The sequence below is a fragment of the Vibrio sp. 10N.222.49.C9 genome, from assembly GCF_041474985.1.
GTDB lineage: Bacteria > Pseudomonadota > Gammaproteobacteria > Enterobacterales > Vibrionaceae > Vibrio > Vibrio crassostreae_C.
On record NZ_JBFRVD010000068.1, the window covers coordinates 1 to 42,912 of the forward strand.

The 42,912-nt window shown below is 43.6% G+C and carries 32 protein-coding genes and 3 pseudogenes; 22 read left to right on the forward strand and 13 right to left on the reverse strand.

Annotated features, from left to right (window positions below; all coding sequences use genetic code 11):
- Positions 1–88: 88 nt before the first annotated feature.
- Positions 89–1,936, reverse strand: coding sequence for a M3 family metallopeptidase (locus AB4585_RS21410; RefSeq protein WP_372154357.1), 1,848 nt, complete (start codon positions 1,934–1,936; stop codon positions 89–91).
- Positions 1,937–2,033: 97 nt separating this feature from the next.
- On the opposite strand from AB4585_RS21410, the pseudogene AB4585_RS21415 reads away from it, so the two are divergent.
- The 5 genes and pseudogenes from AB4585_RS21415 to dbpA all read left to right on the forward strand — a co-directional run.
- Positions 2,034–2,147, forward strand: a pseudogene (locus AB4585_RS21415) (phosphate ABC transporter substrate-binding protein); the annotation flags it as partial.
- 283 nt (positions 2,148–2,430) lie between these two features.
- Positions 2,431–3,436 (forward strand): annotated as a pseudogene (locus AB4585_RS21420) (ISAs1 family transposase).
- Between the two features lie 115 nt (positions 3,437–3,551).
- Complete coding sequence (locus AB4585_RS21425) at positions 3,552–4,139, forward strand: hypothetical protein (protein ID WP_017071598.1); 588 nt, start codon at positions 3,552–3,554, stop codon at positions 4,137–4,139.
- 217 nt (positions 4,140–4,356) lie between these two features.
- A complete protein-coding gene (locus AB4585_RS21430) occupies positions 4,357–5,265 on the forward strand; it encodes an aldo/keto reductase family oxidoreductase (protein ID WP_017064347.1) in 909 nt (302 codons plus the stop codon).
- A gap of 148 nt (positions 5,266–5,413) precedes the next feature.
- Entirely contained in the window at positions 5,414–6,793 is a 1,380-nt protein-coding gene (gene dbpA, locus AB4585_RS21435) for an ATP-dependent RNA helicase DbpA (protein WP_017064348.1), read from the forward strand.
- A gap of 140 nt (positions 6,794–6,933) precedes the next feature.
- Here dbpA and AB4585_RS21440 read toward each other — a convergent pair whose 3' ends face one another.
- A complete protein-coding gene (locus tag AB4585_RS21440; protein WP_065677708.1) occupies positions 6,934–7,107 on the reverse strand; it encodes an RNA helicase in 174 nt (57 codons plus the stop codon).
- A 303-nt stretch (positions 7,108–7,410) separates the two neighbouring features.
- Here AB4585_RS21440 and AB4585_RS21445 point away from each other — a divergent pair, with 303 nt between their 5' ends.
- Entirely contained in the window at positions 7,411–8,247 is an 837-nt protein-coding gene (locus AB4585_RS21445; RefSeq protein ID WP_372170850.1) for a DUF6279 family lipoprotein, read from the forward strand.
- A 72-nt stretch (positions 8,248–8,319) separates the two neighbouring features.
- Here the strand turns inward: AB4585_RS21445 and AB4585_RS21450 are convergent, their stop codons facing one another.
- The 3 genes from AB4585_RS21450 to AB4585_RS21460 form a co-directional block, all read right to left on the reverse strand.
- On the reverse strand, positions 8,320–8,943 hold the full coding sequence (locus AB4585_RS21450; RefSeq protein ID WP_017059480.1) for a PolC-type DNA polymerase III: 624 nt from the start codon (positions 8,941–8,943) through the stop codon (positions 8,320–8,322).
- Positions 8,944–9,013: 70 nt separating this feature from the next.
- A complete protein-coding gene (locus AB4585_RS21455) occupies positions 9,014–9,415 on the reverse strand; it encodes a PPC domain-containing DNA-binding protein (protein ID WP_372147773.1) in 402 nt (133 codons plus the stop codon).
- A gap of 133 nt (positions 9,416–9,548) precedes the next feature.
- Positions 9,549–10,745 (reverse strand): DEAD/DEAH box helicase, encoded by a 1,197-nt coding sequence (locus tag AB4585_RS21460; protein ID WP_372147774.1) that lies wholly within the window; start codon positions 10,743–10,745, stop codon positions 9,549–9,551.
- A gap of 400 nt (positions 10,746–11,145) precedes the next feature.
- Between AB4585_RS21460 and AB4585_RS21465 the strand changes: the two genes are divergently transcribed.
- Both AB4585_RS21465 and AB4585_RS21470 read left to right on the forward strand, forming a co-directional pair.
- The gene (locus AB4585_RS21465) at positions 11,146–12,801 is read left to right on the forward strand and encodes an ABC transporter substrate-binding protein (RefSeq protein ID WP_372170853.1); all 1,656 of its coding nucleotides are present in this window, start codon (positions 11,146–11,148) and stop codon (positions 12,799–12,801) included.
- A gap of 197 nt (positions 12,802–12,998) precedes the next feature.
- Positions 12,999–14,459: pseudogene (locus tag AB4585_RS21470) on the forward strand (hypothetical protein).
- A gap of 124 nt (positions 14,460–14,583) precedes the next feature.
- Here the strand turns inward: AB4585_RS21470 and AB4585_RS21475 are convergent.
- Positions 14,584–16,215 (reverse strand): NAD(P)/FAD-dependent oxidoreductase, encoded by a 1,632-nt coding sequence (locus AB4585_RS21475; RefSeq protein WP_048606003.1) that lies wholly within the window; start codon positions 16,213–16,215, stop codon positions 14,584–14,586.
- 253 nt (positions 16,216–16,468) lie between these two features.
- Here AB4585_RS21475 and fdxA point away from each other — a divergent pair, with 253 nt between their 5' ends.
- Positions 16,469–16,792, forward strand: a complete 324-nt coding sequence (fdxA, locus tag AB4585_RS21480; protein ID WP_065584753.1) for a ferredoxin FdxA — start codon at positions 16,469–16,471, stop codon at positions 16,790–16,792.
- Between the two features lie 97 nt (positions 16,793–16,889).
- Here fdxA and AB4585_RS21485 read toward each other — a convergent pair whose 3' ends face one another.
- Together AB4585_RS21485 and AB4585_RS21490 are read right to left on the reverse strand one after the other, a co-directional pair.
- Positions 16,890–17,624, reverse strand: a complete 735-nt coding sequence (locus AB4585_RS21485) for an RNA methyltransferase (RefSeq protein ID WP_017067486.1) — start codon at positions 17,622–17,624, stop codon at positions 16,890–16,892.
- A 175-nt stretch (positions 17,625–17,799) separates the two neighbouring features.
- Complete coding sequence (locus AB4585_RS21490; protein ID WP_372170856.1) at positions 17,800–18,852, reverse strand: aldo/keto reductase; 1,053 nt, start codon at positions 18,850–18,852, stop codon at positions 17,800–17,802.
- A gap of 868 nt (positions 18,853–19,720) precedes the next feature.
- Here AB4585_RS21490 and pepT point away from each other — a divergent pair.
- From pepT to AB4585_RS21505, 3 genes are all read left to right on the forward strand, one after another.
- The gene (pepT, locus tag AB4585_RS21495; RefSeq protein WP_372170857.1) at positions 19,721–20,953 is read left to right on the forward strand and encodes a peptidase T; all 1,233 of its coding nucleotides are present in this window, start codon (positions 19,721–19,723) and stop codon (positions 20,951–20,953) included.
- Between the two features lie 76 nt (positions 20,954–21,029).
- Positions 21,030–21,497 carry a DM13 domain-containing protein gene (locus tag AB4585_RS21500; protein ID WP_017064357.1) on the forward strand — a complete coding sequence of 156 codons (468 nt, stop codon included), beginning with the start codon at positions 21,030–21,032 and terminating at the stop codon, positions 21,495–21,497.
- A gap of 120 nt (positions 21,498–21,617) precedes the next feature.
- Positions 21,618–22,460 (forward strand): mechanosensitive ion channel family protein, encoded by an 843-nt coding sequence (locus AB4585_RS21505; RefSeq protein WP_372133027.1) that lies wholly within the window; start codon positions 21,618–21,620, stop codon positions 22,458–22,460.
- Between the two features lie 86 nt (positions 22,461–22,546).
- Here the strand turns inward: AB4585_RS21505 and AB4585_RS21510 are convergent, their stop codons facing one another.
- Positions 22,547–22,990: a dCMP deaminase family protein gene (locus tag AB4585_RS21510; protein WP_017059490.1), complete on the reverse strand. Its 444-nt coding sequence runs from the start codon at positions 22,988–22,990 to the stop codon at positions 22,547–22,549.
- A gap of 259 nt (positions 22,991–23,249) precedes the next feature.
- Here AB4585_RS21510 and AB4585_RS21515 point away from each other — a divergent pair, with 259 nt between their 5' ends.
- The 3 genes from AB4585_RS21515 to AB4585_RS21525 all read left to right on the forward strand — a co-directional run bounded on the left by AB4585_RS21515 (position 23,250) and on the right by AB4585_RS21525 (position 28,571).
- Positions 23,250–24,386, forward strand: coding sequence for an efflux RND transporter periplasmic adaptor subunit (locus AB4585_RS21515; RefSeq protein ID WP_372170860.1), 1,137 nt, complete (start codon positions 23,250–23,252; stop codon positions 24,384–24,386).
- Positions 24,387–24,397: 11 nt separating this feature from the next.
- Complete coding sequence (locus tag AB4585_RS21520; protein WP_372170825.1) at positions 24,398–27,550, forward strand: efflux RND transporter permease subunit; 3,153 nt, start codon at positions 24,398–24,400, stop codon at positions 27,548–27,550.
- 334 nt (positions 27,551–27,884) lie between these two features.
- Entirely contained in the window at positions 27,885–28,571 is a 687-nt protein-coding gene (locus AB4585_RS21525) for a MaoC family dehydratase (RefSeq protein WP_017059493.1), read from the forward strand.
- A 75-nt stretch (positions 28,572–28,646) separates the two neighbouring features.
- On the opposite strand, the gene AB4585_RS21530 is transcribed toward AB4585_RS21525, so the two are convergent.
- The gene (locus tag AB4585_RS21530) at positions 28,647–29,462 is read right to left on the reverse strand and encodes a phosphate ABC transporter substrate-binding protein (protein WP_017064361.1); all 816 of its coding nucleotides are present in this window, start codon (positions 29,460–29,462) and stop codon (positions 28,647–28,649) included.
- A gap of 253 nt (positions 29,463–29,715) precedes the next feature.
- Here AB4585_RS21530 and AB4585_RS21535 point away from each other — a divergent pair, with 253 nt between their 5' ends.
- The gene (locus AB4585_RS21535; protein ID WP_017059495.1) at positions 29,716–30,078 is read left to right on the forward strand and encodes a DUF3024 domain-containing protein; all 363 of its coding nucleotides are present in this window, start codon (positions 29,716–29,718) and stop codon (positions 30,076–30,078) included.
- A gap of 184 nt (positions 30,079–30,262) precedes the next feature.
- On the opposite strand, the gene AB4585_RS21540 is transcribed toward AB4585_RS21535, so the two are convergent.
- Positions 30,263–31,093: an AraC family transcriptional regulator gene (locus AB4585_RS21540; RefSeq protein ID WP_017059496.1), complete on the reverse strand. Its 831-nt coding sequence runs from the start codon at positions 31,091–31,093 to the stop codon at positions 30,263–30,265.
- 188 nt (positions 31,094–31,281) lie between these two features.
- Positions 31,282–33,288, reverse strand: a complete 2,007-nt coding sequence (gene rnb / locus AB4585_RS21545) for an exoribonuclease II (RefSeq protein WP_017059497.1) — start codon at positions 33,286–33,288, stop codon at positions 31,282–31,284.
- A 309-nt stretch (positions 33,289–33,597) separates the two neighbouring features.
- Between rnb and AB4585_RS21550 the strand changes: the two genes are divergently transcribed.
- From AB4585_RS21550 to AB4585_RS21575, 6 genes are all read left to right on the forward strand, one after another.
- Entirely contained in the window at positions 33,598–35,667 is a 2,070-nt protein-coding gene (locus AB4585_RS21550; protein ID WP_080582207.1) for a DEAD/DEAH box helicase, read from the forward strand.
- A gap of 743 nt (positions 35,668–36,410) precedes the next feature.
- The gene (locus tag AB4585_RS21555) at positions 36,411–37,604 is read left to right on the forward strand and encodes an acetate/propionate family kinase (protein ID WP_372170862.1); all 1,194 of its coding nucleotides are present in this window, start codon (positions 36,411–36,413) and stop codon (positions 37,602–37,604) included.
- A 173-nt stretch (positions 37,605–37,777) separates the two neighbouring features.
- Complete coding sequence (locus AB4585_RS21560; protein ID WP_372170863.1) at positions 37,778–39,592, forward strand: recombinase family protein; 1,815 nt, start codon at positions 37,778–37,780, stop codon at positions 39,590–39,592.
- A 165-nt stretch (positions 39,593–39,757) separates the two neighbouring features.
- On the forward strand, positions 39,758–40,144 hold the full coding sequence (locus AB4585_RS21565; RefSeq protein ID WP_108194603.1) for a hypothetical protein: 387 nt from the start codon (positions 39,758–39,760) through the stop codon (positions 40,142–40,144).
- Positions 40,145–40,159: 15 nt separating this feature from the next.
- Complete coding sequence (locus tag AB4585_RS21570; protein ID WP_372170865.1) at positions 40,160–40,606, forward strand: hypothetical protein; 447 nt, start codon at positions 40,160–40,162, stop codon at positions 40,604–40,606.
- Positions 40,603–41,427, forward strand: coding sequence for an ADP-ribosylglycohydrolase family protein (locus tag AB4585_RS21575; RefSeq protein ID WP_372170867.1), 825 nt, complete (start codon positions 40,603–40,605; stop codon positions 41,425–41,427). Before AB4585_RS21570 ends, AB4585_RS21575 begins: the two co-directional genes overlap by 4 nt.
- Positions 41,428–41,718: 291 nt before the next feature.
- Here the strand turns inward: AB4585_RS21575 and AB4585_RS21580 are convergent.
- The coding region (locus AB4585_RS21580; protein WP_372170869.1) for a relaxase/mobilization nuclease domain-containing protein at positions 41,719–42,912 on the reverse strand (1,194 nt) is incomplete at its 5' end.

Here is a 42,912-nt window from a genome sequence, read left to right on the forward strand (position 1 = left end):
AAATACGTGGATTCCATATATGTTTTGGGGCAAAAATGAGTTATGTCACTACTCATTTTTGCCTTTTTCATTAGCATTAAAACTCAATCTATCGACCGTATTGCTCAATAATAAAGTGCTCAAAATCATCACACATTTGGTCATTCGACTTTGCATTATTCGCTAATTCAGTTGCTCCATCAACGATCGATACCTTCGCATTCAAATCCGCGACTGGTGCACGTTCTCTTGTCGACAGCTGTTTGATTTTTTGCTCCTCAATCGCCCAAGCCTCCTCTGGCGATAAGTTACACTCGTCAGCGAGATATTTGGCATTAAAACCTTCCCCAGTCAGGCTTTCGATTGTACCGTTATGGTTCACGCTATTGCCTTTATGCCAATAGTGTTTCGCCAACAAAGGCCCGATCTCTGGGTTATCTGTTAAGTAACCAAACTTGTCGGTGAAATAAGCTCGTGTTTGATACACCGCCATATGAGCCAATAGATAACCTTGGTATGAGCAAGATGCTTCATCAGACAATAAGTGAGGGATCGCCATCAGTGGACGAGGGCTGCAAGACAATCCAAGAATTGCCTTTTCACTGCTACGAGCAAGTGTCGTGATTTTTTCAGGCGTGAGGTCTTCATCAGCTAATTCGTACAGGGCTCGCTCGAAATATGGAACCACAAGAATGCTGCGTTCTTGGTAAGCTCGGAAGGGCTGTTTATTGTCGATGATGGCTTTAATTAGATCATCTGGCACAGGTTGCCCGTCCGCATTTAGAGCGTACTGTTTTAGCCAGTCAGCGTCATTTAACAAGCTGTCGCAGAACATGGATTGTGTTTCAGCATAAGCCATCGAAGTCGGCGCAAACTCTTGAGAGAAACAAGGGGCGTTCATTTTTACATTAGCAAAATGCGCCGCGTGACCACCTTCGTGAAATAGTGTGTTAATCCCATCATAGCCACTGCCTATTTGATCGGGCTTAGCGTTGCTAGTGAAATTAACTTGGGCCGCAACCCAAGCATCTTGGTCATAGAAAGAAGGGATAGGGCCATGGCAGAAGCCATTAGGGTACTTACCTTTACGATCAAGCAGATCCAATTTTAATGTCGCTTGAGAGTATTCGATGTTGAGGCGACCAAAAGATTCAATCCAGCGTCGAAGTGACTTTGAGAACGGAACATAAGGATCAAGATCATTCATAACGTCACCTGCAAAAGAGTAGGTAAAGTTATGGGCTTGAAGTGCATTCTCGCCTTTCTGCTCTGCCAAATTGGCTAGGCTTTGCTGATGGCTATCACGCGTGCGTGCTTCGAAGTCATCCAGAATCGTAAACAGTTGTTCTGTCGTCATCTGTTCGGTTTTTACCACCGAGTAATCAAAGAAGGTTTTAAACCCCAGTGATTGAGCAAATTGGTTACGTTTTTTGATCAGCTCAATAAAGCCGTTAGCCAGCAGCCATTGCTCTAAATCTAATAATGCTTGATGTGCAGAAAGCCTAACTTGTTCATTACCATTACTTCTAACGGCTGAACCTAAAACAGGCAGTGACCCTTCCGTTTCATCGCCTGTTTCATTTACGTAAGTCATCGCATGATTCTGCTTTTTCTCAAACAGTTCAGCCTCAAACTTTATGAGATCGGCTTTGAGCTTCTGAGACTGCTCAGACTCAATAGCGTGAGATCTAAAGGTCGCTAACCAACCATTCAAGCCTGTTAGTGTACTCTCTTTTTCGAGAGGATCTTGAATTTTATCGATAGCAGCAAGTTGCGTTTCGATAGCAGTAATCTGTTCGGCAGCGCTTAGAAATTCCGTCCACTGAGTCTGTGCGAGTGTCGAACCATCGTGGTCGTCACTGATACCCATATATGTATCCCAAAAGAAGTCTTCTTTCGCTTTATGAGTCGCAAGATACTTTTGATTCAATTGGTTGAGATAGTTCGTTGCAGTCATGACATTCCTTGAAATTTAACCAGTAATTTCAACATTATGACACATTCATTGAATGTATTTTGTGACGTTAAGTATAACGGCATAGAAGTTACCTTTTCATCAAGGCGTGTTGAACCAATACGGCTTCATCAGTTTACCGCCAGAAGCTATTCAACGTAACAAAGTGAGATTGTCGCTTGAAGAGCCTGCGATTGAAGGTGGCTATAAGTAATTAGTACGGCGTGTTGCAACTGTTGTGGGAGAGTGATATTCTCTCTTTCGTAATGGTTCTCAACGTGACGGATTACGTTATTCGGTGATGAATTTATCTAGCGGGCATGTATGCCCAGGGCAAGATCATGAAAAACCCATATGGAATAAGGGGTAGCGTGAAGTGATGTTTCCACTAATTTGTACACTGAAGTCACAACAAATTCAATACATTCAAGATCGATTTGATGATCAGATTTAGGTGTGATCATATACTGTTTTTTAACAGCAGATATTTAGCCATAATGAATGGATTAAGCCTTTTGGACCATATTTCAGTTATTCGAGACCCTCGCCAAGCTTGGAAAATAGAGCACACGCTAACCGACATTATCTTCTTAACAATTGCAGCAGTGATTGCTGGTGCTGAAGGTTGGGAGGATATTGAAGATTTTGGTGAAGATAACTTGGAATGGCTTAGGCAGTATGGTGATTTCAAACAAGGCATACCAGTACACGATACCATTGCCCGAGTTATCAATCTTATTTCCGCCAAGCAACTGCAACGATGCTTTACTGCGTGGATGAAAGACTGTCATGAGACGACAGAGGGTGAAGTGATTGCTATCGACGGCAAAACTCTCAGAGGCACATACAACAAAGACAAGCGTTGTGGTGCAATCCATATGGTTAGTGCCTTTAGTGCAGCAAACCAAGTTGTACTAGGACAAGTGAAGACTGCGGATAAAAGCAATGAAATAAAAGCGATCCCTGAACTGCTTGAAATGCTTTCCTTGCGAGGTTGTTTAGTGACTATTGATGCTATGGGATGCCAGAAGGATATAGCTGAAAAGATAGTCGCTCAAGATGCAGATTATCTCTTAGCGGTAAAAGGTAATCAAAAACGATTGGAGCAAGCGATTAGCCAAGTGTTTAATTCTAGTATGATTAATAGTTTTGAAGGTGATAAATACGTCACTCAAGAGAAAGGGCATGGTCGTACAGAAACGCGTTTGAGTATGGTTGTTCACAATACAGATTTCTTAGGCTAAAGCTTTACTAGAGAGCACGCGAGCACATTGGAGCATTGAAAATCAGATGCACTGGCGATTAGACGTTGGTTTTAAAGAAGATGAATGTCGGATACGTCGAGAGCAAGCCGGTGAGAATTTAGCAGTTATAAGACATATAGCTTTAAATCTGCTGACGGAAGAAATCAGCTTCAAAGCAGGGATCAAAAGAAAGCAGAAAAAAGCGAACCGCAATAACGCTTACCTTTCGCAAGTCCTTGCAGGGCAAGGGGCTTCGTAATCTTGCCCTGCATGTATGCCCGTTTTTTTTCGCCTAAAATTTGCGACTCGAGCAGTTGTTTGTCGTTTGGTCACGTATAATGGACACTTCATATAGCGCTAAATAAGCCCAGTCGATGAAAATCTTTCAAGTTCTAATCTTGCCTCTAATGCTGTCCCTCAATGCTATTTCATTTTCAGCGCAAGCAACCGAAAGCTGGTGGCTAAGAACAGTATTTAACAGCAGCCCAAGTCTGCCGAATTCTCAAAACTATATTAATGATATCGAGTTGATGGATTGTGGTGAGATCGAAGGTACTTTGTTGTGCAGTGACTTAACCCAATATTACGACCTGGATGTGTATGTTGAACTGGAGTTGGGGGACTCAAGTGTCGAAACGGTTCGCTTAAACCTGCCATATTCGGACCTAAGTTACACAAAGCTTCAGGCATACCTTCGCCAAGATGGCTTTGCTCTCAGTTCAATTCGTATTGGTGAAGATGAATTCGATGTTACAGCTCAACTCGAACAAGCTCGAAATGAAGGTGTTGGTTTCGATAAGGTGGATAAACAGCTGGTCGAATTTATCAACGCGCCTCACGGTTCAGCAGAGCAACTGAGTGTGTGGAATGTGCCTAGCTTATCTTCTTCTAGCTCTACTTCTCCTTGGATTCAGTTACAGAGTGATGGTGACAACTTAACGGTTGAACTTAATCGTTTTTAATTGCTCAAATTTATAGATAGTTTCGTTATTTATTAGGCTAAACAAGCCTTTCAGGAGAACGGCTCGCGGGCAGACAGCAAGTTATAATTCATTTAAGTGTTCGTTTTTCTGCGGCTCTCACATTTTTAATAAGCGTTTAGCTTTGCCATTTGTTATACGTTGAGCCTTCGGTAAAACGAGCTTAGGATACGTTCAGTATTGATAAAGGAGACAACCCATGGTTGCAAGAGTAACGATAGCGCCACAAGGCCCAGAACTTTCTGAGCTGGTGCAAGGATACTGGCGTACAGCAGAGTGGGGCATGACCCCGCAACAACGCCTGACTTTCCTGAAGCAACATATTGATCTTGGCATCACAACTGTTGATCACGCGGATATTTACGGTAACTACCAATGTGAAAAGTTGTTTGGTGAGGCGTTAGCGCTTGAACCAAGCCTTCGTGATGATATTCAAATCGTCACCAAGTGCGATATCAACCTATGTGGTGACCACACTCCAGATCGTAAGATCAATCACTATGACACCAGCGCGCAGCATATTTACCAATCAGTAAATAACTCATTAGAGCACTTAGGTGTTAACGATATCGATGTATTGTTGATTCACCGCCCTGACGTGTTAATGGATGCCGATGAAGTAGCAGAAGCGTTCGCAGAGCTACACAAAGTAGGTAAAGTTAAGCACTTCGGTGTTTCTAACTTTTCACCGCGTCAGTTCGAACTGCTTCAATCTCGACTCGGTAAGCCGTTAGTGACCAACCAAGTTGAAATCAACCCATTGAACTTCGAAGTGGCTCATGATGGCACGCTAGATCAACTGCAGATGAACCGCATTCGCCCGATGGCGTGGTCTTGTCTCGGTGGTGGTAGCATCTTCAGTGGTGATTCAGCGCAAGCGGTTCGCGTTCGTGATGAGCTAGAGGCGATTCGTCAAGAAGTCGGTGCAGACAGCATTGATCAAGTGATTTACGCTTGGGTTCGTCGTTTACCATCTAGTCCAATTGCAATTATTGGTTCTGGTAAGATTGAGCGTGTGAAGACGGCCGTTGATGCACTGAAAATCGAGCTGACGCGCGAACAGTGGTATCGCGTATGGGTGGCATCTAAAGGTCACGGTGTGCCATAGAAAGCAATTCGTATAGAAGTCAAAGCCAGCTAAGTAAGCTGGCTTTTTTGTGTTCGCCTAACATGTTTCTCCAAAACTGTGATTAAGGTGGAATAATTTTCAAAAACACTCATAATGCACTCTGTTTTTCACCAGTTGGATATTTCCATTGAGCACTTCAAAATTCTCTTCAATCGCCCTTAAACCAGAGCTTCTAAACACGTTAGATTCTCTTGGTTATACTGAAATGACGCCTATCCAAGCGTTAAGTCTTCCTACTATCCTAAATGGCAAGGACGTTATCGGTCAGGGTAAAACGGGTTCAGGTAAAACAGCTGCTTTCGGTTTAGGCGTGCTGCAGAACCTACGCGTTAAGCGTTTCCGTGTTCAGTCTTTAGTGTTATGTCCGACTCGTGAGCTTGCAGACCAAGTAGCAAAAGAGATTCGTACTCTTGCTCGTGGTATTCACAACATTAAAGTGCTGACACTATGTGGCGGTATGCCAATGGGCCCACAGATTGGTTCACTAGAGCATGGCGCACACATTCTTGTAGGCACACCTGGTCGTATTCTTGATCACCTAGAGAAAGGCCGCATTGACCTGTCTGAGCTGAACACACTTGTGTTAGATGAAGCGGATCGCATGCTAGAGATGGGTTTCCAAGACGCTTTGGATGCTGTGATTGAAGCGGCGCCAAAAGAACGCCAAACTCTGCTATTCAGTGCGACTTTCCCTAAACAGATCAAATCTGTTGCAGACCGCATTATGCGCAATCCAGAAATGGTGAAGGTTGAATCAACACACGATCACTCAAGCATCCAACAACACTTCTACAAGTTAGAAGGTTCTGAAGCTCGTGATGACGCTCTAGAGCTGCTGTTGTTGCATCACCAACCGGAGTCTGCGGTTGTGTTCTGTAACACTAAGAAAGAAGTGCAGAACGTAAACGATGAGCTAAGCCACCGCGGTTTCAGTGTTATCGAACTTCATGGTGACATGGAACAGCGTGAACGTGACCAAGCTTTGGTTCAGTTCTCAAACAAAACCATCTCGATTCTAGTGGCGACAGACGTTGCGGCTCGCGGTCTTGATGTTGATAACCTAGATGCTGTGTTCAACTTTGAATTGTCTCGCGACCCTGAAGTTCACGTACACCGTATTGGTCGTACTGGCCGTGCAGGAAGCAAAGGCGTAGCGATCAGCTTCTTTAGCGAAAAAGAGATGTACCGTGTTGCTCAAATTGATGAGTACATGGACATGCCAATCGAGCCATCTGAACTGCCAGCAAAACCAATTGCTAAGCCGTACTACTCAAACATGGTTACCATCCAAATTGATGGCGGTAAGAAAGCTAAGCTTCGTGCTGGTGATATTCTTGGCGCACTGACGGGCCAAGGCGGCATTGATGGTAAATCAGTAGGTAAGATCAATCTGTTTGCAATGCGTGCTTACGTAGCGGTAGAAAGATCTGTGGCTAAAAAAGCACTGAACAAAATCGAATCAGGTAAAATGAAGGGTCGTCAATTCCGCGCCCGAATCCTGAAGTAATTCGAGACTGAATCCCTTTGCTGCGATATGTCTAATTAACGACATTGCTAATTAATGGCATTGCAGTAAAGGGTGTTCCACAAAATGCCACTTAAGTTTCTTATCTTAGGTTTATCGACCTAGTCCTCTATACCAAAGCATTATTCATCGGGTCTTATCGAATAAAGATCGTTGATATGTTTTCCTTCGCTAAGATACCAAGTCATCGCTTCCTGTCGATTGTGAACGAATATCGTGATTGTGGTTATTGATCCATCGTCAAAATAACAAAGCTCATATTCTAAATCGCTTGTATGATCAGGAATAGCGGCCATAGCTTCCCTCCCAAATATCAATCATTTTAAATACGTCAACCCAACTCATTTATAGGGCTCGTATCACGTCAAATGAGTAATAAAATCAAGTTACATCACTGCCATTAATTATTTTTAGTTTAATCATTTGCCTAAATAGCTAGATTAGCAAGTTTGGGTCTCAATTTATCTCAAAGTTTTTACGACCACTGTTTATTAAGACTACTTTTATAAGAGCTAGAATTAGCGTTATAAAAACTGGGCTAACCTTAAAGGGATGAGTTAATCGGTTTGTGGCTTTGTTGAATGTCGTGAGAGGGTAGAATGAGAAAGTGCCGGTGGTTAGTTTTAGTGATCTGTTTTCTATTTACTGGGTGCGGGACCAAGTTCGCCTATAACAATATAGGTTGGTTTGTCGTTAGCTATATAGAAGATTTTGTTTCCCTCTCAAATAGCCAAGAATCAGAGCTTGAAGAGCGATTAGAGATATTACAGAAATGGCATAAAGAAACTCAGCTACCTCTGTACATCTCGCAATTAGAAGCGATTCAAAACGTAGATCGGTCGGATATGAATCCCGCTTTTATTGTGGGCCAAAGTGAAGAAACGAAAGAGCATATTCGCACAATCGTCAATAAGTTCGCTCCAGATATTTACGCCTTGAGTATGCAGCTTAGGCCTAAGCAAGACAGGGAGTTTTTAAAGAACTTTCGTGAAAAGCAGCAAGACTATTATGAAGAAAGGTTGTCGTTGAACGATGCCGATTCGAGAGAGCGATACCGAAGCAGAATAGAAGAGCGCGCAGAACGGTGGTTAGGTTCAGTATCGAAAGAACAAAAACAGATTATTTTGGCTTGGTCTAAAGAGTGGGTAAATACCAATAGCAGTTGGCGACAATATCAAAACAACACCTATCAAGAGCTAACGACGCTGATGGCAAAGAAGAGCGATCTGCATATTGCTCAGCCGATTATCATGAAGTTGCTTTTAAACAATGAAGCTTATTATCCTGATGAACTTGAGTCACAACTCAACCAAAATATGGAAACATCAGCCAAGTTTTTAGTAGATATCGCCGCGACCAGCAGTAACAAGCAGTGGGCGTATTTTATGAATGAATTAGAAAGCCTCAAAGGAACGTTGAAGTCATTGCAAGAGTAGAGCGTCCCTTTTAAAGGCTAGCGGTTATTGTCGAGCTAGCCTTTCATCCCACTTTAAGGTGAATTTCGGAACCTAACCCCTGTTGCTCATCAGTAGTTTTGGAATCGAACCTTTGGCTGTCTTCGATATTTTCTGCATCAATTGGAAGCTCGGCTGTTGAATACCGTGGTCACTCTGCAGCTCATCGATCATTAATAACCACAACCTTGCTGTCATTTCTGAATCGGCTAACGCTCTGTGGAAAGTACCGTCGTTGTCGATATTTTTGAAACGCACAAGGTCGCCTAGCTTATGAGTTGGTGCGTCTTGGATTAGACGACGAGCTATCAACATTGAGCAAGCGAACTGTCCATTGTAATCGCGACCAATATTATCTAATTCCGCATCAAGAAAGCGCTTATCAAATGAGGCATTGTGAGCGACAAGTTGGCTGTCTTGAATGAAGTCTGCAAACTCATCCATCACTTCACTACAACTGGCCGCTGTGCTTAACATACGGTTACTGATTCCGGTATAACCTTCAATGAATCCACTCACACGAAATCCCGGGTTCATGAGCTGCTGGAAGGTGTCGACGACTTCGCCGTTAACGAGTTTAACCGCACCGATCTCAATCGCTCGGTCGCCCATATTTGGTGATAAGCCTGTGGTCTCGAAATCGAGAACGATAACGGAATCTGCGGAGTTTGGAGCCATCGTGTTTCCTAATTGCTGTTTGGTAGTATCACTTTGTATGGGGCGTTTGGTGTTGCTATGGGTAAATCAGTTATTTGCTATTGCTGATAGTAAGTTCAGTGTAACCCGTCGAATCGTCATGCTCTCTGTTGAAGGTCAAGGTATCGTAGCGGTGAACAATCAATTCAGCCGTGGTCGCGATAATCGTCCCTTCAAGCAAATGCCCACCAATTACATTGCCATTCTCATCAGCAACGGATATATGAACATGCTGGTGGTTTGGGGTTAGCGTTGCCATCACCGAGACTATTTCGAACGGAGCTTGAACTAGCTTGGTGTTGTTCGCATTAGCTAAACGAATATTGAGTTGAGAGACACAACCGACACAAGACGCAATAGAGCCCGCGGAGATGTTGTGTGTGGTCACTAACCTTTGGATCTCAAGCTTTAGGTCTTGGCCGCGGGTTAATCTCGTTGCGATAGGAGTGATCATCTTATTGCCTCAACGTTATATGTATTTCAAAGAACAAAACGAAGCCACATAGGGCTTCGTTTTATTTTCATTTTGGCTAACGCGACTTTTCTTTTGGTTAATGCAACTTTGCATTTTCTGTCGCTGAAATTACTTAGCCTTGTTGCTGTTCTCTTTTCTTCTTAGGAACGAAGTTCAATACTGAAATGGGTACTTCTTTGCGTGGTTCGAAACCTACAACAACGCGACGTTCAATCAAGTGACCAAGACGCTTTTCAATAATGCACAGGTTTTTGAAGTTATCTTTTGATAGGAAAGAGATCGCTTCGCCAGATGCATCAGCACGGCCTGTACGACCAATACGGTGAACATAATCATCTGCTGGGAATGGCATGTCGTAGTTCACTACGCGGCTTAGGTTGTCGATATCGATACCACGAGCAGCAACACCCGTCGCGACTAAGTATTTTAGGCGACCTTTCTTAAAGTCAGCCAAGATTTTTTCACGAATCGCTTGGCTACGTCCACTGTGGAAAGCTTCCGCTTGAATACCACGTTTCTCAAGTTGAGCAACCAACTTAGCCGCGCCGTGCTTGGTTTCGATAAAGATAAGCGCTTGGTCCCAGTTACCTTCGGTAATCATGTGGCTCAATAGTGCTGACTTACGGTCTTTATCTACCGTTACCAACCATTGCTCAATGTTCGCTTTAGACGCATCAGTCTTGGCAATCGAAATCTCTTCCGCTTCACTGATTGCACTTTTCGCTAGTGCACGCACTGGCGTTGAAAGCGTTGCCGAGAACAGCAGGTTTTGGATGTCTTGTGGTAGACGCGCGATGATCTTGTTGATGTCTTCAATGAAACCCATGTCTAGCATGCGGTCAGCTTCATCTAGAACCAGTACTTCCACTTCATCAAAGTGAACGGCACGTTGTCCGTACATGTCGATCAAACGACCTGGTGTTGCCACAAGAATATCCACGCCTTCAATAAGACGATCTTTCTGGTGTTGGTAAGACACGCCACCGTACATCGCTAGTGATGTTAGGTTTAGGAACTTCGCGTACTTAGTGATGTTCTGTTCAACCTGAACTGCCAGCTCACGCGTTGGTGTCAGGATAACTGCGCGGATACGTTTTTTACGCTGCGTTTCACCTTTGCTTAGCATTTCTAAGATAGGGAGAACAAAGCTCGCAGTTTTACCTGTACCTGTTTGTGCTGCAGCAATAAGGTTCTTACCAGAAAGAACAATCGGAATTGCTTTTTCTTGAATAGAGGTTGGCTTTTCATAGCCTTGTTTTGCAACGGCTTTAACAATAGGTGAGCTTAATCCAAGCTTGGAAAATGGCATAAGTTTCTCGGTATGATTTGGCTAAATAGCGATGGAAAGGTTTAACAATCTTATACAAGGATAAGATTAATGGCGGCATTCTACCATGTTGCTTGTGTACCGCTAGTAACATAGACACTTTAGTTGGATAATACTGGCTCAATAGCACAACGATAAGGCAGGAATGTAGAGCAAATAGCAAATCCGGTGGAGGATTAATCTCCCACTTATTTTTGCCACTGAATATGCACGATCAGTGATTATTTGGTTTGCTAAAAGAGGTGTTTATCAATTAAGTTGGATCTTGATATTATTTATATCAACAGTTTCATACAGCATATTCCAACTTGAATGAGTAAATAGACCTCCCATTTGGGTTACAGCTATTCTCGTTCCTCTAGACGCTTAATTCGGATATCCATTGAACGACGCTAACTTACGTAGACTTCAGCAGCTTATTGCAAAGTATGAACTAGGTGAAGAGTATCACCTAACGATCGATGACCTAGAACACTCGCTATCGACCTCTCGCAGAAACACTTCGATCATTCTTAAATGCTTATCAGAATATCGCTGGATTTGTTGGATTCCGTCCAAAGGAAGAGGGAAGCTTAGCCAGTTTAGAATTTTGGTCAGCTTTCCCGAAGCATTAGAACAAGTGTTAGCGCTTCAGTTAGAACAAGGGTGCTTTAACGTTATTCCTCGTCTTCTAGAAAGCTATGGTGATGCTGCAATAAAGGCACTGACGCTAGCGACTGAAAAACATAGTCTGTTCAATCAACAACATGACCATTTGCTGATCACTCAATATCCGTGGGTCGATAACCTTGAGCCAGCAAAAACATACCGAACCGCAGAACATCACATCTTAAGAAGTCTATACAATACGTTACTCGTCCAAGACCATGAGGGAAATCCCCAAGCGAGCCTCGCGCACCATTGGAAGGTGGAAGGGCGATTTCTGCATTTTTGGTTGAGACCGAATGTGTTATTCCATGACGGTGAAACTTTAACGGCCAAAGATGTTGCTCAATGTTTGTTGCAGCTAAAAAATATCGAAGGGCCAGTACAGTCTTTATTTGATCAGGTCAGTGATGTTCAAGTGGTGGGTGATAAACAACTGACTATTGAGCTGACACACGCAAACCCAATGTTTCTCTATGCTTTGACTAGCCCACACGCGTCTATTTACCGCTGCAAGCGTACTTATTTTTCGAGCGGGCGCAGTGCCTATATCGGAACCGGACCTTTCTCATTAGACGATTGGAGCGAAGAGTGCTTGGTTCTTAAACGTCACCGAGGTTACTTTGCTCAAAATACCTTGTTAGAACAGATAACGCTCACCGACATAGAAGGTTTGAATGATCACACCCTGAGTTTTAATCAATCTGGCGTAGCAGAAGAAACCACAATCAATGCACTTTCGTATCTTGCGGTTAATCGTAGAGAAAACTCGGGCATAACCCCTGAAGAACTCGACAGGTTGGTATCGTTTATCAAGTCCAGCAGTAAAGAGTTTGATGCTGATATGGTGACGGATGATCTGTCTTTCTCGCCGAGTAAATTAACATCCAGCAATCCCATTCCTATTTTGACGGGCACGGTTGTATTAACACGACCTAGAATGACGATTCCTTTACTTCAAGATATGGCGGACTGGCTGCAAAAAACGATTGTAAAAACGGGTGTCGCTATTGAAGTTGTTGAGCTTACCAATATCAGTGACCCTAGCTCCATGAGTGAGTCGGCAGACTTGTTATTCATTGAAGAAGTTATCGAACAGCCAGCCGATTATGGCCTTTACGATTGGCTACTTGCTTCCTCTGGGCTCAGGTTCATTTTCAACAATTCTGAGATGAAGGCGCATTGCGAGAGAGTTAGAGCTGCTGTCAGTGGCGAGGACCCAATGCGCGAGTTGAAAGAGATTGAAGGTTCGCTTTATCAACAGAAGTTACTTTGTCCGTTATTTCACGGCAAAGAGAAGGTTTTTAATAGTGTTGAGGTTCATGGGGTAGAGATTAACCAAACCGGTTATAGTGATTTTTATAAGCTTTGGATAGCTTCGAACGAGAAGTAATTAGTCCATTTTTAACCCCATTTCCCTATCTTTTAGTTTCTGTTCAAAATGAAAACATGCACGAATCGGCTATCACCCTTTCGTGTTTCTTTCTAATGCCAATCGCTATTATGGCTGGCTATGACTATCACAGTCATTTCCGGTCATCCCCCCAATGACAATTCCATTTATAATGTATTTCATTAGGATCTAATCGAATGAAACTTAAGCTTATTTCTATCGCACTTATAGCTGTTGGCCTTACGGCTTGTGGCGGAGGAGGCGGTGGTAGCAACACAAGTGCTCCTGCTCCTCAAACGAGAACCTTACAAGGTGTCGCCATTGACGGGTATATTTCCGGGGCGACCGCGTTTCTAGATATCAATTATAATGGCGTATTAGATGAAGGTGAGCCTAGCAGTGTCACGGACGATTAGGGCAGCTATGAGCTATCTTTGACGGGCTCTAACTCAGACTGTATGGACTACGCTCCAATCGTAGTGAACGTGCCAGTAGGCGCTATTGATGCAGACAGCCCAAACACACCGATTACTGAACCTTATCAGTTAATCTTTCCGCCAGTCATGACGGTGAGTTCTGAGCAAGAAATTAAGTCGACTACGCCACTGACAACTGTTTTATGGAATCAGATCCAAGCCGACTTGTATAAAGGTGGTTTAAACAGTTGCTCTGCTTTGAAGCAAGCCGTGAACACCCAAAATAGCATTATCCAAAATGTGAAAGAGCATGACTTCCGAATTGCGAACCGATACAACATCGCAGTAGAGGACTTGTATGGTGATTTCGTTAAAGATCAAAATACTGAGCTCTACGATTTAGCGCAGAAGATGATGCCTGCCATTAAAAAGTCGTATCAAGAGACCAAAGAGATTCAAAAAGAGAACCCGACAGCCCAGCAAGCTTATGTTGACTATTACTGGCAGCATTGGGATTACTCCAAGAAGAACGAAATTAATAAGTGGTATAAAGTTAAAACAGTGATGACTGCGGACAAGCTGATTGTGATCGAACATGAAGTTTCAGCCGACCTGCAGACAGAACTGGCGTTAAGTGAACATTTTGAGCGTAATGGTCAGAAGAAAGATGGCTTAGAGTATGACAGAGCAGCTTCGTTCTCATTGAATAGTGATGGAACGGAATATTCATGTTCAGTGCAAGAGACCATCAAGCAGCAGGTTCTGCCTAACTCATTGACTACTTTTGGTGTGATTAACCGTAGCGGGTCTCAACAACCTGATTGGGACAGCTGTTCTCGTCAAGACGTGGGTGCGGGCTTCATGCAAACCTTGTCGGCTGATGTTGTCGGTGACTACAAAGATCAGTTTACTCAGGTACAAGCGAAATTTAATTTTGAGAATAACGCACCACATCCAGAGTGGGTTAATCTCGGTGATTCATTGGGTAGAGTGTCGCGCAGCGACTTTGATGCACTCAACTACCTATCGGTAGATTTTAATGACAACAGTTCATATGGTTCTGACAGCTGGAACCGACATAAGTATGCGTTCATTGAAAATACACCGTTTGATTATACTCAGACGATAACGTCTAAATATTCTCAAGGGAACTGGACTAAAGGTTATTATTACCAGAATGGGACAAGTTTATTTGAGTGTTCAAATGATGGTGTGAATTGGTCAAAAGAGACTTGTAAGTAACGCTGCCGAAGTCGTGACTAAATAATTTTAGATACCTTTATGCAATAAAAAAATCCAGTGTCGACAAGGCACTGGATTTTTAGTTTTGGTTGATCGCGATCTAGCTTTGCTTTATCGAAAGCGCTTAAGCGATCTCAATCTTCTCAGCTTGGTTCTGCTCTACCATTGATAGTGCTAGCGCTTCTGCGGCCTTAATGCCGTCGATACCAGCAGACAGGATACCGCCTGCGTAGCCTGCACCTTCACCAGCCGGGAAGAAGCCCTTAAGGTTGATGCTTTGGAAGTCTTTGCCACGTTTGATGCATACAGGAGAAGACGTACGTGTCTCAACACCGGTAAGTAGGCCGTCTGGCGTAGAGAAACCTTTGATCTTCTTCTCGAACGCTGGGATTGCTTCACGAATCGCTTCGATAGCAAAATCAGGCAGCGCTTTTGAAATATCAGTCAGGTGGATACCCGGCGTGAATGACGGTTGTACTTCACCGATTGCACTTGGATCGCGACCTTTCAAGAAGTCACCGATTTTCTGAGCTGGTGCATCGTAGTTTTCACCACCAAGAACATAAGCGCCGCTTTCTAGTTCACGTTGTAAACGGATACCAGCCAGTGCGTCACCTGGGTAATCACGCTCTGGGTCGATACCTACAACGATTGCGCTGTTTGCGTTACGTTCTGCACGAGAGTATTGGCTCATGCCGTTCGTTACTACGCGGCCTTCTTCAGACGTTGCAGCAACCACAGTACCACCTGGGCACATACAGAAGCTGTATACAGTGCGGCCATTCTTACAGTGGTGAACGAGTTTGTAGTCCGCAGCACCTAGGATTGGGTTGCCTGCGTTCTTACCGAAACGAGCTTCATCGATCATCGATTGCTTGTGTTCGATACGGAAACCAACAGAGAAAGGCTTCGCTTCCATGTAAACGCCACGATCGTACAGCATTTCAAACGTGTCACGAGCACTGTGGCCAACAGCCAATACCACGTGACGAGATTTGATCTCTTCACCGTTAGAAAGCGTTAGGCCAGTGATTTGACCATCTTCCATATGAACGTCGTCAACACGAGTGCTGAAACGGATTTCGCCACCAAGTTCAATGATAGAAGCGCGCATCTTTTCGATCATGGTAACCAGTTTAAAGGTACCGATGTGCGGCTTACTTACGTATAGAATTTCTTCTGGTGCACCCGCAGCAACGAACTCTTCAATTACTTTACGGCCGTAGTGCTTTGGATCTTTAACTTGGCTGTACAGCTTACCGTCAGAGAAAGTACCTGCGCCGCCTTCACCAAACTGTACGTTTGATTCTGTGTTCAGCGTACGCTTACGCCAGAAACCAAAGGTATCTTTCGTACGCTCACGAACTTCTTTACCACGCTCAACGATGATTGGGTTGAAACCCATTTGAGCAAGCACTAGGCCAGCGAATAGACCACATGGGCCAAAACCGATAACCACAGGGCGCTCAGTTTGGTTCTCAACCGCTTTAGCAACAAACTTGTACTCCATATCAGGAGTCACTTTTACGTGCGGGTCGCTAATGAATTGTTCTAACAACTCAGCTTCGTTTTCAACGAGAACGTCAAGCGTGTAGATAAGTAAGATCTTTGATTTCTTACGAGCATCGTAGCCACGTTTAAAGATATTAAAAGAGAGTACCTGATCAGAGTTAATACCAAGTTTCGCTTCAATAGCGTCTTGAATAGCAGACTCTTCATGGTCTAGTGGGAGTTTAATTTCGGTTAAACGTATCATTTCGATGTCTCGTTTTTATAGGTGTCTTAGCTAGATCGTTTCTTAATACAGAGTTTGATGGAAACGCTGATGTTCAAAGAAGCGATATGCTCACAATGGCGCGCATTTTACGAGAAATTGATTTATCTGTCATACTAATTTGGAAACATGGAGCAAATAGACACGATATTAGAGCCGTATGATGTTGAATTTTGCTTTGGGATGAGTATTATCCCCATTCTTCAATTTTGACTAACTTATAGAGCAGAGCATCATGGCATTTGTCGTAGGCGATAATTGTATTCAATGTAAATACACAGACTGTGTGGCAGTGTGCCCCGCAGATGCGTTCCATGAAGGCCCAAATTTCATGGTAATCAACCCAATCGAATGTATTGATTGTGGCTTGTGTGTACCTGAATGTGATGCTCAAGCAATCTTCCAAGAAGACGAACTGCCAGAAGATCAAAAGATCTTCATCGAAGTGAACGCAGAGCTCGCTGAGATTTGGCCTGTGCAAACGGAAGTAAAAGCACCAATGGATGACGCTGAAAAGTGGAATGGTGTGTGTGATAAGTTGGCAATGCTAGAAAAGTAATTGTTGAAAAGAACTCAAATAAAAAGGCGTACTGATTTAATCAATACGCCTTTTTTAATATCTGAACACTGTCGACTGGATCGCTAGCTTATGAGACCTAGCTATGCTGACGACGCATGTTGTCGAGAATGATGCCAGTCGCCATTGCGACGTTCAAAGACTCCGCGCCGCCGAATGCTGGAATCGTAATCTTATCAGTCACGTATTTAGCCGCGTGTTCACGGATGCCGTGAGACTCACTGCCCATCAATAAAATGCCGTTAGCAGTAAACTCAGTCTTATGAACACTTTCGCCTTCTAAGAAAGCACCGTAAACCGGTAGGTTCGCTTGCTCTAAGTAAGCTGGTAAGTCTGTTTGGCTTACGTGTACGCGGCCAAAGCTGCCCATAGTCGCGCTGATCGTTTTAGGGTTGTATGGGTCTGCGCAATCGCTGCTCGCAACGATATGCTTGATGCCGTACCAGTCTGCTACGCGAATAATCGTACCTAGGTTGCCAGGGTCTGAAACGCCATCAAGCGCAATCATCAGTCCTGTTGCTTCTGGTAGTTCAAACGTTGGGATCTCAACAACCGCAATCGCTGCGTTGTTACTGACCAAAGTGCTCGCTTTGGTTAGATCATCCAGCGAGGCTTCAACACAATCAAACTCAATCAGTGAAGCATGATTTTCAGATAAGAAATCAGCGGTAGCAAAGACATTCTTCACCACTAAGTCACTATTGAACAGCTCAAGAACGTTCTTTTCACCTTGAACTAGAAACAGGCCGTGGGCTTTACGTTGTTTCTTTTGACCCAAAGCACGAAGGAGTTTTAATTGGTTTTTTGAAATCATGTTTTTATCCTAGATATAAGCCCGCGCATTATAGAGCAAAGGTTAGCGAACCAAAAGCGTGATAGCTCAATGCGATCCATATAAAAAGCAAAAGCGATCCACTTAAAAAAGAAAAGCGCACTAAATAGCGCGCTCTTATGGGATTTACTTACTTAAGTTAAGCTGAACTGACAGCCTAATACGGAGCAGGGTAGCGCTTAAAGACTGTGTTGATATCAGTCAGGATCTCTTCTGATAACGGTTTACTGAAAGCGGCTACGTTCTCTTTTAGCTGCTCCATGGTCGTTGCACCAATGATAGTGGACGTCACCCCATCAACTTGATTACACCAAGCCAATGCCAGTTGGCTTGGAGTGAACCCGTGAGCATTCGCCACTTCAACATAGCCTTTAACCGCTTCATTGGCAGATTCAGTGTCACGGAAAATGCCTTTACGTTGCATGTAAGTCCAACGGCTGCCTTCCGGTCTTGCGCCATCAATGTACTTTCCACTCAACATGCCTGCAGCTAAAGGTGACCATGGCAGGTAAGCTACATCTTCATGCACACAGTTCTCAATCAGATATGGCCAGTCTTTTGCGTGCAACAAGCTAAATTCATTCTGAATCGAAACCATACGTGGCAAATCGTGTTTCTCGCTCAGCTTGAGGTATGTGTTAATGCCCCAAGTAGAATCATCTGAAAGCCCGACATGGCGAATTTTCCCCGCCTTAATGCAGCTTGCCAGTGCTTGTAGGATTTCCAACATCTCAGCTTCATGCTGCTTTCGGTCAATATCACTGAATCGAATGTGATTCGGGAAATGCTTACCAAAGTGAGGCGTTGTACGATTTGGCCAATGAAGTTGGTAAAGGTCGATATAGTCTGTTTGTAGGCGTTTTAATGATGCGTCAACGGCTGCGATCACCGCTTCACTCGTTATCGGGCCGCCATCTCGAACCCAAGGAAGCCCTGGCCCGGCAATTTTGCTCGCAATGATCAACTCTTGTCGACGCTGTGGGTTACGCGATAACCAGTTACCAATGATCGCTTCTGTTTTTCCGTAGGTATCTGGAGAAGGTGGAACCGCGTACATCTCTGCAGTATCGATAAAGTTAATACCTTGGCTTAATGCGTATTCGATCTGTTGGTCGGCTTGCTGCTGCGTATTTTGTAGCCCCCAAGTCATGCTGCCAAGACAGATACGGGAAACGGGAATTTGACTACTTCCTAGCTTTGAATATTCCATTGAATTCGGGGTTCCTGTGGTTAGGTTCTCTGGTACTCGCATTATAGTTTTGAAAAGAGGGCGAGTGAGGAATGAAAACGAATATGAATTATTAGCACAAAATGACACGACAAGGTATGGCATCGGGGAGTTTAGTGAGTCATTTCTCAGCGCTGCAAGCTAGTGTGTGCAATGCGTGAAAATACATTCGCGAGAAACTATGAGCCAATTGGTGATCGAGAAGTGAAGAACAACAAGCAATGAGCGAAGGTTTAATGTTCAGCTTGTTTGGGAGTGGGGGAGAGGAGAACAGATCAAAAATAAAAAAAAGCTCTACCGGATAGAGCGTAGAGCTTTTTTATAGGGGTCTTAATAGTGCTAGGTATTCATTGAGTTACGAGGTCGCGTTTGTGTCTAATCCACCCTGGATCTGCGCCTGTCTTAGAGCTTCCTGCCTTTGAACTTCTTTCTCAGTTAATACTGGTCGAAGCGTTTCCTCAGAGGCTTGAGGAGAGAAAATGAAATATTTATTAATCGTCATAACTGTGTCTCCGTGTAACGTATGACAGATTCTGCATCAAGGATAAATTGTGATCATCATCCACTTTGTACTTTTGTTAGGCTGAGAGCGGAGGGCGTAGAATGCGTACAAAGCGATCTCTTATCATCCGTATGCAATGTTGAACTGACGAAACCCTCTGTTTTCAAGTATAGGAAGCGCATCTAATTTCGCACAATAATGATTTAGAGCAATTACATACATGGTCAGGGGCGTAAGATGAAAACCCTCGCTACTGACTCTGTGCTCGTATTTATTTAACGATGTATCACTTATCGACATAATAATTAAGTCAGTAAATCAATTACTTAATCCATGGTGAGATGAATTATGGAAAAGCTTGTAGAACGTTTTCTGAATTACGTTACTTTTGATACCAAATCCGATCCTTCTAATCAGCAATGCCCAAGTTCACCGGGTCAAATTACCTTTGCTGAAGCCTTAAAGTTAGAATTGGTGGCATTAGACTTAGTTGATGTGTCTTTAGATGACAATGGATACTTGATGGCGAAACTGCCGTCGAATGTCGATTACGATGTGCCTGCGATTGGCTTTGTGGCGCACATGGATACCGCTCCTGACGCATCAGGCGCCAACGTGAAACCACAAGTGATTAAAGATTACCGAGGTGGAACGATTGAATTAGGGGAAAGTGGCGAGAGTTTGAACCCAAGCCAGTATCCAGATCTTGATTCTTTACATGGTCACGACCTGATTACGACTGACGGCACAACTCTGCTTGGTGCCGACAACAAAGCGGGCATCGCTGAAATCATCAGTGCAATTGCTTACCTGAAAGCGAATCCAGACATCAAACACGGCGACATCTGCATTGGTTTCACGCCGGATGAAGAGATTGGTCGCGGTGCGAACCTGTTTGACGTTGAAAAATTTGGCGCCGAGTGGGCGTACACCATCGATGGTGGCCCAGTAGGGGAGTTGGAATTTGAGAACTTCAATGCCACGAGCGCCGATGTTATCTGTCATGGCGTGAACGTTCACCCGGGCACCGCAAAAGATAAAATGGTGAACTCGATGAACATTGCAGCGCAATTCCAATTGATGATGCCTGCGCAAGAAACACCAGAGTGCACAGAAGGTTATGAAGGCTTCTACCACCTGAAATCGGCGGAAATGGGTGTGGCTCGCTCTGAACTGGGATACATCATCCGTGATTTTGAACGTGAGGGTGTAGAAGCACGTAAGGCATTCATGCAACAGAAAGTCGATGAGCTGAATGAGCGCCTTGAGAAAGGCCGTGTTGAGCTGGTGCTAACCGATAGCTACTTCAACATGAAAGAGATGGTTGAACCGCATCAACATATTATTGAATTAGCGAAGCAAGCGATGATCGAGTGCGATGTTGAGCCAATGATCAAACCGATCCGAGGCGGTACAGACGGCGCTCGCTTATCTTTCATGGGGCTACCATGTCCGAATATCTTCACTGGCGGCTATAACTTCCACGGTATTCATGAGTTCATTACCATTCAAGGCATGGAGCAAGCGGTAAAAGTGATTGTTGAACTGTCACAACGTACAGCAACGCATTACCAAAAATAGAACATCAGAGCGTTATATCTCTTTGTATTTTTGAGAGTATTCAATAATACTCTCTTTAAGCATAAGGGAGTACGCGATGAAAAAGTTAGTTTTACTTTGCACCCACTTAGCCGTGGGTGCTGTTGGTTTTGGGCTAGGTGTTTACGCATTGCCTATCTTGATTGAGCCTGATTCTCCTTCCTCAAGTTCTGTTGAAGCGATCAGTGAGCAGGCTATCTACACGGGCGAGTTCACTAAAGATCGACAAGACAGTGACTTCTTGCACTGGGGAGAAGGCATCGTCTCAGTATCCGAAAGTGCGATCGCTTTTGAAGGTGAATTGGCGCCGGGACCTGATTACAAGGTTTATCTCTCGCCTAAGTTCATTGAAACCGAACACGCTTTCAATGACAGCAAGAACGAGTTATTGAGAGTCGGAGATGTGAAAACATTCGACCGCTTTATGGTTGAGCTTCCCGAAGGTACTGATCTTAATCGATTTAATACGGTTGTGATTTGGTGTGAAACTTTTGGCCAATTTATTACTTCTGCCAAGATAAAATGATAGCCTTACCAATAGCTGATTTAGGCACGTAAAAAAGCGCTCTATTTTTGAGCGCTTTTTCATAGCGAAGTCTCCGCTAATCGTTGTAAAGCTCGTCGTTGTAATGCTAAGGAATAAGTAATGGAAAAAGTGTGGCAAGTAATTGATTTTCTACTCGCTCATAAGTTTATTTTTAGTGCGTTGATTATCACTATTATTTTAATCATTCGCCGAATCACCTTATCTCAAATAAGAGGTGATGTTGCTTTCCTTAGTGAAGACCAACGTAACTGGATGTCACGAACCAAAAACGGCACATTCGCGATTATTGTTGTGACGTTATTTGTGCTGTGGAAATCCGAAATCAGCGAGTTTGCGCTATCTGTCACGGCCATTGCTGTTGCGATAGTAGTGGCTTCAAAAGAGATCATTTTGTGTTTCACCGGTTCTATTCAGCGTGCGAGTTCTCGTTCATTTAGAATCGGCGACTGGATCGAAGTGGGTAAAATCAGCGGTGAAGTGATTGAGCACAATCTGATGGCGACCGTGATTCAAGAAATCGATTTGTATCATGGGCAATATCACTTCACTGGCAAGACAGCCACGCTGCCTAATAGCATGTTCTTCACTTATCCGGTTAAGAACCTCAACTTCATGAAGCGTTATGTTTATCATAACTTTTTTGTGACGGTGAAAGACTTTGTAAACCTATACCCTATGGTGCCGGGTCTTATTGTGAAAATTGAAGAGCATTGCGAAGAGTTTATCGATGTTGCTCGCCGTTACAACGGTGTGATCGAAAAGCACGCTGGTGTTGACCTTCCGGGTTCTGAGCCTCACATCCATATCACAAGCAGTTCGACAGGTGAGCAAGAAGTCCATTTTATGATTTTCTGTCCAACCGAGAAGGCGGTTCATCTAGAGCAAGAGATTCGTAAAGATTTCATGGAAGCATACGCTGAAGCATTTCCTGTCAGTGCTTAATCCTGCAGTCCGCTGAGCCCCAAACAAAAGAAAGCCGAGAGCGATAATATCGACTCTCGCCTTTTTTGTTCTAACTATCTGTTCGTTTAATCTAGGTCAGCCAGTGGCAACCAATCGACTTTTACGCCTGCTTGTTCAAACATATCTTGGCTCACTTTGATTTTGTCTCCCCAGCGAGAAAGAAAGTCTTCACTTTGCTCTGGGCAGTGAACCGCAGAAATACCGGTTTGGATGATTTTCGCTGCGCAGTTTGGGCAAGGGAAGTGAGTCACCCAGATTTCACAGCTGTCCAAATCACGCTTGGCGAATAAGATCGCATTTTCTTCAGCGTGAAGTGTCTTGAGGTACTTCATCTCTCTGTCATCAGTATCCGCACTATCAGACACGCCATGTGGGTAGCCATTAAAACCAACAGAAACAATGCGGTTGTGCTTAGTGATTACGGCGCCGACTTGAGTTGAAGGATCTTTACTCCAAGAACCGACCAATTCCGCCATTTGATAGAAACGTTTAGCCCATTTTGAAATCATGAGAATTCCTTAACAATTAAATGTGAATGCTTATCTGTCTGACAATACATTATGTTAGACAATATCCATAGAGAACAAAAGCTGAGAGATTGATTTACTTAGGAATTGTAGCGTGTTTGTAATCACTTTATAAGCACTTGGTTTCAATTAACATATTGATACACTTTGGCCAGTTATAATTGATATTCCTCGGACAATGGTAACAGAGGTGTTACGTAAATTTTATGCTGTTCAAATACTAATAAGTGACGGTATAACCATGCGTAAAAAGTTGATCCTTACTGCTCTTGCAAGCTCTCTTATTCTTGCTGGGTGTGGGCAAGATGCTCAAAATGCCAAGCAAGCACCTTTACCTCTCGTAGCTGTACAGGATGTTAGCGTTGTTTCTCACCAGCAAAGTAAGTCGTATATCGGTCGTATAGAAGCCGTTGAAGACACGGCTATTACAGCGCAGGTTTCTGGCTACCTACAAAGCCGTCATTTTAATGAAGGCCAAATGGTTGAAAAGGGTCAATTGCTTTATTCGATTGAACCTTCTTCGTTTGAAGCCGAAGTAGCAAGCGCAAAAGCGTCTGTTGCTCAAGCGAACGCGAACCTTAAAAAAGCTGAGCTTGATTTTAATCGTGGTAAAAACCTACTTCCGAAAGGCAGTATCTCTCAATCTGAATTTGATGCATTAACCGCAAACTTGTTAGGTTCTCAAGCACAGCTTGAAGCAAGCCAAGCACAGCTTAATGCTGCGAATGTTCAGCTTTCTCATACCAAAATCATCGCGCCTTTCTCTGGCCGTATTAGCGATACCAAAGTGAGCACGGGTGATCTGGTTTCGCCGTCTTCAGGTGTACTGACGACTTTGGTTAGCCTAGACCCAATCCATGCATCGTTCAGCATCAGTGAGCGTGAGCGTATTGAGTTAGGTATGGACCGAATTGAAGGTGACGGCAGCAGCGATTCTGCAGGTGTTGAAGTTCAGATCATGCTTGAGAACGGTGAAGCGTTCGAACATCTAGGTCAGCTTGACTTCTTGGGCAACCGTATCAACCTTAATACTGGTACGATCGCGATGCGTGCGATTGCTGATAACCCGAATCAGCAACTACTTCCAGGCCAACACGTTCGCGTTGATCTGCGTGAGAAGCAATCTATTGATGTCGTAACCATTCCTCGCCGCGCGGTTCAAACCGACCTTGAAGGCGACTTTGTTATGGTGTTAGTTGAAGGCGAAGCTGCTCCTGTGGCTGAGCGTAGAAACATCGAAATGGGTCGTCAGGTTGAAGGTGGTGTGATTGTTCATTCCGGTCTGGAGAAGAATGACACAGTGATCACTCAAGGCTTACAGCGTGTTCGCAATGGTATGTCTGTTCGCATTCAAGCTTCTGCTGAACAAGCTGAGTAAGGGGCGTAGTTATGTTGAGTCGTTTCTTTATTCAAAGGCCTAAGTTTGCCCTTGTAATATCCATAATCTTAACGCTGGCGGGTGCGATTTCTCTCGCTATCTTGCCAGTGGCGGAATATCCAAAAATCAGCCCGCCTTCTGTAAGTGTTACCGCATTCTACACAGGTGCAAGTGCTGAAGTAGTAGAACAGGCGATAGCCGACCCCATAGAAACGTCGGTTAACGGCGTTGAAGATATGATCTACATGTCTTCTAAAAGCGCTAACGATGGTTCATACAACCTTAATGTGACCTTTGATGTTGGTACTGACCCAGATATGGCTCAGGTCAACGTTCAGAACCGAGTTGCTCAAATCGAATCGAAGCTTCCGCAAGAAGTTCGAATGGTGGGTGTCACCGTTAAAAAGCGTTCACCAGACCTTTTGATGGTATTGAACTTCTATTCGCCAAACGGTGAGTACGACGATCAATTCTTGATCAACTACCTTAACCTAAACATTAAAGACCAACTGGCTCGTGTGAAGGGCATCAGTGAAGTTAACGTGTTGGGTGGTGGTGAATACGCGATGCGTGTTTGGTTAGATCCTGAGAAAATGGCTAACCTCAATATCACCACTTCAGACGTGAATCGCGCGTTGGCAGAGCAGAACGTTCAAGTTGCTGCAGGCCGTATTGGTGCTGCACCTTATAACAACGCACAAGAAGTGCAGTTCAACTTGGTAACAAAAGGTCGATTAGAAACAGCTGATGAGTTTGAAAATGTTGTTCTTCGTGCAACTCAAGACGGTTCAACGGTTTACTTAAAAGACATTGCACGTGTTGAGCTTGGTAAAAAGTTCTACGACGGTAATGGTAAATACCGTGGTCAAGATGCGTCGATCGTAACGCTGTCACTTCAATCAGACGCTAACGCGCTGGAAAGTGGCAAAGCTGTGATGGCGATGCTGGAAAACTTAAGCAAGAACTTCCCAGAAGGCGTGGCGTATGAAGCAAGTTACGACACTACACTGTTTGTTGCTGAGTCGATCAAAGGGGTAGTAAAGACCTTAATCGAAGCCATCTTGCTGGTTATTGCGGTAACGTACCTGTTCTTGGGTAGTGCGCGTGCAACCTTGATTCCTGTAGTTGCGATTCCGGTATCTTTGATTGGTACGTTTGCCATCATGCAGATGACGGGTTTCACCATCAACACGGTAACCCTGTTTGGTTTGATACTAGCGATTGGTATCGTAGTAGATGATGCGATCTTGGTTATCGAGAACGTTGATACCACAATGGCTAAAGACCCAACCATTTCACCGCGTAAAGCCACGCTTATTGCGATGAAAGAAGTAACGGGGCCGATCATTACGTCGACCTTGGTTCTACTTGCGGTATTCATCCCTGTTGCAATGCTTCCTGGTATTACTGGCATCATGTACCGTCAGTTCGCTCTGACTATCTGTATCGCGGTTGTTATCTCTTCAATTAACGCATTAACGCTATCACCTGCATTGTGTTCACTGGTTCTTAAGCAGGGTGGTGGTAACACGGCGCGTTGGTACCAAGCATTTAACCGTGGTCTAGAGTCTGTTACTAACAAATACGGTCAAGTGGCTGGCTTCTTAGTTAAGAAAGGCGTTCTGCTGTTCACTTTCTTCTTTGTGGCTTTGGCGGCTGTGACTTATTTTGCGAAGACAACGTCTACGGCGTTTGTACCTCAAGAAGATAAAGGCATTTTGCTGGTTAACGTTCAGCTTCCTGACGCGGCATCCTTGTCTCGAACCGAAGAAGTGACTAAGCAGCTGCTTGAAATGGTTGAACAAGAGCCGGGTGTTGATGGCGTAACACTGGTTAACGGCTACGCATTTATGACGGGCGCTTCTGCGTCGAATGGTGCGTCAATGTTCATCAAGCTTCACGATTGGGACATGCGTAATGCACTGGATGGTCAACACTCTGCTCAGGCTATCTCACAGCGTATTAATGGTCGTGCTGCGACTGAACTTCCTCAAGCTGTCGTGTTTGCGATGGGGCCTCCAGCAGTACCGGGTATGGGTGCAGCGTCTGGTTTTGAATTCGTTCTTGAAGATACATTAGGTCGTAGCCGAACTGATCTAGCGATGGTGATGAATGACGTGATAGCTGAGGCGAGCAAACAGCCTGAGATTTCACACACATTCAGTACTTTCCGTGCGAACGTACCTCACTACTATGTCGATATTGACCGTGAGAAAGCGCAGCAATTAGGTATTCCGTTGTCGGAAATTTTCCAAACACTACAAGGTAACCTTGGTTCGTTGTACGTGAACGACTTCACCATGTTTGGTAAGAACTTCCGCGTAACCATGCAAGCTGACAGTGAACACCGTAGCAGCATGGACGACCTACAACGATTCCACGTTCGTTCGTCTAATGGCGAGATGATCCCGTTAAGCACATTGGTGACTTACGATCAGATCTTCGAACCAGATGTAGCATGGCGTTACAACATGTACCGCAGTGCCGTGATTCAAGGTCAACCTGCAGAAGGTTACTCAAGTGGTGATGCGATTGCGGCAATGGAACGCGTAGCTGCAGAAGTATTGCCTCAGGGGTATCAGTACGAATGGACAGGCATGGCTTACCAAGAAGTACTAGCAGGTAACCAAGCGATCTTTGCTTTCGCACTGGCTCTGATCTTCATCTACCTGTTTATGGTGGCTCAATACGAGAGTTGGACAATTCCGATTGCGATTATCCTCGTGGTACCTGTCGCAACCTTAGGCTCCTTCTTGGCATTGAATCTAACGGGCACTCCGCTGAACCTTTATGCACAAATAGGTTTGGTTCTCTTGATAGCCTTGGCCGCGAAGAACGCAATCTTGATTGTGGAATTCGCAAAGGTAGAGCGTGAAGAGAAAGACGCACCGATTGAAGATGCAGCGGTGAAGGGCGGTACACTGCGTTTCCGTGCTGTGAACATGACGTCTTGGTCGTTCATCTTAGGTATCTTCCCGCTTATCTTCGCTGCGGGCGCAGGTCACGTGAGTCAGAACTCTCTGGGTATTTCACTGATCGGCGGCCTGTTATGTGTATTACTGGCGGGTACGTTCCTAATCCCTGGCTTCTACGCATTCGTGCAACGTAAGCGTGAGAAAGCACACGGTGGTAATACCAAGCTGGTTCCGCTTGATGACGAATAGGGGATTGAGTGTCTTGTAAGATTCGTCTCTTACAAGACCAACCCTCGGAAAACTAATTCCTTGTAAAAACTAAGGTTTAGCATTGCGCTAAGCCTTTTTTTATTCCACTTATGAATAAAAACGCCTTTTATATAAACAAATGTTTGTCATGTGATAGAGCTAACACTCTAATTTGGGTTTTGTAATAAAATGATGTTTTATTGGTAAGTATATGTTTAATATGATTTTAACAAGGTTCAGCTAACGGTTGTATGCTCGAAAACATTTGCACAATAGTGTGAAGTGTTTCAAAATTACGAAGTTATATTGAAATTTTTTGTGCATTGAGGTTCTTATGAAAGTCATTGATTTATTTAAACACCGAGGCGATAGCATGTCTTCGCAACACTCAGAGTTTATGCAATGGATGTCTCCAGCTCTTAGAGATTACTGGGGCGACTTTCTTAATCGTACGCAAAATAGCCATTTCTTTGCGTGGGTTCGTGATCACCACAAACCTGCTGTCAATGAAGATGCACCAGAGATGCCGGTGGAACAGCCGATCGTACTTAAGCCTGAAGCACAACTTGTGTTTGATGAGCTTAATCAGCAGATCGGTGAAGTCATCCATACTGGCGACTGGATCAATGTAAGTCAAGACCGTATTAACCAGTTCGGCCTTGTTACTGAAGATATGCAGTGGATTCACACTGAACCTGAAAAAGCGGAAACAGATTCTCCGTTCAAAACAACCATCGCACATGGTTTTTTAACTTTATCTCTGCTTCCTCGATTGACTGACAGTGTTGACCCTGACAAGTCTCAATTCCCAACAGCGAAGATGGTCGTAAACATTGGTCTTAACCAAGTACGTTTCCCATACCCTGTTAAATCGGGCAGTAACGTTCGTGCTAAAAGTACGCTAACAAAAGTAACGCCAATTAAGAAAGGCCTAGAGATTGAACGCGAAATCCGCGTAGAAATCGAAGGTATTCGTCGTCCTGGCGCTGTGATCGTTTCAGTGATTCAACTTCACTTCTAAACGAACCATATAGATTCCAAAAAAAGAGAGAGCTTAATGCTCTCTCTTTTTTTTCATAAGATAAAACTCACTCACTTATTTAATGCGAGTGTAGCCGTACTCTTCGATAAGGTCTTGCCCTTGCTTTGACTTCACGAACTTGATGAAGTCTTTGCTCTCGTCAGAAACTGAGTCTGTCTTGTGCAGCAACAAGAATGGGCGAGCCAATTCATAGCTGTGGTTAGCAATGTTCTTAGATGTTGGCTCTACGCCTTCAAATGTAATTGCTTTAATCGAACGGTCGATTGAACCAACAGAGATAAAACCAATCGCGTGTGGGTTATGGTTAACAATCGTTTTAACCATGCTGTTGCTGTTTACAACCAAGTTATTTGGGTTGATGTCAGACACTAGACGGTCATTAATGATCTTCGTTAAACCAAGCAAGCTTTCGAAGCTATAGCGTGAGCCAGAAGACGCTTCGCGAGTGACAACTGCGATAGGCTGATCTGCGCCACCCACAGCTTTCCAGTTCGTGATTTTGCCTTTGTAGATATCGAACAGCTGCTCACGTGTAACGTTGCTTACAGCGTTTGAGCGGTTAGTTACTACAGCTAGGCCGTCAAAGGCAATTGGAAATACCTTCAACTTCTCGTCTTGTTCGCGGTCGGTTAAATAACGCGAGCTCATACCGATGTCAGAGACACCTTTATTAACCATGGTAATACCTGCTGTAGAACCAATGCCCTGAACCGCAATATAGTTATCAGGGTGAGTCTTGTTGTACTCCTCAGCTAATACATCCATCACTCGTGATACTGAAGTGGAGCCCGAAATAGTGGTTTCTTGTGCTAAAGCAGCATGAGAAGACAGGGCTAAGGATAAAAGAGAGGCAAGCGCGACTCGTAACATAAACAACTCCTAGTTAATAACATTTGTCGCATATGATAGGTCGGTTATATGACACTTTTGTGAAATTCCATACTCTCGATGTATAGCTGTTCGCTTGATGAGTCGTAGCTTTCTGGGTTTCCGAAAGCAAGATTCGTTTCTGGGAGCAGGGCCGGTATTTTGATTACGCTTGTTCGCTAAAATGTTTGTTGAGTCCTAAGCTAAGTAGAGGAATTCACTACTTAGAAGTTTCTATGAAGTTACAAGGGGTGTTATGTCCGTCATTCATATCGAGCTGAATCGTCTTTTAATTGGGGCCGAGAGGCTCTGTACATCTCGAAATCGAAGTTTACCTGTCGAGCTAGGCAAATCCCTATATGAAGAGTGTGAGGGTGGTGTGCTGTTTTCTCAGGCGCATTATCTACTCGACTCATCTCACAGTGATTATACAAACGAGATCGTCTGCGTGACTTTTGATGAGTCGCTGTCTTGTTGGTTAGTGATGGTGCCGCTTGAAGGGGATGTCGAAACCGACTCTGTGAATTGGGGGCCGTATCCGTACCTTCCTAAATCGAAGGATCTTGATGCTATTTTGGCGGAAATAGAAAAAGACCCTAAATCGTACTTCTGGTCATAGTCACTCTGTTTTCACGTTTGCTGGTGGCCTGCTCGCAAAGCTGAATCAATGAGTATCAAAACTCAACCACTGAATCCCAAAGCCAAATCATCTCATCCCACACCCAAGTGGCTTAATATTGAAGCCACTTGGTTTACACCAGTTCCCAACTAAGACGTCCACATCAATCTATCGCTTTGTTTCTTTAAACTTGCGGCTTTACGCTCTGCAGTTGTGCTTGTGCCACTAGCGATCGGAAGTCTTTTGGTGTTTTTCCGTGATACGTTTTAAAGGCCGTGCTGAAGTGAGCGGCACTTTTAAAGCCTGACTCATACGCGATTTGAGTGATCGACTTATCCGATGCTCTTAGCTGAGTGGCTGCATGAGCAATACGTTTTATCTTTAATAAGTTTGAGAACGACAGATCTTCAGCCGATAAGCGACGTTTAAGCGTAGCCGGTGACATTCCCATGTAACTGGCGAGCGTATCCAAAGAGATATTGTTTTCAATGTTTTGCTCGATGTAATGAATGACTCTTTGGGTCACGGTTAACCTTGAAGCTCGAGCAATAATAGCCAATAGAGCTGGGTACTGTTCCACCATCAAAGACAGCAAACTTAAGCCTAATTGAGTGAGTGCGTAGTCATTCTGAGAAGAAGAGTTGGCCAGTGACATGATGAGATCTTTCAACTGACAGAGCTCAGTATCCGTTTGATTGAACTTAATGTACTTGTCTGGGATTCGAGCGGACTCTAAATCGCTGAACTGATTAATGAACTTTTGAAAGATAGCCAAATCAAAATCTAAGCAGGTTGCGCTGAATTCGCCATTTTCAGTGTTAACCGTGATGTCTTTAATCTGACCAGAATTGTAAAGGGTGAAATCTCCCGCTTGCAACGAGGCTTGAGTACCATTGGGCAACACAAAAGAAATGCTGCCTTTCGACACTATAAAGATACCGTTTTTAGAGGCAGGATAACGTTCTCGTCTCCTGGGAATGAAGTTTCTGAACTGAGTAACTGTGATTGATGACATAGTGAGCTTCTTTGACGTTGTAAATTGATTGCTTATTGATTGTTTTTTTTAAGTATTGTTTAAGCATGAGACATTTACAAAAAAGGCGCTAATAATTAGCGCCTTTAGAAGTGAACCTTTGAAGCTTTTGACCTTGATAGCTTTGACCTTGAAAGCCGAAACCTTGAAAGCTGTAGCTGTTAACGCCTTTAAGCTTCGGTTTCGTTTGTCGTTTCAGGCTCGCTAGGCAAGTCCGCAAATACTTGAGTAGGTTTTGCTACTAAGTTACGGTTTTCCTGATTAACTTCAGAGAGAACTACTTCTAAAACGTCTCCCAGTTTGTATACCATTTCTTTATCGATAGATACAGTACCCATATCACCGTTGCACTCTATTCTTTCTTTATTATTAAGAATGAGAGATCCAGGGATAAATGCAGCAGCACCATTTTCAAGTAAACGTACACGCATACCTGCACGGTTAATATCGAAAATCTCAGCTTGGAAACGAGTTTCTTCTGCTGGAGCATTGGCTAGAGTGCGAGCATACAACCAATCGCCAACATTACGCTCAGCCATGCCGTGGTGACGGCGGTGCAGGGCAAGTTCATCACCGATAGTTTCATCTGGTGTTTGAATTGGCGCTTTACCTAAGATGTGTGCTTTAAGCATACGGTGGTTAATCATGTCGCCATATTTACGAATTGGAGAAGTCCAAGTTGCGTAAATATCTAATCCCATCGCGTAGTGCGGTGCAGGCTCATTGCTGATCTCGCTATACGCTTGGAATTTACGAATACGGTTGTCGTAGTAGCTGTTATCTAAAGAACCTAACCAACGACGTAGAGTAGCAAAACCTTCTAGAGAAATGATTTGCTCTTCAGTGAACGGCGTTTCCGCTTGCGGGTTTACCAGTTCAAGAACGTCGGAGATTTTCTCAGCCTTGAAACCAGAATGGCAGTTAAACACACCTTGGTTGAAGCTCTCTTTTAGTACTCGGCCCGCACAGATGTTCGCGCTGATCATTGATTCTTCAACCAGCTTGTTTGCGCTACGACGCATGTCAGCGTGGATAGCGACAACATCGTTATCTTCGCTCAGTTCAAAGCGGTAGTCAGGGCGATCTGGGAACACAACAGCGTTTGCTGAGCGCCATGCTGAACGTGCTTGAGCAAATTGGTGAAGATCAGAAACAATTGCAGCAATCTCTTCTGATGGTTGCCATTTCTCTGATGCACCTGTTTCTAGCCAGTCTGATACGTTGTCGTAAGCAAGACGAGCATGAGATTTGATGTTTGCAGCGAAGAAGTTAATGTCATCACCGATAACGCCATCTTTAGATACCGTTACTGTGCAGCAAAGTGCAGGACGAACTTCGTTCTCGATCAGTGAACATAGGTTGTCAGCAAGATCACGAGGCAACATTGGGATGTTGCGACCAGGAAGGTAGATAGTGAAACCGCGCTCGCGTGCCACTTTATCCATCGCATCATCTGGAGAGATGTAAGCCGTTGGATCAGCAATTGCGATAGTCAGTTCAAAATCACCGTTCTCTTTCTTCTTCGCGTAAAGCGCGTCATCCATATCTTTTGTGCTTTCGCCATCGATAGTCACAAAAGGGACGTGCGTCATGTCTACACGTTCAAGATCGGCGTCATCGTTGATTAGCCAGTTGTCGATGCCTTCAGGCTCGCTGTTTGGTAGATCGTTTTGTGCCAGCGTTACCCACCAAGGTGCAATCTTGTCGTCAGCGTCTGTGATTTTCTCAGAGATCTGAGCCAAGAAACCATTGTCACCTTTTAATGGGTGTTGAACGATATGAGCAACAACCCAGTCACCTTCTTTAAGCGTTTCAGGGTTTAGACCCTTCATTGCTTTCGCTTTAAGTTGCAGTTTTTTGAGCTGCGGGTGATCAGGAACAACGTTCAATCGGCCTTTGAAAAGCTTAACTCGTGCAATAAAGCGAGTAAGACCTTGTTCAACCAATTCCTCAGGCTCTGCTACTTCGCGCTCTTTCTCTGTGCGAATGATGGCAATCACCTTGTCACCGTGCACACATTTCTTCATGTACGGAGGCGGGATAAAGAAGCTTGTTTTGCTATCAACTTCGAGAAAACCAAAACCTTTTTCAGTGGCTTTGATGGTACCTTCCTTTTTAGGGAGGGTTTCTTGGATTTGCTGCTTGAGCTGAGCGAGTAGAGGATTATCTTGAAACATTTTGACTTTTATCTATCGAGGACAATTGAGCACACTATAATCATTGCGAGGCTTGATTACTACTTAAAGGCGAAGTGAGCGTTAATTAATTGCCCTCTTATTTAACTAGGTCAATTTGCTAGGAGATGGGTGCTGTGACGAGATATTCATCAAGTTTTGACGATATGATAACCAGTATTGATGTAAAAGCGAAAAATATGTGATGTATTTCAATTTTTTCTGGATTTTTTTATGCATTTAGGGAATAATCCGCCTCCCTTAGACGTCCCTAATGGCTTGAAGTGTTTTATTACTGCTTCGTAACTCTGAATGGAATCAGTATCTGATTGGATCAGTATTGGAATTGATAGAGCTCCCGGGACCTTTTGTTTACTTATATATAGTGGGATCCCAATGTCCGAATCTGTAATTCAATTTAATGAATTAGCCCTAAACGATAACATTCTTTCAGCTCTTGATAGCATGGGTTTCGTTTCTCCGACTCCAATCCAAGCAGCAGCTATTCCTCTTCTTCTTGAAGGCCGTGACGCACTAGGTAAAGCACAGACTGGTACTGGTAAAACAGCAGCATTCTCTCTGCCTTTACTTAACAAAATCAACCTGAACCAACACAAACCACAAGCAATCATCATGGCTCCTACTCGTGAGCTAGCGATTCAAGTTGCTGCGGAAATCAAAAACCTTGGCCGTGATATCAAAGGTCTTAAAGTTATTGAAATCTACGGTGGTGCTTCAATTGTTGACCAAATGCGTGCTCTAAGCCGCGGTGCTCACATTGTTGTTGGTACTCCAGGTCGTGTTAAAGACTTACTAACTCGTGACCGTCTACACCTAGATGAAGCACACACATTTGTTCTTGATGAAGCAGATGAAATGCTGAAAATGGGCTTCGTAGATGACGTTACTTGGATCCTAGAGCAAGCTCCAGAATCTGCACAACGTGTACTTTTCTCTGCAACTATGCCTCCAATGGTTAAGACTATTGTTGACCGTTACCTACGTAACCCGGCTAAAGTTGACGTTGCTGGTACTAACCACACAGTTGATAAAGTAGCGCAGAACTTCTGGGTTGTTAAAGGCGTAGAAAAAGACGAAGCAATGTCTCGTCTTCTAGAAACTGAAGAAACTGACGCGTCAATCGTATTCGTACGTACTCGTCAAGACACTGAGCGTCTAGCTGATTGGCTATCTGCACGTGGCTTCAAAGCTGCTGCACTGCACGGTGATATTCCTCAGTCTCTACGTGAGCGTACTGTTGATCACATCAAACAAGGTGTTATCGACATCCTAGTTGCAACTGACGTTGTAGCTCGTGGTCTTGATGTTCCACGTATCACTCACGTATTCAACTACGACATCCCATTCGATGTTGAATCTTACATCCACCGTATTGGTCGTACTGGCCGTGCTGGACGTAAAGGTAAAGCGATCCTACTAGTTCGCACTAACCAAATTCGCATGCTTCGCACAATCGAGCGTGTAACTAAGTCTCAAATGGAAGAAATCCAACTTCCTCTACGTGACCAAGTTGCTGCTGCACGTGTTGCTAAGCTTGGCGCTGAACTTGAAACTGAGAAAGAAAGCAAAGCACTAGAAAACTTTGCAGGTCTTATCTCTACTCTTCAAGAGTCTCTAGAAGTTGATGCTGCTACTCTAGCTGCAATGCTTCTTAAGCGTCAGCAAGGTAAGAGCCCACTATTCTACGTTGGCGAAGACCCAATGATCGCTGCTATTGAGCGTGATAAGAACCGTCGCAAAGAGCGTCGTGAAGATCGTGACAACGGCCGTGACGGTGGTGGTCGCAACTTCAATACTCAAGATTGGGATACTTACCAACTACAAGTTGGCCGTGAGCAAGGCGTTCAGGTTAAAGACATCGTTGGCGCACTAGCAAACGAACTTGGCCTAACTAAAGGTTCTATCGGTGCTATCAAGCTAGACCAAGGTTCTACTTACGTTCAACTGCCAAAAGCAATGAACTCTGAAACTGCTGGTAAGCTAAGCAAACTTCGCATTCGTCAAAAAGAAGCTGGCGCTGTAGTTGTTGATTTCAATGACTTCCGTGAGCCTCGTCGTGGCGGCGGCGGTCGTGATGGCAACCGTGGTGGCAACCGTGGCGGTCGTGATGGTGGCGGCTACCGTGGTAACCGTGAAGGCGGCAACCGCGAAGGTGGTAACCGTGAAGGCGGTCGTGGTGGATACCGTGGCAACCGTGATGGTGCTCGCGATGGTAACTCTGCTGGCGGACGTGATGGCGAACGTCGTTTCGACCGTAACCGTGGTGGCGATCACCGTGGTAACTTCCGTGGCGAACGTGGCCATGGTAACGGCAATGGCGGTGGTAACCGTGGTCGTCGTCCAGAGCGCAACGAAGGTTAATCAACCTGTCGCTTAGACGCTTTAGGTCTAGACACTGAATTTAAAAGCCGAGCGTAATGCTCGGCTTTTTTGTGCCTGCTATTTGAACTTAAGCTTTGGTTGGCTCGATATTCGTAGCTAACTTACTTTAATCAAGCTTCGTTCCTGTAACTATGCTTCGTCCATGAAACTAAGCATCGCGCCTAGAACGAATGTTAGTGCCAAAACTTAGCTGTATCGCGTTCTAAGCCTATACCAAAAGAGCGTGCTACAAGATGCTAAAACAAAGAGTGAAGGCTATCTAAGCGTCGTTACAGTGCATCTATTCGTAGAGTTGTGCTCGAAGGCAATCAAAATAAGATCAGATCACTATTCTCAACTTCAGTGAGCTTTTTGATGCAAACACTGAGCAATTGAGAAATCGAGCAAAAAGTTATCGGTAATGATAAGCAGACGAAAGGGAAGGGTGGTTGTTTTTCAAGCGGATCACCTGCATTTGTTCGAGTCGCTTTAATTAACTGAATCAAGTTAAAAATAACGTGAGCACTCGTTTGCGTCACCTGTTCATTAATTTTCTTATTCAACTATTTTTTAATTCCGCTCTCGAAATAAATAATTTAATGACCAAGATCAACTTAATTGTGTTCATTTAGTGATTTTTTCAAAACAAAAGTTGAAAGATTCAAAAATTATTGAATAATGGACTTAACTAAAATTGAAGTAAACACTTCATCCAATTCGTACTGAAACAGGATCCATATCCAATGTCTAATTCGTTTGTTCTGGTTATTAACTCGGGTAGTTCATCCCTAAAATTTGCTGTAATCGATTCTGTTTCTGGTGAAGCAGTATTAAGTGGCCTAGGGGAGTGTTTTGGTCTTGAAGATGCTCGTATGAGCTGGAAATTCCAAGGCGAGAAAACTGAAATTGCCATTCAAGGTGAAGATAACCACCACAAAATTGCCATTGGCAAATTGGTTGGCCTGATGGAAGACCTAGGCTTCACGGCTGATATCGTGGCTATCGGTCACCGTATCGTTCACGGCGGTGAGAAGTTCACTCAAACGGTTCGCATTACTGAAGAAGTAACGAACGAAATTGAAAGCCTATCTGACCTAGCTCCACTTCATAACCCAGCAGGTGCTATCGGTATCCGTGCTGCAATTGAAGCTTTCCCTTCTCTACCTCAGTTCGCTGTATTTGATACTGCTTTCCACCAAACAATGCCTCAACGTGCATTCACTGGTGCAATCGCAAAAGAGCTATACACAGACTTCGGCGTACGTCGCTACGGTTTCCACGGCACTAGCCACTACTTCGTTAGCCGTGAAGCTGCGAAGATGGTTAACAAGCCAATCGAAAAATCGAGCTTCATCTCTGTTCACCTAGGTAACGGCGCATCTGTATGTGCTATTAAAGATGGTAACAGTGTTGATACTTCTATGGGCTTCACACCACTTTCAGGCCTAATGATGGGCACACGTTGTGGTGACCTAGACCCAGGCATCATCGAATACCTACTTAAGAAAGGCTGGTCACAAGAGCAAGTATTTAACTCTCTAAACAAGGAGTCTGGCTTCCTTGGCGTGTCTGGTCTTACGAGCGATGCTCGTGGCATCTTAGAAGCAATGGAAGAGGGCCACGAAGGCGCTAAGCTTGCGTTTGAGGTGTTTACTTACCGCGTAGCGAAATACGTTGCTTCTTACCTAGCAACGCTAGATTCTTTAGACGGTATCATCTTCACTGGTGGTATCGGTGAGAACTCTCTACCAATTCGTCGTGAGATCTTAAACAACCTTAAGATTCTAGGTTTCGTTGAAGATGTAGCAGGTAACGAATCTGCTCGCTTTGGTGCTGAAGGGATCATCGCTAAGTCTGAAATGTTAGACGCAGTAGCAATGGTTATCCCAACCAACGAAGAGTTGGTAATAGTACAGCAATCGTTAGAGTTACTGTAACGTATTAAAATCTATAACTAAGGGCTGAACCTCGTAAGGGGTTCAGCCCTTTTTTTGCCTAGGCTAGAACGTTTTAAGATAGGCTTATCTAAATAGGGATTAATTTGTAGTTAGTTTATAGCTATACGTAGTACAGTGTGTTTTTTGTTGTAATAGTATTGCATGGAGGCTACATGAAGTTTAGAACAGCATATATATACTCTCGCGTTAGTAAAGGAGCTCAAGCAAAAGGAGATGGTTTGAGAAGGCAAATTGAATCCGCTACGAACTTTATAAAGTCAACAAATGAGACCAATCGACGTAATGGTGGTTACACGTATCATATTGCAGATAGCCTTATTATTGATAAAGGGCTCTCTGCGTATAAAGGGCTAAATACAGAAGAGAATGCGGGATTAGGTGCTTTTTTAGAGGCATCACGAAAAGGAGAGATCGAGAAGGGGTCTTTACTCGTGGTTGAAGCAATAGATAGAATTAGTCGTTTGCCAGCAGATGATGCAAGAGAGATCTTCAGCAAGTTTAAAACTTATGGTGTAGATGTCGCTATAGTCAAATTTGGCATTATTATTCATCATAATGAGAGTACAAAACTTGAACATGATCTTTTGCTGACAGCAGCAATTCATTTAGCGCATTTAGAGAGTGACCAGAAATCAAAACGAATTAAGGCTAGGTTCGAATATAAGAGAGGTGAGGAAAAAAAAGGAGGTGAGAAACGGACATCAATTTGCCCTGCATGGATGAGGATATCTGATGATAAAAAGTCTTTTGAATTGATTCCAAATCATGAAGCAGTTTTGAAACGAATGATAGATATGAAGTTAAATGGTATTGGGTGCCTTCGTATAGCAAAATCACTAAATGAGGAAGGTATCTTAAACTTTTCTGGAAAAAAATGGCAAGTAAAGCTCGTTGAGAAGTATTTAAAAATGGAACAGTTGGTTGGCTCCTTTCAAAGAGTAGAGCATGTCCGTGATGAAGATGGGGTCATCAGAAAAAAACCATTAGGGGCACTAGAAAAACATTATTATCCGTCAATTATAGATGAAGCAACATTTTTACGGTTAAAAAAATCATTTAAGAGAGCTGGAGGTCGGCAAACTGGGGCCTATAAAAACCTATTTAGTAACTTGTTATACTGCCCAACATGCGGAACAGCGATGAGCTATTTTAAACCTAATCGTGGAAAAATTAAGATTCGTTGTAGAAAACAAATTGACAATCGAGGTTGTAATCAAAGAGCTCTCAATTACGAGGTTCTTGAAAAGCGTTTGATTGCTGCTCTTTCCGGGTTAGATTATGCAAAGATTAACAGTCAAAGCTTCGCGATGCTGGAAAAAGAGATTAGTTTATTAGAAGCTACTATTACTGATCTTGAAGAGCAACAAAAAGCAGTCGAAAGCGCTTTTCTTGATGAAGACGATGTAAGGATTCAAGTTGTCTTTAGAAGTAAAATAAAGGCCATTCTCGATAAAATAGATATGGAACGTAGTAGGTATGAGCAATTGATTGTTGTTAAACAGGACTATGATATGTCCGTTGTCAATGAATTAAAGCTTGAAAAACCAGAAGACCGAGAAAAGTATAATCAATTTGTTCGTAATTTCGTTAGCTATATTGTGGCTACCGATGATTTGGAAGATAGCCCTAGGTTTATCAGGGTGGTATTCAAAGCGCAATCAGTAGGAGAGGTTGATTTTGGCTTTAACGGTGAATTGGTAGAGAACGAAAATGCTGTTAGCGGATTATATACAAGAGAAGAAAATGTTAAAGATGTTAATGTGACAAGAACAATTTCTTTGTCAAAAGTCCTTACTTTTGATGAACAACTTAAGGAAATATTGGATGTAACGCCACCTTTAGCTCAAGATGTTCGCGAAAAAATTCGATACTACTTTGAGTTGCAGCAAGCAGTGAAAGCTAACCCCACCAAGTGGCTTAAGATCGCTAAAAATGCCCATCTTCCTTTAGCTGGAAGAGTAATTTAATACTTATATTATTTCGATTTATTAGTATGAAATGCCCCGTACCACACAATCAAGTTGACAGCAAGAGGATTTTGTGTTATTATTGCGCTCTTCCTTCTTAATCCGTTCATTAATCATATCTTCGCTGTATGGCGGGTAGTATTGTCTCATTGATTTGAGGTACACATGAATAAAGCTTCTTCTGCTAGATTATTTCAGCTCATTAAATATGCTGCTAATGATGAAGTCCTGACTCAATATTTGTTTGAATACAAATTAATTGAAATTTCTTTTTCGATAGGTTTACGCAACCTGATGGAGTCTAAAGGTATCTCTAAACAGCATATTGTTAAGTATCTGTCCTACACAACTTTGAATGGCCACATTGGATATCTAAAGCTTAAGGATAGAGTGCAGCAAGTACAGCTAGTCTTCGGGGTAGTCGAGGTATCAAGAGAGGATGCTTCTATCACAGGGTTTTCTATCTGCCTATGTTTGGATGAAGAGGAAAAGGAGTTCGGATTATTGTCAACTCATAGACAAGTGTGCGAGATCGATTCCCCCTTAACTTAGTTATAAGGAGTGCGATTGAACTTCATTACTGAACTAACTAGAACTAATTATTTCAAACAACGTCCCCGATCACTGCGGTTTTCAAGACAACAACAACTTCTTTTCTACATTAACAAACACATTTTATCGACTCTTGTTCATGCGAAAAACAAACAGGTTGCACGTTTAAGCGGTGCCAGCCTTACGGTTGAATTTCATCCAACATTTGAAAAGCTATCAACTAACGCTAAAGCGATTATCAAAGACTCCATCCACCAATCGATTGATATGCGGGAGCCTCAGCATACTTTTGATACGCTGAGAGTGGGGTTCGTTCCTTACTACAAATTATTGCTTTGTTGGCAGGTTGATTACCTATGTGATTCAAAGCCCGTGTCTGTGTTAGATATTCGCGGTGATGTATTGAGCAACATTGTGTTCAAAGTAACGCTCACACTGGATAGTACGGGAGAAAAATTATGATTGGAGGTGTAATCGGCGATATTGCGGGAAGCTGTTTTGAAGGCCAGAGAGGAGTTGAGCTAAAAACATATAACTTACCGATGAGCAAGATTTTTTCAGGTTGTGCAAGAGCAACGGATGATAGTGTATTACTAGCAGCGACGGCTCAAGCGATGCTTGATGAGAGTGATGATTTTTCTTTGTACTATAAACGATTTGCGCAACAACACCCTAGTGCGGGTTACGGTCCGGGGTTTTCGAGTTGGCTCAGAGGAGAGAATGCGGAATACCAATCGTTTGGCAATGGTGCAGCGGTAAGAGCTGGTGTCCTTGGTTATCTGACTAGCGAAAGTGACGTGTTACACATGGCGCGTAAATCGGCGGAAGTATCACATCAGCATGATGAGGGCGTAGCGGGTGCAGAATCGATGGCGTGGGTTATTTGGGCGGTCAGACAAGGCATATCAAAGGATGAAATCAGTCAGGAGTTATATCAACGTTGGAATTACTACGTTTCACCTGAACCGTCACATGATCTACTCGGAATTCGCATGAATGGAGGCTTTGATTCGTCAGCAGTTAATACCGTGCCAATTTCGATGTTCATCGCTTTATTTAGTGCGACCACTTTTGTGAAGGCAATTCGAAGCACGCACTATATCGGAGGTGATGTTGACACGATGGCCTCAATGGCTGGCTTGATAAAAGCTCAATATGAGACTATTCCACCCGAATGGGAAACACAAGCAAAGCGAATTTTGTGGAAAAAGACACCCAAAATTTTAGAGACTTTAGAGCAATTTGAAGCGAAATATGAGCAATTTCATTTATTGCCATTTTGAAATGATGAGGAGATTTAAGTATGCCGATATCACCTGGGTTATTGTTTTTTGTCATCTTGGGGCACTTTTTCTCGGAGTTTGCTAGCGATATAGCGGCTGGCTTAGTCAATGACATTTATTGGTCATGGCTTCGTTATGACTGGGTGAAGTCTCTATATTTTGAACTAAAAAGAAATACTATCATCAGCTATATCTTTTTTGGGAGTCCGTTTTTCATACTCGCTGTTTTGAGCGGTATACCACGCCACCGACGTTAATAGTCGATTGGCTCTGTATTTATCCATACGGAGGCTAGAATGAGTAACGTCGCATCCATTGTTGGTAGGAAGTGGAGCTTGAACAATGGTTCACTCCATTTTCACCATTAAACGTCTGATTTCGCCAGGACATTGTTTGCTTATCGACTTCTTGTTTCATCGCATCAAAGTTGTGATTGGATTTATAGACATGCTGATGAGGCGAGTAGTGGAGTAAATTTTGTTGGTACGTTAGAAGAGAGAGGTTGTCTAAGTACGCTCTAAACTCAATCGATTCATCGTCAAGCCCAAAAATCATTTTCATGAGTAGCAGCATATTAGCCACAGCAATCGCTTGTTCTTTTTGTCGACGAGATGTCATCAGCGTAAAATCCGCCCAAGCGCTATTGTTTCTCTTTCTGACGAATAAGGGGGCGTTTACTCTTTTTATGCATTCAACTTCTTTCTTTGACACTTTTACACTAAATTGTGCGTATAGCGGAGTGTCCTGAGAAAGCCCTAAAGCAAAATCGTCACGGCTCGGTTTGTAGCTCACGCCATTTTTCAGTAATGCTTGGAATGTTAACTGTGTTTTTTTAATTCGTGTACCGGATAGCCACAGCCCTTCTTTGTTCGAATATGAAAGACCTCTTATCTCGCATTCGTTGTTCAATGTTGCTTTCACTGCGATGTCTTTGCTGGCGAGCATACCCACAAACTGAGTCATGCTTCTAGGCGTTCCGTGCTGAGCGTATAGCAGCTTAATAGCAACGCGAATAGAATGGGCAGAGTCGGATTTTTGGGCTTGTATACGACCGCCAGCGGCCTTAATTTGAGGTTTTGTATAGTTGTGTCCAAAACCTTCATAGGGGTTGTCGACTTTTGTTAAGTTATAAGCTTGTTCAAAGTGACGCATGATAGGCCAACCTTTTTCATAGTCTTTGTAGGTTGAGACTAATGGTCCTCCTAATTCAAGCTTGACACGGGAGGCTAAAATATGGACATGTTCAATCTTATCACTATGTTTACATGCTATCCAATGGCATTTATCGTAGCCAAGCTTTGACATGTATTCTTGACAGACCTTTTCCCATTCTTGTGAGGAGAGGTGTTCGTTTGGCGCTAAACTGATGATAAAATGTTTGTAGAGTTTTTCACCTTTACCGGTGTGCAGTTCTTGGCTACTCTGAAAGGCCATAGACACCCCCTCTAGTTCATATGCTCCGTCTACCCCAGGGCGGGATCGCAC

Coding starts and splice junctions, on each gene's coding strand:
- AB4585_RS21410 (WP_372154357.1), bottom strand. CDS start 1,936: ATGACTGCAACGAACTATCTCAACCAATTGAATCAAAAGTATCTTGCG.
- AB4585_RS21425 (WP_017071598.1), top strand. CDS start 3,552: ATGAAAATCTTTCAAGTTCTAATCTTGCCTCTAATGCTGTCCCTCAAT.
- AB4585_RS21430 (WP_017064347.1), top strand. CDS start 4,357: ATGGTTGCAAGAGTAACGATAGCGCCACAAGGCCCAGAACTTTCTGAG.
- AB4585_RS21440 (WP_065677708.1), bottom strand. CDS start 7,107: ATGGCCGCTATTCCTGATCATACAAGCGATTTAGAATATGAGCTTTGT.
- AB4585_RS21445 (WP_372170850.1), top strand. CDS start 7,411: ATGAGAAAGTGCCGGTGGTTAGTTTTAGTGATCTGTTTTCTATTTACT.
- AB4585_RS21450 (WP_017059480.1), bottom strand. CDS start 8,943: ATGGCTCCAAACTCCGCAGATTCCGTTATCGTTCTCGATTTCGAGACC.
- AB4585_RS21455 (WP_372147773.1), bottom strand. CDS start 9,415: ATGATCACTCCTATCGCAACGAGATTAACCCGCGGCCAAGACCTAAAG.
- AB4585_RS21460 (WP_372147774.1), bottom strand. CDS start 10,745: ATGCCATTTTCCAAGCTTGGATTAAGCTCACCTATTGTTAAAGCCGTT.
- AB4585_RS21475 (WP_048606003.1), bottom strand. CDS start 16,215: ATGATACGTTTAACCGAAATTAAACTCCCACTAGACCATGAAGAGTCT.
- fdxA (WP_065584753.1), top strand. CDS start 16,469: ATGGCATTTGTCGTAGGCGATAATTGTATTCAATGTAAATACACAGAC.
- AB4585_RS21485 (WP_017067486.1), bottom strand. CDS start 17,624: ATGATTTCAAAAAACCAATTAAAACTCCTTCGTGCTTTGGGTCAAAAG.
- AB4585_RS21490 (WP_372170856.1), bottom strand. CDS start 18,852: ATGGAATATTCAAAGCTAGGAAGTAGTCAAATTCCCGTTTCCCGTATC.
- pepT (WP_372170857.1), top strand. CDS start 19,721: ATGGAAAAGCTTGTAGAACGTTTTCTGAATTACGTTACTTTTGATACC.
- AB4585_RS21500 (WP_017064357.1), top strand. CDS start 21,030: ATGAAAAAGTTAGTTTTACTTTGCACCCACTTAGCCGTGGGTGCTGTT.
- AB4585_RS21505 (WP_372133027.1), top strand. CDS start 21,618: ATGGAAAAAGTGTGGCAAGTAATTGATTTTCTACTCGCTCATAAGTTT.
- AB4585_RS21510 (WP_017059490.1), bottom strand. CDS start 22,990: ATGATTTCAAAATGGGCTAAACGTTTCTATCAAATGGCGGAATTGGTC.
- AB4585_RS21515 (WP_372170860.1), top strand. CDS start 23,250: ATGCGTAAAAAGTTGATCCTTACTGCTCTTGCAAGCTCTCTTATTCTT.
- AB4585_RS21520 (WP_372170825.1), top strand. CDS start 24,398: ATGTTGAGTCGTTTCTTTATTCAAAGGCCTAAGTTTGCCCTTGTAATA.
- AB4585_RS21525 (WP_017059493.1), top strand. CDS start 27,885: ATGAAAGTCATTGATTTATTTAAACACCGAGGCGATAGCATGTCTTCG.
- AB4585_RS21530 (WP_017064361.1), bottom strand. CDS start 29,462: ATGTTACGAGTCGCGCTTGCCTCTCTTTTATCCTTAGCCCTGTCTTCT.
- AB4585_RS21535 (WP_017059495.1), top strand. CDS start 29,716: ATGTCCGTCATTCATATCGAGCTGAATCGTCTTTTAATTGGGGCCGAG.
- AB4585_RS21540 (WP_017059496.1), bottom strand. CDS start 31,093: ATGTCATCAATCACAGTTACTCAGTTCAGAAACTTCATTCCCAGGAGA.
- rnb (WP_017059497.1), bottom strand. CDS start 33,288: ATGTTTCAAGATAATCCTCTACTCGCTCAGCTCAAGCAGCAAATCCAA.
- AB4585_RS21550 (WP_080582207.1), top strand. CDS start 33,598: ATGGAATCAGTATCTGATTGGATCAGTATTGGAATTGATAGAGCTCCC.
- AB4585_RS21555 (WP_372170862.1), top strand. CDS start 36,411: ATGTCTAATTCGTTTGTTCTGGTTATTAACTCGGGTAGTTCATCCCTA.
- AB4585_RS21560 (WP_372170863.1), top strand. CDS start 37,778: ATGAAGTTTAGAACAGCATATATATACTCTCGCGTTAGTAAAGGAGCT.
- AB4585_RS21565 (WP_108194603.1), top strand. CDS start 39,758: ATGAATAAAGCTTCTTCTGCTAGATTATTTCAGCTCATTAAATATGCT.
- AB4585_RS21575 (WP_372170867.1), top strand. CDS start 40,603: ATGATTGGAGGTGTAATCGGCGATATTGCGGGAAGCTGTTTTGAAGGC.